The following is a 57,671-nucleotide window of genomic DNA, read 5'->3' as shown; positions in this document are numbered from 1 at the left end:
GTACAGGTTCTGTTCGAAACCGGCCTGGTAGATCGAGCCGTTATTCGCGGCAGCCGGCAACGGCGTACGCGGCAACACCGGGGCGTAGTAAGGGTCATTGGGCTTGGGCGTCGGACCGACGCACCCCGCCAGCGCGGCGACCCCACTCAGTGCCAGAACAGATACAAAGCGATTCATGACCCTACCTCACGGTGTTGCAGGCGACCTTATGGCCGCCTCATAGACTTGATTACAGATTCTGCGTTACGAACGAGAGCATCTGGTCGGCGGTGGAGATCACCTTGGAGTTCATCTCGTAGGCGCGCTGAGTGGTGATCATGTTGACCATCTCTTCTACCGTGCTGACGTTGGACGTTTCCAGGGTGTTCTGCAGCGTGGTGCCAAAACCGGCCAAGCCTGGCGTACCGACTTGCGGCGCACCGCTGGCGGCGGTTTCCAGGAACAGGTTGTTACCCACCGCTTGCAGGCCGGCCGGGTTGATGAAGTCGGCGGTTTGCAGGTTGCCGATCACCTGGGACGCCGGGTTGCCGGCAATGGTGATGGACACGGTGCCGTCGCGACCGACCGTGAAGGTCTGCGCGTCGTTCGGGATAACAATGGCCGGCTCGAGGGCGAAGCCGCTGGCGTTGACGATCTGGCCGTTGGAATCGAGGTGGAACGTGCCGTCACGGGTGTAGGACGTGGTGCCGTCCGGTTGCAGGATCTGGAAGAAACCGCGACCGTCGATGGCCATGTCCAGCGGCTGCTCGGTGGTTTGCAGGCTACCGGCGTTGAAGTTTTTCTGGGTGCCGACGATTCGCACACCGGTACCAATTTGCAGGCCCGACGGCAGTTCGCTGTCCTGGGTCGACTGGGCGCCCGGCTGGCGTTTGATCTGGTACAGCAAGTCCTGGAACTCGGCACGGTCACGTTTGAAACCCGTGGTCGACACGTTGGCCAGGTTGTTGGAAATGGTGGTCAGGTTGGTGTCCTGGGCGGACAGACCTGTTTTGGCAACCCATAGAGCCGGAAGCATTCGATTCTCCTCGTGCGCCTGTTTTACGGCGCGACGTTCTGATAATTAGCTGATCTGCAAGACCCGAGCCATGGCCTGGTCGTCGTCTTTGGCGGTGTTCATCATCTTGATGTGCAATTCGAACTGCTTGGCCAGGGCCAGTACAGAAGTCATCTCTTCCACGGCATTGACGTTGCTCGACTCAAGGAACCCGGACACCAGTTTGACGTTGGCATCGGCTTGCGCCGGCTGGCCGTCCTTGGTGTGGATCGAACCGTCCAGGCCCTTGGTCATGTTCTTGAAATCCGGGTTGACCAGCTTGATGCGGTCGACTTCCGCCATCACGCGAGGACCTTCGCCCATCGCACGGATGCTGACGGTGCCGTCTTCGCCGACTTCGATCTGCTGCTCGGGCGGCACGGAGATCGGCCCGCCATTGCCCAACACCGGCATACCGTTGCCGGCGCGCAATACGCCCAGGGCGTCAACGTTCAGGCTGCCGGTGCGCACGTAGCTTTCGCCACCGTCCGGGTTCTGCACGGCGATCCAGCCATTGCCCTGCACCGCGACGTCGAGGTCGCGACCGGTTTCCACCAGAGAGCCCGAAGAGAAGTCGGTGGCCGGACGTTCAGACATGGCAAAAGCACGCGCCGGAAAGCTGTCACCGAACACCGGCATCGAACGCGCCTGCTCCAGGTCTTTCTGGAAACCGTTGGTGGAGATGTTCGCCAGGTTGTTCGCATGAGCCTTCTGCGCCAGTGCATTCTGGCTGGCGCCGGTCATTGCCACATAAAGGTACTTGTCCACACTCTTTCCTCTGCATGCCGGACGTTTGCCGCCCACCGCTGTACTGCTGAGCCATAAGCAATTTGCAGACCAACTTTTTTCTGACGGCGCGGGGCCCGGCAAACAAAGGACTTGAGGGGTTCAGAAGGGAATGGGGGATTGTGTCGAAGACGAAAAACCGGCGGTGTTATGCCGCTTCGCGGCAACAGCCAGCCTTGGAGGTCAACCCATCACCTGTGGCGAGGGAGCTTGCTCCCGCTCGGGCGCGAAGCGACCGCAAAACCATCCTGCGGGATCCGCCTGTAGTAATGCGGACGTTCATTCTGGGGCTGCTCCGCAGCCCGGCGGGAGCAAGCTCCCTCGCCACAAAAGCGGTCTAGCCGGGTTCTTTGCCAACCTCATACTCACGCAACTTATTGGCAATGGTGGTATGCGAAACCCCCAACCGCTTGCCCAATTGCCGACTGCTCGGATGTTCGGAATACAAACGCTCCAGCACGGCTTTTTCAAAGCGCCCGACAATCGCATCCAGCCCGCCTTCAAGGGAGAAGTCGCCAAGCGGCTGACGCACGCCGTAGTCTGGCAGGCGAATGTGTTCAGCCTTGACCGTCCCGCCCTCGCACAACGAAACCGCCTGGAACAGCACGTTTTCCAGCTGTCGGACATTGCCCGGCCAATGATAATGACCGAGCCGTTCCATGGCCGCCGGCGCCAGTTTCGGCAGCGGGCAACCGATTTGCCGACTGGCCTGATCAAGGAAGTGCTCCACCAGCGGCGTCAAGCCATCCAGGCATTCGCGCAGCGGCGGGATGTGCAGCGAAAGCACGTTCAAGCGGTGATACAAATCCTGGCGAAACTCGCCTCGGGCGCACAATTCCGACAGATCAACCTGCGTCGCGCAGATCACTCTCACATCCAGATAAACCTCTTCATCACTGCCTACGCGACGGAAGCAACCGTCCTGCAGGAAGCGCAGCAATTTCACCTGCAAGCGCGGGCTCATTTCCCCGACGCCATCGAGGAACAGCGTCCCCCCCGCCGTCAGCTCCAGCAGCCCGAGCTTGCCCTCGGCCCGCGCCCCCTCGAATGCGCCGGGGCCGTAGCCGAACAGTTCAGTCTCGGCCATCGACTCCGGCAGACCTGCGCAGTTGAGCGCCATCAACGGCGACTGCCCGCGCGGACTGGCCAGGTGACAGGCCCGCGCCAACAACTCCTTGCCGGTGCCGGTTTCGCCTTCTATCAATAGCGGCGCATCCAGCGGCGCCATGCGCCGGGCTTCACGCACCACGGCGGCCATCACTTTCGAACTCTGGAAGATGCTGTCGAACCCGCGCAGCTCCTGCTTGCGCACGTTGTAGATGCGCTCCCCTACCCGATCGGCACGATGCAGCGTCAGCACCGCGCCGGCCATGGCCTCGCTGTCGTCATGCTCCGATTGCAGCGGCGCGATGTCGGCCAGAAACACATCGCCCTTGACCTTGACCCGCAGCCCGTTGATCCGCGACTTGTTGGCGCGCACCAGCTCCGGCAAATCGAAATCCTCGGCGTAACGCGACAAGGGAATCCCCGGCACCTCATCGACACGCACACCGAGCAACTGCGCCGCTGCCCGGTTGGCCGCGACGATCGAACCGCCCATGTCGATCGATAGCACCGGAAATTCCAGGGCGCCGAGCAAGGCATTGAGTTCCATGTGCCGACGCTCGCTGGGCATCAGCCCTACTCGCTTGACGCCAAAGACACCGGCAATCGATTCGAATTTCGGACGCAGTGCCTGGAACTGAATGTTGATCAGGTTCGGGCAATGCAGGTAGATCGCGTTGCCATGCTCCCCACCCACTTCACCACGGGCGACGTTGATCCCGTACTCGACCAGCAAGTTGAGAATGTCGCGCAGAATGCCGATGCGGTTCTGGCAGTGGACTTTGATACGCATATAAAAGACCTGATAAACGATGATTGACCTGTGGGAGCCAGCCTGCTGGCGATGGCGTCGCATCAGGTGATGTTGATGTCGAATGACACACCGCTATCGCCAGCAGGCTGGCTCCCACAGGGTTAGCGCCCGATTTTTCTGATGGGGCACTCAGATTACCGTCAAGATTATGTGACAGCCAAAGCGCTTTTCAAACCCGAGAATCTCAGCAACTACGCGGCGGGTACCGATTCGTAACGAAAACTTTACGTTTTTCGCGGTTCTTTCCTACAGGGAGCGCCGATCACCTACTGCAATGCCGCAATCATTGAGGTATTTCTGGGTCCATAGCAGGACATAACAAGAACGAAATCCCCTAGCAGGAGAGCAGCATGAAGCAGACGCAATACGTGGCTCGCGAGCCCGATGCGCAAGGTTTTATCGACTACCCCGCCGAAGAACATGCGGTGTGGAACACGCTGATCACTCGCCAACTGAAAGTGATCGAAGGGCGTGCGTGCCAGGAATACCTGGACGGTATCGAAAAACTCGGTCTGCCCCACGACCGCATTCCGCAACTCGGTGAAATCAACAAGGTCCTCGGTGAAACCACCGGCTGGCAAGTGGCCCGGGTTCCCGCACTGATTCCCTTCCAGACCTTTTTCGAATTGCTGGCGAACAAACAGTTTCCGGTGGCGACGTTTATTCGTACCCGCGAAGAGCTGGATTACCTGCAAGAGCCGGACATTTTCCACGAGATCTTTGGCCACTGTCCGCTGCTGACCAACCCCTGGTTCGCCGAATTCACCCACACCTACGGCAAACTAGGCCTACAGGCTTCCAAGGAAGAACGCGTTTACCTGGCGCGCTTGTACTGGATGACCATCGAGTTCGGCCTGGTGGACACACCCGAAGGCCAGCGCATTTACGGCGGCGGCATTCTCTCCTCGCCGAAAGAAACCGTTTACTGCCTGTCGGACGAACCTGAGCATCAGACGTTCGATCCGCTGGAGTGCATGCGTACGCCGTATCGCATCGACATTCTGCAACCGCTGTACTTTGTCCTGCCGAACCTCAAGCGTTTGTTCGATCTTGCCCACGAAGACATCATGGGCATGGTCAAGCAAGGCATGCAGCTGGGCTTGCACGCACCGAAATTTCCGCCCAAACCAAAAGCCGCGTGATCCGTAGCTTTTAGAATCAAGTGAGCCTGTCAGGAACCGACGCTTTGGTTTAGCGTGGTGACACTGACGGCCGATTTCCAATAATTCGATTTCAGGAACACATCATGTCCACATTGAACCAAGCTCATTGCGAAGCCTGCCGCGCCGATGCCCCTCAGGTCAGCGACGAAGAACTGCCGGTCCTGATCAAGCAGATCCCTGACTGGAACATCGAAGTTCGCGACAGCATCATGCAACTGGAAAAAGTTTTCCTGTTCAAGAATTTCAAACACGCACTGGCGTTCACCAACGCGGTCGGGGAAATCTCCGAGGCCGAAGGTCACCACCCAGGCCTGCTGACCGAATGGGGCAAAGTCACCGTGACCTGGTGGAGCCACTCCATCAAGGGCCTGCACCGCAACGATTTCATCATGGCCGCGCGCACTGACGAAGTGGCCAAGGACGCCGAGGGCCGCAAATAATGCATTTCGACGCCATAGGTCGAGTACCCGGCGACCCGATTCTCGGCCTCATGGAGGCCTATGCGCAGGACCCGAACCCGCGCAAATTCGACCTTGGCGTGGGCGTCTACAAGGATGCCTTCGGCCTGACGCCGATTCCCCAGGCCGTGAAGCTCGCCGAGCAGCGCCTGGTGGATCGCCAGACCACCAAGACCTACATTGGCGGCCACGGCGAGCCGGCGTTCGGCAAGGTCATCAATGAGTTGGTGCTTGGCGCCAATTCTGCGCTGATCGCCGAACAACGGGCCGGCGTCACCCAGACGCCAGGCGGCACCGGTGCGTTGCGCTTGAGCGCGGACTTCATCGCCCAATGCCTGCCGGGGCGCGGCGTATGGCTGAGCAACCCGACCTGGCCGATTCACGAAACCATTTTCGCCACGGCCGGGGTCAAGGTTAATCACTACCCTTATGTCGGCAGCGATAACCGCCTCGATGCTGAAGCGATGCTGGCGGCGCTCAATGACGCGCCGAAGGGCGATGTGGTTTTGCTACACGCCTGCTGCCACAACCCGACCGGGTTCGACCTGTCCCATGACGACTGGCGTCGCGTGCTGGACGTAGTGCGCGATCGTGACCTGGTGCCGCTGATCGACTTCGCCTATCAGGGCTTCGGCGATGGATTGGAACAGGATGCGTGGTCGACCCGATTGTTCGCAGCTGAACTGCCGGAAGTGCTGATCACCAGTTCCTGTTCAAAGAACTTCGGCCTCTACCGGGACCGCACGGGAGCGCTGATTGTCTGCGCGAAAACCGCTGAGAAACTGGTGGATATTCGCAGTCAACTGGCCAACATCGCCCGCAACCTGTGGTCGACTCCGCCAGATCATGGCGCTGCCGTGGTGGCGACGATTCTTGGCGATCCGGAGCTGAAAAGCCTTTGGGCCGACGAAGTGGAAGCCATGCGCTTGCGTATCGCGCAACTGCGCAGCGGTCTGGTGGAAGCGCTGGAACCGCATGGCTTGCGCGAGCGTTTTGCGCATATTGGTGTGCAACGCGGGATGTTTTCCTACACCGGCTTAACGCCGGATCAGGTTAAACAACTGCGTGATCATCACAGCGTTTACATGGTCGGTACTGGCCGGGCGAACGTGGCGGGTATTGATGCGACGCGCCTGGATCTGCTGGCCGAGGCGATCGCCGAAGTCTGCAAGTAATTTGAAGCAATGGCCGGCTCCCTTGTGGCGAGGGAGCTTGCTCCCGCTGGGCTGCGAAGCGGCCCCATGCAGGCAATGAGTTCTTTCTGGTAAACGCGTTTGCATTCTTTGCGACCGCTGCGCGCTCGAGCGGGAGCAAGCTCCCTCGCCACAGTGGTTTCGCAAATCTCATCCACACCTGTCTAGACAATCCCATCCGTCGCAACAAATGGATATAAAAGTCTATTTGTCATTTCTGCTGCTGTATCCTTCCCAGGCTTTTTAAAAGCGCGGATCTACCAGATCTATCAACAGACTTTGCGAGGAGCGCGAAACATGCACGAGATCCCTAATCTCCCCTTCCCAAGCCTGCACGAAACTGAGCAGACAACCCCGCAGCAAGCCGGTGCCCAACAGCCCGAGCCGAAAGAAGCCACTGAACGCCGCCAGGCCGACAGCGAAGACTGAAACACCTGCAATGCCAGACCGTGTGGAAAGCGCTAACATGCGCTTTCCACACCGCCTGAACCCTTGAGTTGCACACCATGACCGATGATTTTAGCGAGACCCAGGCCAGTGTCCTGATCGGCACCGCCGAGAAGATGATCGAGATCTGGAATCGCCTGTCCCCCGAGAAACAAGCCGCGCTGCTCGCCCGATTTGGCACCGAAGAAAATGCCTTGGCCGCCCTGGTCACCACGCAACTGGTCGCTCCCGCCAAACCCTGAAACACCCCCGCCCGGCAAATAGTTTTACTTTTCCCCGCCCCGCGGCCTCTCGCGCCGCTATCATAAGCAGCCTATCTATCCTGCTTTCCCGTGGACCTTTACCCATGTCTGAAAACCAGCGCCCCCTGGCGGTCACGCTGCAAGTCGTTTCCATCGTTCTCTTTACCTTTATCGGCTACCTCAACATTGGCATTCCCCTGGCCGTGTTGCCGGGCTACGTCCACAGCGAACTCGGCTTCGGCGCGGTGATCGCGGGACTGGTGATCAGCGTGCAATACCTGGCCACTCTGCTCAGCCGTCCTTACGCCGGGAAAATCATCGATAACAAGGGCAGCAAACTGGCGGTGATGTATGGCCTTGCCGGTTGCGGTTTGAGCGGTGTGTTCATGCTGGTTTCGGCCTGGACCCAAAGCCTGCCGATGTTGAGTCTGATCAGCCTGCTGATCGGTCGTCTCGTGCTTGGCAGTGCGGAAAGCCTGGTGGGTTCCGGTTCGATTGGCTGGGGAATCGGCCGGGTTGGCGCGGCCAACACGGCTAAAGTCATCTCCTGGAACGGCATCGCCAGTTATGGTGCGCTGGCCGTCGGCGCACCACTGGGTGTGTTGCTGGTGAGCCGGTTGGGTTTGTGGAGCATGGGCGTCAGCATCGTCTTGCTGGCTGTGCTGGGCCTGGCGCTGGCCTGGCCGAAGACCGCGGCGCCGATTGTGGTCGGTGAACGTCTGCCGTTCATGCATGTGCTGGGTCGGGTGCTGCCGCATGGTTGCGGTCTGGCGTTGGGTTCCATCGGTTTCGGCACCATCGCAACCTTCATCACGCTGTATTACGCCACGCAACACTGGGATAACGCGGTGCTGTGCCTGAGCCTGTTCGGCGCCAGCTTCATCGGCGCGCGACTGCTGTTCGGCAACCTGATCAACCGTCTCGGCGGTTTCCGCGTGGCGATTGCCTGCCTGTCGGTGGAAACCCTGGGGCTGTTGCTGTTGTGGTTGGCGCCAGATGCTCACTGGGCATTGGCAGGTGCGGCACTGAGTGGCTTCGGTTTTTCGCTGGTGTTCCCGGCGTTGGGCGTGGAAGCGGTCAACCTGGTGCCGGCGTCGAGCCGTGGTGCAGCGGTTGGGGCTTACTCGCTGTTCATCGATTTGTCGCTGGGGATTACCGGACCACTGGCCGGTGCGATTGCGGCGGGCTTTGGTTTTGCTTCGATCTTCCTGTTTGCCGCCCTCGCCGCTCTGAGCGGTTTGGCATTGAGTGTTTACTTGTACCGGCAGGCGCCCAAACACCTTAATGAAAAGTATCGTGAAGAAAGAGACGCTCGCTAGAAATCCACCTTGCCACGCCCGGCCTTGATGCTGCCGCGCTTGGTCTTGGATTCGAGCCGACGCTTTTTCGAGCCGAGGGTCGGTTTGGTCGGACGACGTTTCTTTTCGACCTTGGTGGCGCAGAGGATCAACTCGGTCAGCCGCTCCAGCGCATCGGCGCGATTGGCTTCCTGCGTCCGGTATTGCTGGGCCTTGATGATCAACACCCCGTCGCTGGTGATGCGACTGTCCCGCAACGCCAGCAGCCGTTCCTTGTAGAACTCGGGCAAGGACGAGGCCGGAATGTCGAAGCGCAGGTGCACGGCACTGGAGACCTTGTTGACGTTCTGCCCACCGGCGCCCTGGGCGCGAATGGCCGTCAACTCGATCTCGGCATCCGGCAGATGCACGTTGTTGGAAATCACCAGCATGGAAAAGCGTCCGGGTTCAGGTCGTTCAGGATACCGCGAATGAACTGAACGAATGCGCCCCCTGTAGGAGCGAGGCTTGCCCGCGAAGAACGATAACGCGGATTATCAGATGAACCGCGGCGCCTTCTTCGCGGGCAAGCCTCGCTCCTACAGGTTTTGCAGCGCGCACAACAAACCCGGCACATGGCCGGGTTTGTTGTTTCTGCAGGCTGCGCTTACTTCGCGCTCGCCGCCTGCAACACCTGCTGCGCACTGCGCTTGTTCTTGATGCCGTAGCAAACCCACATGAACGCAACCCACACCGGAATCGCATACACCGAGATCTGGATGCCCGGAATCAACAGCATCACGCCGAGGATGAACACCACGAACGCCAGGCAGATGTAGTTCCCGTACGGGTACCACAGCGCCTGGAACAGCGGCGTCTGCTTGGTCTTGTTCATGTGCTGGCGGAACTTGAAGTGCGAATAGCTGATCATCGCCCAGTTGATCACCAGGGTGGCCACCACCAGTGACATCAACAGTTCCAGCGCATTTTGCGGGATCAGGTAGTTCAGCAGCACGGCGATCAACGTCACAGCAGCCGACGCCAGGATCGAACGCACCGGCACACCGCGCTTGTCGATCTTCGCCAGGGCTTTCGGCGCATCGCCCTGCTCGGCCATGCCCAGCAGCATGCGGCTGTTGCAATAGGTGCCGCTGTTGTACACCGACAGCGCCGCGGTCAGGACCACGAAGTTGAGGATGTGCGCCGCGGTGTTGCTGCCGAGCATCGAGAACACTTGCACGAACGGGCTGCCGCTGTAGGAATCACCCGACGCGTTCAAGGTCGCCAGCAAGCTGTCCCATGGCGTCAGCGACAACAGAATGACCAACGCACCGATGTAGAAAATCAGGATCCGGTAGATCACCTGATTGATCGCTTTCGGGATCACGGTCTTCGGCTTGTCCGCCTCAGCCGCAGTGAAACCAAGCATTTCCAGGCCGCCGAAACTGAACATGATGATCGCCATGGCCATCACCAGACCACTGACCCCGTTCGGGAAGAAACCGCCGTGGGACCACAGGTTGGTCACCGACGCTTCCGGGCCGCCGTGCCCGCTGACCAGCAAGTAGCTGCCCAGGGCAATCATGCCGACGATCGCCACGACCTTGATGATCGCGAACCAGAACTCGGCCTCACCGAAGACTTTGACGTTGGCCAGGTTGATCAGGTTGATCAGCACGAAGAATCCGGCTGCCGAGACCCAGGTCGGGATTTCCGGCGCCCAGTAATGGATGTATTTGCCGACCGCAGTCAGCTCCGACATGCCCACCAGAATGTACAGAATCCAGCAGTTCCAGCCCGACAGAAAACCGGCGAAACCACCCCAGTATTTGTGCGCAAAGTGGCTGAAGGAACCGGCTACGGGCTCTTCGACGATCATTTCACCGAGCTGGCGCATGATCATGAAGGCGATGAAGCCGCAGATGGCGTAGCCGAGGATCATCGACGGGCCAGCGGATTTCAGTACGCCTGCCGATCCGAGGAACAGGCCGGTACCAATCGCGCCACCGAGGGCGATCAGTTGAATATGACGATTCTTCAGGCCGCGTTTCAGTTCGCCTGAATGCGAGTTTTGTCCACTCATGAAAAGGGTCTCACGCAAGGTTTGATGATGTTCAGTAGACGTTGCTGCTCGGTTGCAACTTTAAGCAGCGCCGATCAAACCCCAGCGCAGGCACCAGGAGTTCAGCGTATTTACAACGGTCATGCGTCACCTGTTTGTTTTTATCTGTGACGAAATCGAACCCGACACGCTCGTGACGTGGCGGAGTGAACAAGGCGGGTAGCCTTGAGGTTTGCGCAGCTGCGCAGGAGGTCACAGGTAAAACGCGGCGCATTGTACACCGCTCACCCCCTGCTGCCAGACCCGCTGGATCAGCGTGTCGGTTGCCGGGATTGCCTGTGTCCGCCTCGAGGGTCTCGGGCGGCTGCAAAGCGTGAGTCAGACCTTTGCGGGTCATGGGCATGGACGATGGAAAAACCGTCCCACGGGAAGAGATGGAGATAAGTCACGGCGTACATTGCGCCTCCTTCTTGTTATGCACCTGCACGACAGGTATGGCGCGCATCTCACCCTTCCAGCGCCGCTGAAACAAGCGCGCCAGAGACTTGTGCGGAGATCAATCGGCTGGGTGGCGGCAGGTTTTCCTTACAACTCTCCCGCAGAGGCGAATCCAAGGGACTCAACGCGCAATTTCGTCAACATTCCTTTACACGCCGTAACGAAACTTTTCCTGAGCTTGCTCCCTTTGGGTCGCGAAGCGGCCCCAAAACCATCCACCCGGTAGCGTCAGGCACACCACGTCGTGGGGTTTTGCGCCTGCTGCACCCGGGCGCGGATCGGCCGGCGGGAGCAAGCTCCCTCGCCACAGGTCCACCTACCTAATGAAACCCATTTCGCCAGGCAAAAAAAACGCCATCCCGAGGGATGGCGTTTTTCATGTACCGCTTACCGATTACTCAGGCTTGCGACGACCAAAGCCCGGACGCTGGCCGGAACTGGCTGGCGCACCGCGGCGCTTGCCCGATGGCGCGTCCTTGTCGACCAGAACGATGCCCGGGCGCTTCTTCGGCGCTGGCTTGGCCGGGCGCTTGGTGTCGGACGGACGATCGGCCACTGGCGTACCGCGCCCCGACTCACCACGACCCGCAGGGGCACCACGATCACTGCGACCACCGCTTGGCGCACCGCGGCCTTCGCCACGTTCAGTGCGACCGTTGGCCGGACGCGGCGTGCGTGGACCGCGCTCGCCATCAGCGCGTGGCGCTGCTGGTTTGCGCGCTGGACGCTCGCCTTCGATATGCGGTTCACGGGTATCGCGCGGTGTAGCAGCGGACTGGTTACCGATGGCAGGACGCAACGAACGCACGCGCTCGGTCTTGCCCATTGGACGCGACGATTTACGCTGCATCCGGTCAAGCTTGTCTTTGCTCTTGGCGTTCATCTGCGGCATGGCCACCGGGGTCAGGCCGACTTCAGCGCTCAGAATGTCGACTTCGTACTGGCTCATTTCGCGCCAGCGGCCCATCGGCAGGTCGGAGTTGAGGAACACCGGACCGAAACGCACGCGCTTCAGACGGCTGACCACCAGGCCCTGGGATTCCCACAGACGACGAACCTCACGGTTACGACCTTCCATCACCACGCAGTGGTACCAGTGGTTGAAACCTTCGCCACCTGGCGCCTGCTTGATGTCGGTGAACTTGGCCGGGCCGTCTTCGAGGACAACGCCGGCTTTCAGGCGTTCGATCATCTCGTCATCGACTTCGCCACGTACACGTACCGCGTATTCACGGTCCATTTCGTAGGAAGGGTGCATCAGGCGGTTGGCCAGCTCACCGTCGGTGGTGAACATAAGCAGACCGGTGGTGTTGATGTCCAGACGACCGATGTTGATCCAGCGACCTTCTTTCGGGCGCGGCATTTTGTCGAACACGGTCGGACGGCCTTCCGGATCAAGGCGTGTGCAGATTTCACCGTCGGGCTTGTTGTACATGATCACGCGGCGTACCGACTCGGCGGCTTCTTCGCGCTTGATCACCTTGCCATCGATGGTGATGGCGTCATGCATGTCGACACGCTGACCGAGCGTGGCGTCTTTGCCATTGACCTTGATGCGGCCGTGGCTGATCCAGGCTTCTACGTCACGGCGCGAGCCGACGCCGATACGGGCGAGGACTTTCTGCAGTTTTTCGCCTGCTGGGCCGATTTCCTGGTCGTCTTTCTGGTCGTTGATACTCATCTGGGCACCTCCCGGTGTGTTCTGTTCAGGCTGCTCTGAAGTGAGGGTCCTGAAGAGTTGAAAGCTTGTACTCGGGCGAAGGGATCGCCGAAGGGTCGCGAATCATACGCTCATGGGAGCATTCGCGCATCAGAGACTAGCTGATGAATGGCTATTTACCGGGATTTCCGCCGACCGGTGGCGCCGAGTTTGATCAGGCGCAGCGAAGCTTCAGCGAGAACAGTGCGCTTGTCAGCCTTGTCGAGCTTCTTCCAGGCCTTGATCTCGCGCTTGCTGCGGCCGCAGCCGAGGCAGATGTCGTCGGTGAACTTCTTTGGTTGAGCTCATCAAATACTCCAGCCAACGCAACATCCTGTAGGAGCAGAGCTTGCTCGCGAAGAGGGGGTAACAGTCAACATCATGGGTGCCTGGACCACCGCTTTCGCGAGCAAGCTCTGCTCCTACTGGGTTAATCGGTGCCCGCAGGGTTGGGGGTCAGTCTTCAAATTCGCGGCGTTCGGCCTCGATCGCTTCGGCCAGGGCACGAGCCTCGGCCTCTTCGTCGCTCAACTCGGGCTCGGGCTTGTGCTGTTCCAGGGCAGCGACAGCGGCCAGGAGTTTCTCGCGCGCCTCTGCCACACCAAGCACGTCATCCTCAAGCTCTTCTTCGACTGTGGCTTCTGGCTCAACCGGAAGTTCAGCTTCGATCTCAGGCTCCGGCAACTCCAAACCCTCTTCGGGCTCGGTCACCGCGCTATCACGCAGAATGTCATCGAAGTCGGTCTTGAGCCCCTCCTCCATCGTGTCCAATTCCAGCAACAGCGTATGGAAACTGGTTTCTTCCTTCGGCTCCTCCGGCTCGGCGCTGGCATCCGCCAGTTCTTGCAACCCGGCCGGCACCGGCGCGTCGTCGAAATCGAGCACCGGATCGGGCTCCAGCTCGCGCAGCTCGGCGAGCGGCGGCAAATCGTCGAGGTTTTTCAGGTTGAAGTGATCGAGAAAGGCCTTGGTGGTGGCGAACATCGCGGGCTTACCGGGTACGTCGCGGTAACCGACGATGCGAATCCACTCCCGCTCCAGCAACGTCTTGACGATGTGACTGTTGACCGCCACGCCGCGCACGTCTTCGATCTCGCCTCGGGTGATCGGTTGGCGATAGGCGATCAGCGCCATGGTTTCGAGCATGGCACGGGAATAACGCTGCGGGCGTTCTTCCCACAAACGTCCTACCCACGGCGAGAACTTTTCGCGTATCTGCAGGCGATAACCGGAGGCGACTTCCTTCAGCTCGAAGGCACGACCGTCGCAGGACTTGGCGAGAATCGACAGGGCTTTTTTGAAGACTGGCGGCTCGGGGCGCTCGCTCTCTTCGAAGAGTTCGAACAGGCGCTCAAGCGATTGCGGTTTTCCCGAGGCCAACAGAAAGGCTTCAAGCAGTGGCGCCAGCTCGCGGGGTTCAGTCAGGTTCATGATTCAACTCGTTATTCGGCTCGGGCTCGCACGTGGATCGCCGCGAACGGCTCATTCTGCACCAGCTCGACCAAAGATTCCTTGACCAGTTCGAGGATCGCCATAAAGGTCACCACGACACCCAGGCGCCCTTCTTCGGCTGTGAACAGCTCGACAAACGGCACGAAACCGCCGCCCTTGAGCCGTTCCAGTACATCGCTCATGCGCTCGCGTGTGGACAGTGCCTCGCGGCTGACCTGGTGACTTTCGAACATGTCGCCACGGCGCAAAACCTCGGCCATGGACATCAGCAACTCTTCCAGGCTCACGTCCGGCAGCAGCTTGCGCGCCCGGGCTTCCGGGGCGTCCAGCTTGGGCACCACCACGTCACGGCCGACGCGGCTCAGGCCATCGATGCCTTCGGCGGCCGCCTTGAAGCGTTCGTATTCCTGCAAGCGGCGGATCAGTTCGGCGCGCGGGTCGTCTTCTTCGTCTTCGATGGTTTCGGCACGGGGCAACAGCATCCGCGACTTGATCTCGGCCAGCATCGCGGCCATTACCAGATACTCGGCGGCCAGTTCCAGGCGCACCGACTGCATCAACTCCACATAACCCATGTACTGGCGGGTGATTTCCGCCACCGGGATGTCGAGGATGTTGATGTTCTGTTTACGGATCAGGTACAGCAGCAGGTCGAGCGGGCCTTCGAAGGCTTCGAGAAACACCTCGAGCGCATCCGGCGGAATGTACAGGTCCAGCGGCATCTCCAGAACCGCCTGGCCATAGACCATGGCGAAGGGCAGCTCTTGCTGGGCACCGGCCTGACTGTCGACAACGGGTTCTACTGCAGACATCTACGCCTCGGCCATGAACGGCGTCGGGTCACCGCAACCGATGCGGATCACTTCCGGCTCGCCGTCGGCGAGGTTGATCACGGTGGACGCCTTGATGCCACCGAAACCGCCATCGATGATCAGGTCGACCTGATGCTCGAGCAACTGGCGCATTTCGTACGGATCGGTCAGCGGATCGGTGTCGCCGGGCATGATCAGCGTCACGCTCATCAGCGGCTCGCCGAGTTCTTCGAGCAACGCCAGGGCAATCGGGTGGCTGGGCACGCGCAGGCCGATGGTGCGTTTTTTCGGGTGCAACAACAGCCGCGGGACTTCGCGGGTGGCGTTGAGAATGAAGGTGTAGGGCCCCGGCAAGTGTGCCTTGAGCAGGCGGAAGGTGCCGGTGTCGATCTTGGCAAACAGCCCCAGTTGCGACAGGTCGCTGCAAATCAGTGCGAAGTTGTGCTTCTCATCCAGTTGACGCAACCGGCGCACGCGTTCCACGGCATTCTTGTCACCGATCTGGCAACCAATGGCGTAGGACGAGTCTGTGGGATAAATCACCACCCCGCCGTTACGGATGATCTCGACAGCCTGTTTGATCAGGCGCGCTTGCGGGTTTTCCGGATGAATCTGGAAAAATTGACTCACATTCTCTACCTGTTCAGACGGCGGCAATAATTGGGTCATGTTTGAATCGACACCACAGTGGTGGCAGATCCTCCGGGAGCGGGCGGTATTCACCGATCTCGGACCAGCCTCCAGGGCCATGAAAATCACTGCCGGCACTGACCAGCAGACCGAACTCGCGAGCAAGAATCGCCAGGCTGCCCACCTGCTCGGCGGGCTGATGGCCATTAACCACTTCGATCGCATGGCCGCCTGCTTGAATATAGTCGGCAATCAGGCGGCGACGCTTGCTGCGAGTGAAATCGTAGTGCCAGGGATGCGCCAGGCTCACCCAGGCTTTGGCCGCACGCAGGGTTTCGACGGTTTCTTCCAGGGTCGGCCAGTGTTGCTTGACGTCCCCCAGCTTGCCGGCGCCCAGCCATTTGCGGAACGCTTCGGCGCGATCCTTGACGAAGCCTTCGCGCACCATCCAGTCGGCGAAGTGCGGGCGGGCCGGCGCGTTACCGCTGTCGCCCAGTTCCTGCTGAATGGCCCGCGCACCTTCCAGCGCGCCCGGCATGCCCTTCAACGCCAACTTGCGGCTTATTTCTTCGGACCGTAACCAGCGGCCATCGTGCAATCTGGCGATGGCTTCGACCAACGGCGTTGCATTCACATCAAATCCGTAGCCCAACACGTGGATGGTCGCGCCACCCCAGGTGCAGGACAATTCGACACCATTGACCAGTTGCATCCCCAGCGCAGTCGCGGCGCTGCGGGCCTCGTCGAGGCCTTCGAGGGTGTCGTGATCGGTCAAGGCCAGGACTCGCACGCCTTTCTCGAACGCACGCGCCACCAGGACAGCAGGCGCGAGAGCGCCATCGGAGGCAGTGCTATGGCAGTGCAAATCAACATTCACGGGGATGTGTAACCTCAAATCAGCTGGCGCTATCGCGCGCCCATATGTTTGTTATTATGCCGCCACATCCTGCTTCTGGCTGCCACTGTGAAACAATTCATCGATTTCATCCCGCTTCTGCTGTTTTTCATTGTTTTCAAGATCGACCCACGGGTCGTTGACATTGGCGGTCATCAACTGACTGTCGGGGGCATCTACAGCGCCACCGCGATGCTGATCATCAGCTCCCTGGTCGTCTACGGCACGCTCTTCATCAAGCAGCGCAAGCTGGAAAAGAGCCAGTGGCTGACCCTCATCGCCTGCCTGGTCTTCGGCAGCCTGACCCTGGCGTTCCACAGCGAGACCTTCCTGAAATGGAAAGCCCCGGTGGTCAACTGGCTGTTTGCGCTGGCGTTCATCGGCAGCCACTTCATCGGTGACCAGCTGCTGATCAAGCGCATCATGGGCCACGCGCTGACCCTGCCGGACCAGGTCTGGACTCGCCTGAACATCGCCTGGATCGCGTTCTTCCTGTTTTGCGGTGCCGCCAACCTGTTCGTCGCGTTCACGTTCCAGCAATACTGGGTCGACTTCAAAGTCTTCGGCAGCCTGGGCATGACGTTGCTGTTCCTGGTCGCCCAGGGCATTTACCTGTCCCGCCACCTGCACGACGCCGATACCACCACGCCAAAAACCGAGGACTGACATGCTTTACGCAATCATTGCCACAGACGTCGCCAACTCCCTGGAAGCCCGCCTGTCTGCACGGCCGGCACACCTTGAGCGCCTGCAAGTGCTCAAGGGCGAAGGTCGTATCGTATTGGCCGGGCCACACCCGGCGGTCGACAGCAATGATCCGGGCGCTGCGGGTTTCACCGGCAGCCTGATCGTCGCTGAATTCGATTCGCTGAGCGCCGCCCAGGCCTGGGCCGACGCCGATCCGTACATCGCCGCAGGCGTCTACGCCAACGTTTCGGTCAAGCCGTTCAAGCAAGTCCTGCCTTAAACGCTCCCACGCGATGAACCTTCTCGGTTCATCGCGCTCTCAATCGCTCATTATTCTCGTTTGCCTGCCGACAACCTGCCCAATAATCGATTGGATTCAGGAGCTCCGATGCGCAAAGGTCCGTTGTGTCTGATGTTGTTCACGTTGTCGATCGTGGCGCCCGCCCACGGTGAAGAAAGCGCAACTCCGCTGTCCTTGAGCGCCGGCAGCCAGATCACCGAGTTGCAGCAGCGCTTGAAGGCAAGCGAACAGCAACGGGAAGAATTGAGCAAACAACTGCAAAGTGCCGATGGCGAACGCGAAAGCGCCCAACTGAGCCGGTTGCGTCAGGAGAACCAGCGTCTGAAGCTGCAACTCAAGGAAGCCCAGGCCAGCAGTCCCCTGCCGCGTTTTCTCACAGACCAGCAGCAATGGTTCGTGATCGGCGCGGGAGTAGCGCTATTGGCCCTGCTCTGCGGTATCTTCGCCAGTGGTGCAAGTCGAAAACGTCGACAATGGCTAAATTGAGTGAGTCATGAGCGAGCTGTTATTAATTGATGATGATCAGGAGCTGTGTGAGCTGCTGGTCAGTTGGCTGAGCCAGGAAGGCTTCCAGGTCCGTGCCTGCCACGACGGCCAGAGCGCTCGTCGCGCGCTGGCCGAAACCTCACCAGCCGCCGTGGTGCTGGACGTGATGCTGCCGGACGGCAGCGGTCTCGAACTGCTCAAGCAATTGCGCAGCGATCACCCGGACTTGCCGGTGCTGATGCTCTCGGCCCGTGGCGAGCCGCTCGACCGCATCCTCGGCCTGGAACTGGGCGCCGACGATTACCTGGCCAAACCGTGCGACCCACGGGAGCTGACCGCCCGCCTGCGCGCCGTCTTGCGCCGCAGTCATCCGGCGGCGGTGTCCAGCCAGCTTGAACTGGGCGACCTGTGTTTCAGCCCGGTGCGCGGCGTGGTCAGCATCGATGAACAGGAATTCACCCTCACCGTCTCTGAAAGTCGCCTGCTCGAAGCGCTGCTCAAACAACCCGGCGAACCTTTGGATAAACAGGAGCTGGCGCAAATCGCCCTCGGTCGCAAACTGACCCTGTACGACCGCAGCCTGGACATGCACGTCAGCAACCTGCGCAAAAAGATCGGCCCCCATCCCGACGGTCGCCCGCGCATCGTCGCCCTGCGCAGCCGTGGTTACTACTACAGCCTGTAGGAAACCGAGATAGAACTGGCCAAGTGCAATCTGTGTTGAGGGAGCTTGCTCCCGCCAGGCTGCGAAGCGGCCCCAAAAGAAGGCCTGCTGCGCAGTCCAGCGGGAGCAAGCTCCCTCGCCACAGGTCACTGCCAGCAAGGTTTGTAAGGACGCCACGAAATCGTCTTTACCCAAGCTTTACGCTCCGCTGACCGCCGCTGACCTTGATCTCCGTAATCTGAACTCATCCGGAACGTACCGGGAACGAGACAAGGAGATTCACCATGCGCAAGACTCTTATCGCTCTGATGTTCGCTGCCGCCCTGCCAACCGTTGCCATGGCCATGCCTGAAGGTGCCGGCCCGATGGGTGGGCCAATGGACGGCTCGCGCCACGGCGGTCAGATGCACGGCATGCACGGCAAGGGCCCGTACAGCCAACTGGACCTTAGCCGCGAACAGCGCGAGCAGATCCGCAAGATCATGGGCGAGCAGATGCACGAGCGTAAGCAAGTGGTCGACAAGTACCTGGAAAAACTCTCGCCAGCCGACCAGAAAGCCATGAAAGATGAGATGGCCGCCAACCACAAGAAAGCCGAGGCCGATGTACGCGCCCTGCTGAAACCGGATCAACAGAAGCAATTCGACGAGATCCAGAAAAAACAGGCCGAGCGCCGTGCCGAATGGGCCGAGTTCAAGGCCTGGAAAGCGCAACAACCGCAAAAAGCGCAATAATGCGCTGACCCGGACCCAACGGTTAAACCTCGTTGGGTCTGGAAACTGTAGGAGCGAGCTTGCTCGCGAAAAACGTCAACGATAACGCGCACATCAGACAGCACGCGTCGTCCATGCGTTTTTCGCGAGCAAGCTCGCTCCTACATTAGGATATGTGTTTGTTTGAGGATTTTCTGTGCGTTCATTGTTCTGGCGTATCCTGGCCAGCTTCTGGCTGGCTATCGCTCTGGTTGCAGGGCTGTCCATTCTGCTCGGGCACATGCTCAACCAGGATGCATGGATTCTCAGCCGCCACCCAGGCCTCAACACCCTGGCCGAACAGTGGACACAAACCTACGAAGCACAAGGCGAAGAAGCCGCCCAGGACATTCTGGAACAGCGCAAACGCCAATATCACATCGACGTTCAGGTGCTCAACGAGAGCGGTGACCCGGTCGTCCGCGGCACTTTCCCTCGCCGCGCAGCGGCCTTCGAAGCGCGACAGAACAACGATGACCGGCGCCTGCCGTGGCGTCGTCTGACCGATGAATACACCAGCGCCAAAACCGGCGATACCTACCTGCTGATCTACCGTATTCCGCACCCCGAACTGGACGCGTGGCACCGCGAAAGCCTGCTTTGGCCATTGAGTGCGTTGGGTATCGCGCTGGTGGTGCTGACCTTGTTCAGCCTGTTTGTGACCCTGTCCATCACCCGCCCGCTAAACCGCTTGCGCGGCGCGGTGCATGACTTGGGGCAAACCACCTATCAGCAGAACAGTCTGGTGAAACTGGCCAACCGTCGCGACGAGTTCGGCGTGCTGGCCAACGATTTCAACCGCATGGGCGCACGCCTGCAAAGCCTGATCGGCAGTCAGCGGCAACTGCTGCGCGATGTGTCCCACGAATTGCGTTCGCCCCTCGCCCGACTGCGCATTGCGCTGGCACTGGCGGAACGGGCCAACCCCGAGGAGCGGGAAAAACTCTCGCCGCGCCTGACCCGCGAGTGCGACAGGCTCGAAGCGCTGATCAGCGAGATCCTGGTGCTGGCGCGGGTCGATGCCGACAACGCCAGTGCTGAGGACGTCGATCTGAATGCGCTGCTCAACACGCTGCAAAAGGATGCGCAATTGGGTTCGCCTGAGCAGACCGTTCGCCTCGACGCCGAACCGCAATTGAACCTCAAAGGCTGGCCGACGATGATCGAGCGCGCCGTGGACAACCTGCTGCGTAACGCTCAGCGCTTTAACCCGGTGGGGCGATCGATTGAGATGCAAGCGGTGCGGCAGGGTGAGCGGATTGTGGTGAGTGTGCGCGACCATGGGCCCGGCGTGGATGCCGAGCATTTGAGCCAGTTGGGGGAGCCGTTTTATCGGGCTCCGGGGCAGACGGCGGCGGGGCATGGTTTGGGATTGGCCATTGCGCGGCGTGCGGCGGAGCGGCATGGCGGGAGTCTGGTGCTGGCCAATCATCCGGATGGCGGATTCATCGCCAGCCTTGAATTGCCGTTGGTGCCGGGGGCCGTCGTCCAACCGTAATCCCCTGTGGGAGCGAGCCTGCTCGTGAAGACGATTTAACATTCAACAGAGATGTTGAATGTGCCGACGCTTTCGCGGGCAAGCCTTGCTCTTAAGGGTTATGTGTCGTGCCACGGTATCGTGAACACTTCATAACCTGTAGGAGCAAGGCTTGCCCGCGAAGCTTTTGATCTTCAGGCTTCCAAAGGCAGCCAGGCGCTGACGAACTCGGTGAGGTCAACTTTTTCCGCAACACGCGGATCTTTCTGCGGCGTACCCAGGTAAAGAAACGCAATCACCTCTTCCCCTTCCGCCAAACCCAACCCTTTGGCCACATGCGCCGAATAGGCCAGATCACCGGTGCGCCACACCGCGCCAATTCCTTGCGCATACGCCGCCAGCAAAATCCCGTGCGCCGCGCAGCCCGCCGCCAGCAGTTGCTCGGACTTCGGATATTTGACGTGATCCTGCAACCGCGCGATCACCACGACCACCAGCGGTGCACGCAGCGGACCATTGCGCGCCTTGTCCAGCGCGGCTTCGGACACGTCGCCGTCCTGCAGTTTCGCAGCTTCGGCCAGCAACTCGCCCATCTGCTCACGTGCTGCGCCTTCGACGGTCAGGAAGCGCCAAGGCTGCAAATGGCCGTGGTCCGGCGCACGCATCGCGGCGGAAAACAGCACTTCGCGCTGCTCGGCGGTGGGGGCCGGGTCGACCAGTCGTGGAACGGAAACACGGTTGAGCAAAGCGTCGAGAGCCTGCATCGGCCACCTCCTGAAAAAAATGTCTGGCTATTCTAGCTGCAAGTGCCACGGGGATGCCGGTTTACATGCCCTGCCCCACGGGTAGAATGGCGCCCTTCCTACTTTCAGCCCGAGCGGACTTCATGGCGTTGCCGACCTTACGTCTCATTGGTTTCATCATCGGCCTCTTCCTGATCACGCTGGCGATTGCCATGGTCGTGCCCATGGCCACTCTGGTGATTTTCGATCACACCGGCGACCTGCCATCGTTCCTCTGGGCCAGCATGATCACCTTTGTCGCCGGCCTCGCGCTGGTCATTCCCGGTCGTCCCGAGCACGTACACCTGCGTCCGCGAGACATGTACCTGCTGACCGTCAGCAGCTGGCTGGTGGTGTGCATCTTCGCCGCGCTGCCGTTCCTGTTGACCCAGCACATCAGCTACACCGACTCGTTCTTCGAAAGCATGTCCGGCATCACCGCCACCGGTTCGACGGTGCTCACTGGCCTGGACGCCATGTCCCCCGGCATCCTGATGTGGCGCTCGTTGCTGCACTGGATCGGCGGCATCGGCTTCATCGGCATGGCGGTCGCGATTCTGCCATTGCTGCGTATTGGTGGCATGCGGCTGTTTCAGACCGAGTCGTCGGACCGTTCCGAAAAAGTCATGCCCCGTTCGCACATGGTGGCGCGGTTGATCGTAGCGGCCTACGTCGGCATCACCATTTTCGGCAGCCTGGCGTTCTGGTGGGCCGGGATGAGCCCGTTCGACGCGATCAATCATGCGATGTCGGCGATTTCCACCGGCGGTTTCTCCACGTCCGACCAGTCCCTGGCCAAGTGGACGCAACCGGCGGTGCACTGGGTGGCGATCGTCATCATGATTCTCGGCAGTCTGCCCTTCACGCTGTACGTCGCAACCTTGCGCGGTAACCGTGGTGCCCTGATCAAGGATCAGCAGGTTCAAGGTTTGCTCGGCATGTTGCTGGTGACGTGGCTGGTGCTCACCACCTGGTACTGGTGGACCACCCAGCTGCATTGGCTGGACGCGTTGCGGCATGTGGCGCTGAACGTGACGTCGGTGGTGACGACCACCGGTTTCGCACTCGGGGACTACAGCCTCTGGGGCAATTTCTCGCTGATGCTGTTCTTTTATCTGGGGTTTGTCGGCGGTTGCTCGGGATCGACTGCGGGCGGGATCAAGATCTTCCGCTTCCAGGTTGCCTACATCCTGCTCAAGGCCAACCTTAACCAGCTGATTCACCCACGCGCGGTGATCAAGCAGAAGTACAACGGCCACCGACTCGACGAAGAGATCGTGCGTTCGATCCTGACGTTCTCGTTCTTCTTTGCCATCACCATCTGCGTGATCGCCTTGCTGCTGTCGCTGCTCGGCGTCGACTGGATGACCGCCCTGACCGGCGCGGCCAGTACCGTGTCCGGCGTCGGGCCGGGACTCGGCGAGACCATCGGCCCGGCGGGCAACTTCGCCACCCTGCCGGATGCCGCCAAATGGATTCTCTCGTTCGGCATGCTACTGGGCCGACTGGAGATCATTACGGTGTTTGTTCTGTGTATTCCGGCGTTCTGGCGTCACTGACCCGATTCGGCGCTTCCATCAGCCGCACCCGGTATTCGCCGGGGGTGGCGTCGAACCAGCGGCGGAAGGCGCGGAAGAAATTGCTCGGATCAGCGAACCCCAACAGGTAGGCAATTTCCAGCAGGGTCATGGTGGGCTGCGCGAGGTATTGCTCGGCCAGTTCGCGCCGGGTGTCATCGAGCAATGTCTGAAAACTCGTGCCCTCTTCCTGCAAGCGCCGCTGCAACGTCCGTTGCGAAAGGTGCAGCGTTTGCGCCACGGTATCGCGCTTGGGCTCGCCCTGGGGCAGCAAGCGGCACAACACCTGACGTGCCTTGTGCGTCACGCGGCTCTCGGAAAACCGAGCCAGGTATTCGCCGGCAAAGCGGTCATGCAGCAGCGCCATGGCCTCGTTGGCGGTCGGCAACGGTGCTTCCATGTCGGCGCGCTCGAAGATCAGCGCGTCATAGGGCGCGTTGAACACCAGCGGCGCATGGAAGGCTTGTTTATACGGTTCAAGATCGGCGGGCTGTTCGCCCTGCACCAGCACCTTGCGCGGTTGCAGGGTGCGTCCGGTCAGCCAGCCGCATAGCGCGAGCGCGCAGGCCAGCGAGGCTTCGGCACTTTGTCGGGTCGGTGGCAGATGGTCGCCGTGGACCGTCAGAATCAGCGCATACCCCTCATCCAGCAGGCGGAAGCTCAGGTCGGCACTTTCGGCAATGATCCGCTGGTAACGCACCAGCCGTTGAAAGCCTTCGGCCAGGGTCTGGCTGGACATCAAGGCATAACCGGCCACATGGAAGGACGCCGGTCGCACTACCTTGCCCATGTTCAGGCCGATCGCCGGGTTGCCCGACAACTCGACGGCACGCTGCCAAAGACGCGTCATGGAGTCTTGCGGGAAGCGTGCATCCGGATCGTCCAGTGACGCGTAGTCGAGCCCCAACTGTTTGAACAGAACCCGGCAATCCAGGCCGTCCATCTCCAGTGCTTTGACAATCCCCATCGCCCAGCTTGCAGAAGTCGTTCGTTCGCTCATGGCGTTTACTTACATGGTGAGCCGCATGCTACGGCCAATTTCCGAAGGATACTAAAGTGGCGCCCATTGTCACTGGCTGATGCCAATGATCACTCTAGACTCAAATAAGCTACCCGCAGAACAACTTGCAGTCAGAACAATAACCACAGAGATCGCAGTCGTGGAAAACATCAAGCGTTTCAACAGCTTCGCCGAGTTTTACCCGTACTACCTGAGTGAACACAGCAACAGTACCTGCCGGCGATTGCACTTCATCGGCACGACGCTGGTTATTTTCATTCTGGCCCTGACCATCGGCAAAGGGGCTTGGCTATGGCTGCTGGCCCTTCCGCTGGCCGGCTACAGCTTCGCCTGGGTCGGGCATTTCTTCTTTGAAAAGAACCGTCCCGCGACTTTTCAACATCCGCTTTACAGCCTGCTCGGCGATTTCGTGATGTACCGCGACATGATTCTGGGACGCGTGCCGTTCTAGGCCCGATTGGCCAGCAATGCGTCCTGCGCAGTCAGTGCGCTGATGGTCACAGGTCCTACACTGAAAAAATCCCTTTCGACAAGAACAAGAGGATAGCCGATGAATGCCAATGCCCGTTTCACCCACATGCAGGACGGCACACAGGAAGACTGGGCGATCATCGCCGCGGACTTCAGTGCCTATGCGAGACAATTGCCGACACGGATTGTGGCGCACCTGAAACTGCTGGAGGGTGATTTTGGCGGCTTCCCGGTGGATCGTCTGACCCATTCCCTGCAAACCGCCAGCCGTGCCTGGCGCGATGGCCGCGACGAAGAGTACGTGGTGTGCGCCCTGCTTCACGACATCGGCGACACCTTGGGCTCCTACAACCATCCGGACATTGCAGCGGCAATCCTCAAGCCCTTCGTCAGCGCCGAGAATTTGTGGATGGTGGAGAAACACGGGATTTTCCAGGGGTACTATTTTTTCCATCACTTGGGCATGGATCGGCATTTGCGCGAGCAGTTCAGCGGTCATCCGCAGTATCAGGCGACCATCGAATTCTGCGCGAAGTACGATGCGGCGGCGTTTGATCCGGCTTACGAGACACTGCCGCTGAGTTTCTTTGAGCCGATGATGGAGCGGTTGTTTGCGCAGCCGAAGAACTCGATTTACAGGGCTGCGATGGAAGAGCATTCGCCAGCCTGATAGATCGCAGGGTGAAGACAGTTGCTCCCACATTCGACCGTGTTCTCAAGGACGACTCGGTCGAATGTGGGAGCGGGCTTGCTCGCGAAGAGGGCCGGCTCGAACACCCAAAATGTTATGCGGGTTCTGCGATTTTAATGGCTTTCAACTCCGCCTCCCGCGCTTGAGCATCCGCCAACCGGTACAACTCGATCGAACCATCCCAATGCTCGATCAGCGCCGTGCACGACTCCACCCAATCCCCGCAATTCAGGTAGTCCACTTCGCCGACCTTGCGAATCTCGGCATGGTGAATGTGCCCGCACACTACCCCGTGCAATTCGCGTTTGACGCATTCGTGGGCGATGGCTTCTTCGAAGTCGCTGATGAAGCTGACGGCGGTTTTCACCTTGTGCTTGAGGTACGCCGACAGCGACCAGTAACCGTAGCCATAACGGGCACGCCAGTGGTTGAGCCAACGGTTGAGGGTCAGGGTGAATTCGTAGGCCGAGTCGCCGAGAAAGGCCAGCCAGCGGTGATAGCGGGTGATCACATCAAACTGGTCACCATGAATCACCAGCAAATGGCGGCCATCGGCAGTCACGTGCACCGCTTCATCCACCAATTGAATATTGCCCAGAATCAGCTTCGAGTAACGACGCAGGAATTCGTCGTGGTTGCCGGTGACATAGATCACCTCGGTGCCGCGTTTGCTCATGGTCAAGAGGCGACGGATCACGTTGGTGTGCGCCTGCGGCCAGTACATGCCGCTGCGCAGTTTCCAACCGTCAATGATGTCGCCAACCAGGTAGACTTTGTCCGCGTGGTAGCCCTTGAGAAACTGCGACAAGTGCTCGGCCTGGCAATCCCGGGTGCCCAGATGCACATCGGAAATCCACAAGGTCCGCACACGTTGCTTACGACTGGGTTTGGCGAGCTCGGCGCTGGTCATGGGCAACCCTCTGCGATTGTTTTTGCAAGCTTGCGCCGGTCGGGTTAATTGCCCATGACAGTGACAAGTCAGTCCTGTGACAACGCGTTTGGACGACCTCGGTGTAGACTGACGGCCTTACCCGGGAGACCTGCGATGAGACCGATCCTCACGCTGCGCCAATACACTCACGACCTGATCGTCCACAGTCACGACCACGCGCAACTGGTGTTCGGGCTCTCGGGCGCGCTGGATTTCGAGGTCGACGGGCGAGGCAGTCAGGTGGTCCAGCAGAGTTTCGTGGTGGTCCCGTCCGGTTTCCATCATGCCTGTGGCAGCGCCAACGGCAGCCGCTGCCTGGTGCTGGACGTGCCCAGTGATCAATGGGTGGCTCAGTCCCTTGGCGAGCACGCCGATGCCAGTCGCCGTTTACTCGACAACGCCGGGCGTCTGCCGCTGGATGCCGGGCAAAGCCAATTGGTGAACTGGCTGGCGGGCAGTCAGGTCAGCGACCCGCTGATCGCGCAACAAGGCGCGGTGCTGTTGTTGGCCAGTCTCAACCATGCCAGGCCGGAAGTGATGGGGTGTCGGCGCCTGCCCTACGCCGCGTTGAATGCGCACATCGATCAGCACGCGGCCTACCCGCTGCAAGTCGCCGATCTGGCGCGCATCGCCGGCCTGTCCAGCGCTCGGCTGCATGCGCGGTTTGCCGCGGAATGCGGGCAGACGCCGATGGACTACATTCGCAGTCGTCGTTTGCATATGGCCGTGAGTCTGTTGCGGGATTCGGCTTTGCCCATTGGCGAGATTGCCAGCCGGGTTGGCTACAGCTCGCAAAGTGCATTTTCAGCGGCAGTGTTACGGGAGTTTGGCGCCTCTCCCGGAAAACTGCGGCGCGAGGCTGGCGACAAATGATGCGAGTTTGACGACAGACAGGCATGCCGACAGCCCTCTAGAGTGCACCTCTGTTGCTTATGTTCATCAAGGATTGCAATGACTCCCCGTACCGCCCTCGGCGCTCTGCATATCGGCGCACTGATGTTTGGCCTGACCGGTGTGTTCGGCAAACTCGCCGCCGCCTCCCCTGCCGTCATCGTCTTCGGTCGCGCGGCCTTTGCCGTGCTCGCCCTGGCCGTGTTCGCAAGGTTCGCCAGCCAGACGCGCTGGCAGAAACTTCAAGCCGTGGACTGGCGGCGACTGCTGCTCAGCGGCTTGCTGCTGGCCGGGCACTGGGTGAGTTTCTTTATCGCGGTGAAGGTCGCGGGCGTGGCGATCGCGACCCTGGGTTTCGCCAGTTTCCCGGCCTTTACCGTGATCCTGGAAGGGCTGATTTTCCGCGAGCGGATTCGCGCCAATGAAATCCTGCTGGTGGTGCTGGTGAGTGTCGGGCTGGTGCTGGTAACGCCTGATTTCGATCTGGCCAGCGGCGCCACCACCGGTCTGTTGTGGGCGGTGGGCTCCGGGTTGCTGTTTGCATTACTGTCCCTGACCAACCGCGCCAGTTCCGCAAGAATTCCGCCTGTACAGGCTGCGCTGTGCCAGAACGTGGTGGTCGCGTTGTGTTTGCTGCCGGTGGCGGCGCCGCAGTTGAGCGAAGTCCGCGCCATTGACTGGCTGTGGATCGGCCTGCTCGGGGTGTTCTGCACCGGCGTCGCTCACAGTCTGTTCGTCGCCAGCCTCGCGGTGATCAAGGCGCGCACCGCCGCCGTGGTGTTTGCGCTGGAGCCTGTATACGGCATCACCATGGCGTGGCTGCTGTTCAATGAAAACCCGACGCTGCGCATGTTGTTCGGCGGCGCCTTGATCATCGTCGCGATTGTGGTGTCCAGCAGGCTATCGGGCGCTTCAAGCAAGAAAACGGTCGCTGCCGAAGCCGCGTCTCACTGAGTGCGGTCGTTGTGCCCGAGGTCGCGGTCCGGATCGATCTGATCGCGGACCCGCTGCTTCAGCACCTTGGCTTCAGGGAAACCGCCGTCCTCCTTGCGCTCCCAGATCTGCACATCGTCACAGAAAATGTGAAACACACCACCGGTGCCAGGCACCAGCGACACCTTGCCCAAATCGTCGCCAAAGGTACTGAGCAGTTCTTGCGCCAACCACGCGGCACGCAATAGCCATTGGCATTGCGTGCAGTAGGTGATGACGATTTCGGGTTTGTGCGCGGTCATGACGAGGGAACTCCTGAACCAGAGGGCGCCGCCATGATAGAGGCTCAGCGAATACCGGCCAACAGCGTCCGCGCGGTTTGTTTAAGTGGCTCATCGCCGTCCTTGAGCAACTCGTTCAGCAGCTCGATGGCGCTGTCCAGATCACCGTCATCGATGCAGTTCTGGGCCTGTTCCAGTTTGCCTGCGTTGTCCGGCTCGGCGGGTTCCAGGCTCAGCGCTTCAAGCTCGAATGACGGGTCGGCATCCTTGAATTCGTCGAGAAAGTCGTCATCCAGTGACTGTGAGTCAGGCTCGGCGACCCACTCAAGCTCGGGTTCTTCTTCAGGCATCTCGAACACATCGGGCATCACGTGCAGGTTCGAGGTGAACGCGGGTTCCACAACCTCGGGTGGTTTGTCCGTAGGTTTAGTGCTATCGAAGGGACTGACCAGATCCCAACTCGAATCCATCGACAGATCATCCAGGTTCAACTGGAACTCGTCGCCGGGCACTGCTTCGGATTGAACGGGTGTTGCGATTACTGCCGCCGCAGCCACTGGCAACGCACTGTCCAGTTTCGGGTAGCGGGCACGAATGTCCTGAAGTTGCTGAGTATCAAATCCGGCATCTCGCAGGCTGTTTTCCTGAGCGTCATAGGCTGGCCCGTCACCTTGCTTGCCGAGGACTTCCAGCAACTGCACGGCCAGATCCGTGCGGTGTGGCTCCTTCGCCAGGGCATCACGCAACAAGCCCGCAGCTTCGGAAAAGCGGCCATAGGCCAGGTAAATGCCCACGCCTTCCAGCACATCCCCTGACGGCGTCTCGTCATGATGATCAGGCGCAGGTTTCGGCGGGGTGGGCTTCGCTAACGGCGCCACGGTTTGATCGAGCACCGGCTCGTGTCGCGACGGCAAAACGGGAGGATCTGCGGCCAGCACCTGAACCTGCTGTCGTTGGCGGCGAACAAACAGTCCCACCAACAGCAAGGCCACCAACGCCGACAACCCGGCGATCTGCGGCCAATTGGACGCCTCGGGCTCTTGTACCGTGACCGATGCTGGCGCCACAACTTCCGGCGTCACCGGGGGCGCCTGGACCTCCGCCAATTGCGTTTGCAGTTCGGTGATCTGTTTTTTCTGACCGGCGATCTGTTCGTCCTGGCCCTGAAGTTTTGCATTCAGCTCATCGACGGTTTTTTGCAGCTGCTGGTTTTGCAGCACGCTGGCGGCCAATTGCTCGGCGACGGGATCAATGACGGGGGCGGCGGGCTGTTCAACTTTAGGGGCCGTTTTTTGGGCCGCGGCGGGCGGTGCAGTGGCTGGTTTGACACTCGGGTATGGAGAGTTCGGGGAGCTGGCTACTGGTTCGTCGGCCACCGGCACGATCCCCGGCGTACCCGGCGGATCGATCAGCACCGTGTACTCGCGCAGCACGCGCCCGTTGGGCTGATTGAGTTGCACGAGGAAATTCAGAAAAGGTTCGTTGACGACTTTATTGGAGCTCACCCGGATCAGGCTGCGGTTGCCCCGCAGGATGGGCGTGAACTTCAGGTCATTGAGAAAGAACACCCGCTCGACGCCGGCACGACTGAATTCGTCCGCGGTCGCCAGGCTGACGGACAAGTCGCCCTCCTCCAGACCGGCAGCATCCACCAGGGCGATGTCGGCACGCAGCGGTTGATTCAGCGCCGAATGCACGGTGATTTCACCCAGCCCCAGCGCGGGCGCCAATGCCGAGTAAGTCACAGCCCCACCGGCCAGAACCAGCCTGGCGGACCACCGCAGTACAACGTGCCAACTCTCGAGCATGAGCATCCCTTAGATAACCAGAACCAACCGGTGCGTGTTCGCACATCCGGTACGAACACGATATTGCCTAGTAGTTCTTTATAGTCTGCCCAACGGGGTATCTCAAAAAGCTTACACCCGGTTCTGCCTCAAGATTTTTCCAGGTTGGCCAGAATGTGCCCGTGAACACGCATGCAGACCTTCAGATCCGCCTCGTCGACGCCTTCAAACAGCTCATGGCGCAGCTGAGTGGCAATGGTTTCAATTTGTTCGATCAGGGGACGGGCCGGGGCGCAGAGGACGATTTTTTTCGCCCGACGGTCTTCCACCACGGCCTGACGCTGGACGAGGCCCTGTGTTTCCAGACTGTCGAGCAGTCGCGCCAGGGTCGGCCCTTCGACGCCGACGCTTTGCGCCAGTTCGCGCTGGGTCGGCGCCTCCTCGAAACGCGCCAGGTGCAGTAGCACCAGCCAGCGCGCCTGGGACAAACCCAGGCCGGCCAGACGGCGGTCCAGTTCGGCACGCCAGCCGCGCGACATCTGGGCCAGTTGCATGCCAAATCGGTGTTGATCGGTTAACGGCATAAAACACTCATGATTAGACTGAAATAGAGAAAAACTAATTATTAGTCAGCTAAGCATGACCCTTGGCTGGAGGCAAGGCTTGCTCTGTACTGAATCGTTACATCAATACAACCCTGTCCGAAATTTGAAACTCAGATCTCGAATTCGGATTGCAGCGCGGCTCGAACACAGTACAAAACACCTTCCGGCACGCGACCGGCGAACAGCGCGGCAATCTCCGCCACCGGCGGCAACTCGCCCTCGCCGTCGAGGAACGCATCCTGGACTTCGCCCATCAAGTCTTCGGGCAGGTCCAGTGCCTGTTCCAGCGACAACTGCTGCTTGCCGATCGCCTCGGCGAGCATGGTGTAGACGTTCTTTTCTGAGCACTGCAATTGACCGGCGATTTGCAGCGGCGTCATGCCGGCCCGAGCGAGGGTGATCAGCTCATGGCGCACATCGGCCACCACTTTCGGCGCCTCGACCTGGCCACCGAGCACTTCGAGGAAAGCCTCGCCGTACCGTTCCAGTTTGCGCGCACCGACGCCGCTGACCGTGGCCATTTCCGCCAGCGAGGTCGGCTGGCTGCGGAGCATTTCCAGCAACGTCGAGTCGGGGAAGATGACGTAAGGCGGCACACCGTGCTCTTCGGCGAGCTTGCGACGCAAGGCGCGCAAGGCTTCCCACTGCTCGCGTTCTTCGCCACGGACCAGTTGGCTCGCCTGGCTCTTGCTGCTTTTCGCGGTGGTTTGCGGCTTGAGGTCGCGGCGCAGTTCCAGGGTCACTTCGCCCTTGAGCAGCGGCCGACAAGTGTCACTGAGGCGCAGACCGCCGTAACCTTCGAGATCGATGTCGGCCAGACCACGTGCAACCAGTTGCCGGAACAAGGAGCGCCATTCGCTCTCGCCCATCGCCTTGCCGACACCGTAGACCGACAGATGCTGATGGCCGAAGCTGCGGACCTTTTCGTTGTCCTTGCCCAGCAACACGTCCACCAGATGGCCGACGCCATAGCGCTGACCGGTGCGGTAAATCGCCGAGAGCGCCTGACGGGCCGGCTCGGTGGCGTCCCAGGTCTGCACGCCATCGACGCAGTTATCGCAATGGCCGCACGGCTCCGGCATGTCTTCATCGAAGTACGCCAGCAACGTTTGACGTCGGCAGCGGGTTTCTTCGCAGAGCGAGAGCATGGCGTCGAGCTTGTGCTGCTCCAGACGCTTGTGGCGCTCGTCGCCTTCGGAGTTCTGCAGCATCTGCTTGAGCATCACCACGTCTTGCAGGCCGTAGGCCATCCAGGCATCTGCCGGCAGACCGTCACGGCCGCCGCGACCGGTTTCCTGGTAGTACGCCTCAAGGGATTTCGGCAGATCGAGGTGCGCAACAAACCGAACGTTGGGCTTGTCGATGCCCATGCCGAACGCCACGGTGGCGACCATGATCAGGCCTTCCTCGTTAAGGAAGCGCTTCTGATGGTGGGCCCGCGTTTCGTTTGCCAGACCGGCGTGATATGGGAGTGCCGGGAAGCCCTGCTCGCTGAGGAACACCGCCACTTCGTCGACTTTTTTGCGCGACAGGCAATAGACGATGCCGGCATCGCTGCGTCGCTCGGCGAGGAACGCCAGCAACTGCTTGCGCGGCTGCTCCTTGGGCACGATGCGGTAGAAAATGTTCGGTCGGTCGAAACTGGAGAGGAAGCGCTCGGCATCCTGCAAGTGCAAACGGTCGACGATTTCTTCGCGGGTGCGTTTGTCGGCGGTCGCGGTAAGGGCGATGCGCGGGACGTTGGGGAACAGCTCTGCCAACTGGCCCAGTTGCAGGTATTCGCGGCGGAAGTCGTGACCCCATTGCGACACGCAGTGCGCTTCGTCGATGGCGAATAAGGCGATTTCAAGACTTTGCAGGAAGGCCAGCATGCGCGGCTGGACCAGGCGCTCGGGCGCGAGATAAAGCATCTTCACTTCACCGCGTTTGATCCGCGCGGCGAGGTCGCGTTGTTGCTCGGCGCTCAGCGTGGAGTTCAACGCAGCGGCCGCGACGCCCAGTTCTTCGAGGGTAGCCACCTGGTCGTCCATCAACGCGATCAGCGGCGACACCACGACTGCCAGGCCTTCGCGCAGCAGCGCCGGCACCTGGAAGCACAGGGATTTGCCGCCACCGGTAGGCATCAGCACCAGGGCGTCGCCGCCGCTGGCCACGCGCTCAATGATTGCACCCTGACGGCCACGAAAACTGTCGTAGCCGAAGATGTCCTTGAGGACGCGTTGAGCCTGTTCGAGCATAAAAACTCCAAAAATCACCAAAACATCCCTGCAAGGCTGGTTCAGGATCCGCAACGCTGCACTGACAAATCGTAAGTGCGCATTGCATGACGCTTCACATTTCAGCCACGACGCCAGCAGGGCATCACAAAACGCGGGAGTATACCCGAGGCCTGTCCGGCAAAGGGTGCCGCTGATAAGACACACAAAATCCAACATGGCGCAGAACCTGTGGGAGCGGGCTTGCTCGCGAAGGCGGCCTGACTTTCAACATTTACATTGACTGATACACCGCTTTCGCAGGCAAGCCCGCTCCCACAGGTTGTTCGCGGTGCTCCGCGAGGTCGCATGGCTGCAAATATCCCGCGCGGCTGGCCTGAGTGCTCAAGAAGGCCTAGAATTCCCGCATCTGTTTAATTCCCAAGGTAGCCCTTTAATGTCCTTCGCTGAGCAACTAACCCGCCTGCAAGTCTTCCTCGACGCCGATGAACTGCATGACGAGGCGCTGGACTACGTGGCCGCCCACGGCTACCTCACCGCGCTGTCGATCTGTTCCGAAAGCGTTCCCGACCGTGAATGGATCGATGCCCTCTTCGCCGAAGAGCCGCATTATGCCGACGACACCGAGCGTGAAGCGATCGAATCCACCCTGCTCGCTCTCAAGGCTCACATCGCCCGCCAACTGGCGTCCGATGAAGAATTCGAGCTGCCGTGCGACCTGGACCTGGGCGAAGAGCCGGATGATTCCGACCTGCGCGGCTGGTGCATCGGTTTCATGGAAGGCGTGTTCCTGCGCGAAGCGGCCTGGTTCGAAACCGCCGAAGACGAAGTCAGCGAAATGCTGCTGCCGATCATGGTCGGTTCGGGTCTGTTCGACGAACAGCCTGAGTTCGAAGACATCGCCAAAGACGCCAACCTGATGGACGACATGATCGTGCAGATCCCGGAAGCCCTGACCGCGCTGTACCTGCTGTGCCAGGCGCCAGACGAAAAACCGGCGATTCTCAAGCCACGTCACCACTAAGGTTTCGCCTATGGACAATCCCATAGGCAACCGCTCCCTGATGTTGCGCTACCTCCTGCTGGCCATCGGCTGGCTGAGCGTAGCGCTGGGGGTAATCGGGATTTTCCTGCCGGTATTGCCCACCACGCCTTTCCTGCTGCTGGCGGCGGCCTGCTTCGCCCGCAGTTCGCCGCGCTTTTACCACTGGCTGGTGGAGCATCCACGGCTCGGGCCATGGATTCGCGACTACCTCGACGGCAACGGCATTCCGCTCAAGGGCAAGGTCTACGCCATCGTCCTGATGTGGGTGAGTATTCTATTTTCGTGCTACCTGGTGCCTCTGCCGTGGGCACGCGGTTTTATGTTGACCAGTGCGGTGCTGGTGACGATCTACATCGTTCGTCAGAAGACTTTGCGTAAATCCTGAAACTCTCTTCACTTTTAAGGCGAATAAGCCCGCCTTTTAATCCCGCGATCGCCCCCTCCGCTCATCGGAAAACTACTCAAACCTGTTATTTTTGACAGTAGCCAATTCATCAGTTCGAGGCCATAAATCACTCCGTCCCTTCCCAAACCGGAGTCATGATCATGACCGATTTCCCCTCGAACAATTTATCGCAGACGACCAACGATCTGGTTGACGAAAATCTTTTAACAGTCAGCAAAATCCTCGATCGTAACGGCGTTTCCATTGGCAGAACCACCTACGAAACGGCCATTAAAGTTTCCGGCATCAACGCTGAACCAAAAAACAAAGTATGGATAATGAACGGTAATGAAGAACTGGGCGAAGCAACCACCGGCGATTCCGGCGAATGGGAAAGCCCGCTGCTCGATTTGAAGCACTTCGATTGCTACAAGGTGCGCGCCGTCGGCCAATGGAGTCCCAACCCTTCGTCACTGCCCAGAAACTTTACGGCGGCTACCCGGACGCCGATCATCAACGAAGTACTCAGCGATGGGAAGCCGATTGCTGACAATGACACCATCAGTACTACAGAAGTCACCTTCTTCGTAAACGCGATCCCGAGCCAGAATGCCCGGTTATTTAATGGTGAAGATTTACTTAAAACGGAACCAACTAATAACTGCGGAAAATGTACTTTTGTTCTGACCGATCTGGAACCAGCAACCTACCGCATCAAGGTCAAGGCTACCAATGACAATGAGTCAACCGTTTTCAACTTTACCGTAAAAGAGGACGTTACCACGCCGGTAACCCTCGACAAGGTGACCGACCTTGACGGAAACGAAATCGGAAAAAACACCACAACGTCCAAAACCTCCCTGTATGTCGAAGGGGAAGGTAAAAAGGATGAGAAGGTAGAAATTTTCAACGGCACCGACTCGTTGGGTGAAGCCACAGTGGATGCCGCAGGTCGGTACAAGCATCCGATTGGCCCGCTGGCCGACGGCCCCTACGACCTCACCGCCGTCGCACAATGGACAGATGGCGGGACCTCCGATCCTTATCCGTTTACCGTGGAAGCTATCAAACTGGCAACCCTCGACAAGGTCACCGACCTTGACGGAAACAAGATCGAAAAAAACACCACAACGTCCAAAACCTCCCTGTATGTCGAAGGGGAAGGTAAAAAGGATGAGAAGGTAGAAATTTTCAACGGCACCGACTCGTTGGGTGAAGCCACAGTGGATGCCGCAGGTCGGTACAAGCATCCGATTGGCCCGCTGGCCGACGGCCCCTACGACCTCACCGCCGTCGCACAATGGACAGATGGCGGGACCTCCGATCCTTATCCGTTTGCCGTGAAAGCGGCCTCCAACGCACCGACAAACACCCGTATTTATGATGCCGACGGGAATGTAATTGCTGATGGCGGAGACATAAACAAGAGCTGGTTTATTGCCAGGGGCGACCATACGCCGAATAGTGTGGTCAAGATAAAGGTCAACGGTGTTATCCAAACAAAATCAGAGACCACCAACGATGAAGGTAAATGGGCGTTTTTCCTAAGCGATCTGAAAGTCGGGGAAACCTATGAAATTATTGCCCTGACGGAAGATGAAACGGCTGAGTCCGATCCATGGAGGGTCGTCGCACAGCCCCCTTCCAAAAGCTAAAAAACTTGCAGCAGACAGAACGAAAAAAAACCGCTTATAGCGGTTTTTTTTCGTCCCTCACATTTAAAACTGATAGTTCACACCAAAGGTGACGGCCACGGGCTGCTCGACATTTTTACCCTTGGCATAATCGATACCGACATCTAAACGCAGCGTCTCAGACAACGAGGCCGTCAACCCAACACCGGCTTCAAAACCGCTACCCGAAAGGTTGGTATTGATCGTGTTTCCGTTGACCCGAACGTTGTTGTCGTTCGATGCAAATTCATGGACTACCGCTACCCGCCCGTATGGACGCACCTGAGTATTACCCAGATCGATGCTTCGACCTGCCATGACGCCCAGCTTTGTCCGCAACGAATGTGTGCGGTCACCTTCGGCTTCCATGTCATTGTCCAGGTGATAGTTCTTGCCCTGGATGACTGCGGCGGATACCTGAGCAGAAGGTTTGGCGAACCAGCCATCCCCAAGGTCGATATTGCGGCCGCCTTCTACGATCGCACTCACTGCCGAGTTGCTGTAATCGCCTTCGGCACGCTTGCCATCGCTCATCCTGACTTTGGATTCATTGCGGAAATGGTTGAACTTCAGAGCGCCATCAACGTAGTAGCCAGTGTCGCGATTCAGCCAGCCAAAATAGGGACCGAAGTAGTAACTGTTGACCTCGGCCGAGGTGCCGCCATTGAGATCCAGATCGGACTTGCTGTAACCCGCCAGCATACCGACCGTCCAGGGACTGTCACCCAGCCGGGTGTCCGCGCCCATAGTGAAACCCTGCTGCTGTTGACGATAACCCACACCCGATGAACCGTCGTCAACGTTCCACTTATTGCCATACGACCGTACCCACAGGCCATGGCGCTTATCGTCCGCCTGCAACTCGCTCATGCGGTTTTCCAGCGACTTCAATTCGCCATACGACACGGTAAGGGCGGTTTGAAACAGGGCCGCCACCGATTGCGCACCGGACGTGAGCCGGGTGGTAGGGTTCAGGTAATACTCGGTGCCGCCGGTGGCATTGGTTCTTTCTTCCAGATCGTATTCAAATGTCCCCACGTCAACCCGGCCTCCCAGCAACGAGAAGGCGGCGTGGTTATTGGCGATCTGCACCAGCGTCAATGGTTGAGGAGACGTTGCGTCCTTACCCGAAGCATTGACGGCCAATTCGTAGCTGCCGGTAGCCGTATCGGCTTTCAGCAAGTCGCTTGCACCGGTCTGGAAATTGCCCTGCATGGCAATGATGCCGTTGCCATTGAGCGTACCCACTTCGAGTTGACGATTCGCACGCACCGCGCCAGGCGTACCGAAATTGACAATGCCGTCGTTCATCGACAAGTTGTCGATCCTGTCATTGTCGACCATGGTCAGGCTCGACTGGTTGAGCGTCAGGTTGCTGTTATTCAAGCGCCCGGTGAACGATGAGCCATTGTTCAAGGTGACATTGGCGGTGGAGCCGCTTTCACGCAGGATGTCCCCCACCATCGAGCCGCCGTGGAACGAGAGGTCGACGGTGCTGTTCTGCAGGACTTGCACGTTGCCTTCCAGCGCACTGCCGACGACATTCATTGCCGCCGAGGAGGCGCCTTGTACCTTCAACAGAGTCCCGTCAGCCGCCCGCAGAACACTGTTGTTCTGCACTTGGATGGTCGCGCCTAGAACGCCGCCTTCCACCAGAATCGCCGGCCCGCTGCGACCTTCTACGGTGGAATTGTCCAGCAGCAATGTATTGGTACCGAGGCCGTTGGCGTCATTGGTCATCCGTACGCCCGCGCTGTCGCCGCTGATCAGCGTGCCTGCCAGTGCGCGTACATCACCGCCGCGACTGTCCAGGCCGATGCTGCCGGCATTGGTGCCCCGCAGTTCACTGTTGGTTAGCGTCAAGGTACTCAGACCGGTGACCAGTGCGCCGGTCTCTCCGCCCAGGAACCGGCTATCGGTAGCCTCGACCGTCGAGCCCTGCGTCGACGACGGTGGTCGAGCCACCCATAAAGCACGGGTGTCCGCCGTCACGGTGGCCCGTCGAATGGTGGCCTGACTATCAGAAACCTGAATCCCATAGAAGCCGGGATTGCCATTGACGGTCGCGCCGTCGATGTTCAAGGTCGACCCGGTCTGGATGGTCAAGCTTTGGGTCGTTACTGCCCCTGCATTGAGTATGCCGCCATCTTTCACCACATAGTCGCTGATTGGGTCCGTCGGATCGATCGTCACGTTCTCGCCGGCGCCAACTTCGATCGCCGCCATCGCGGAAGTGCTTACCAAAAAAAAAGCCGGCAACAATGCCAGCACTTTGAATGTCGTTACGGTCACAGGTTTATTTGAGGCTAGGTTGTCCAAACTCATGGTTCTGTCCTTTCGTCTTCTTGTCTCCTGCAAAGAAGCGGAGAACGTTGAGGGCTGCGGACGATACAGAGACTTCCTACAAAAAAATGTAGGATTAATCTCTGAAAGCGTGAGAAAAAACCGATGCAGGAAACTCAATAAAAACAACTCCGTATATCCGGCGCCTCGACACCGGATATACAGTTGGACTCAGCCAGGATACTTTTGCCTACTGGCACTCGACCTATGCATCAATCGGTTTTGTCAGATCGCATGTATCCGTGCCGTTATACGCACTGACCCGAACAACATCGCCATCTCTCGCGACAAATTCCTTATTGATAGTGACCTCATAGCTCACCCGACCATAACCATTGAGCGTCGCCAGCATATATGCATAGGGCATATACCTCTCATAACCGGCAGCCGCTTCAGCTGGAGTAGGGGCATATGGAGCATCCGCCCACTCAGATCCGGAAATAGGAGTCCCAGGAGTATTTGTAGCATACCCTTCGTACTTCACCGTAACTTGATTGTTCGCCAGCCGTGTATCCGCAGGAACATTAACAACCAACACTATCGAGCCATCGGGCAGTTTTCTCAACGCGCTACAGTTCAAACCTATCAACGGATTGGAATGCATGTATTTGAATCCGGCCGCGGCCAAGACGATTGGCGTTAAATTGATATTCGCATAATCCAATCTAGAATCCGCTTCATTAAAATTCAGGTCATGCGTCACACGGACCTGAAGTTGTGTGGCACCACTACCCGGGACACTCGCAAGAAAGTCCCAATCAAACGTAAACTCAACGGGTTTGCCTCGATCATCAGAGTCACTCGGTTCAAAGATTCCGCCCGGCGGTGGAACTTCATGACCACCAACGTACAATTGAGCAGAGTCTCCTACTTTGAAAAGAGTATGATAGGGTAAATACCCTTTAACGGCCCCACCATGTTGTTTATCTGCTGCCGTCAGTATATTGATGTCATCGGAGACCGGCCCCTTAATCCACGGGAGAAGCATACTCTCGTCTGGGGGACTGGGTTTAGCGGGGTCAAACGGTGCACATGGTTTTCGGGTGTCCAGCAAATAATTGGTGACGATAGGTGTAATCGGATAAAAAAAGATGCCACGTTTAATTCTGTAGCCCAGTTTCAGATCACTTCTGAGATGCCCCTTTTCAATAAGCGCATGGTTATCAAGATTATGCAAAAATTCACTTGCGGGTATAGCCTTCTCAGGCTGATCTACTCCATCGATGTTATATACAATTGTATCCAGTGAACTATTAAAGTTTGGAATCGGCAGTTTAAGGCCGGCACCCAACCCATCGATCAATTCCTGAACACCAATCATATCAAGCGTCGGATCTGGTATTTGGGGAACGTTCAGGGGTTCTGCCACAACAGGTTTAAGATCTTTGAACACATACAATACTGTTTCTGCGGATGGCAAGGACGGAACGCCTGGATAACTCGTTGCCTCACAAAAAACAATATACCTCCCATCGAAATTAAGGACGTGAGCAGTCGTCAAATCGAACTCTAGCGTTTGATTTAAGTTAGCCTCTGTAATTGTTATAGACCCAACTTCTTGCTTAGTATTTTTATCACGACCGATATAGCATGTAATTTTAGCCCCAAGCTTCTGATTCGACCAAGGCGCATACTTCAACTTAACAGTCTTACCTGCGGCAAAGTCATCCGGATCCAATCCATAATCTATTGCGGTTTGCGGTGGTTCTACTGACTTGTCGAGCAAGGGCGCGGCGGTATCGACCACGTATTCGAATACCCCTACGTCCGCAGGGTTACCCTGAAACTCGAAGGCCAAACTGATTTTACGCAAACCGGGAGCATCTTTGGTCGCCAACCGGAGGGTCATGGGAATGGGAGGAAGGGGGTCAAGAGGTGTTAGCCCTTCAAATTTTGATGCGGTATCCGGGGAACCATCTACCGTCAGAAACGCCTCAATGAAACTCGATGGCAGGGCATCTTGCCCGTCAAATTGCGGGAGCATAAATTCCAGCGGCTTACTAAAAAAACTATAAGGAAGGTACTTCGGGCCGCCTGCTTCCAAAGGATCCAAAAAGGGGTTGGCGTCGCCAGGAGAAGGAGCCTCCATATCAATAACGCGTATGCTGTTTCGATACGCCAGGTAGTCCATTCTTCTTTTTCTGGCGTTAACAGGAAAGCCTTGTTTGATAGACATTTCGCTACTCCTTTGATGTTGAGCTTTATCGCCCAGATATGCGGTCTTCCAATGCCGAACGAAGAGCGCCGACACTGATCACCTGTGTTAAATCAATGAGTGTTCGCACCATTGCCCCACTCATCTCGATGTCTCGATTTAAAGGCAGACACGAAAGGCTGGCTACTGTCAGAAATCACAGGTTTTGCTACCGCTGGTCGGACACTTCCCTAAATTCCGCACAACAAAAAACCCGCCACCCCTTACACAGGGATGGCGGGTTTTGTCGTTTAAGGTTTCAGGTCACACGGTATCCACCTTCAACGAATGGTCATTCAACATGCCGTTGATGATGGTCGCTGTATCCGCCCCGCCGGCAATCACCCCGCCCGCCCCCGGCGCCACGCCGTAATGGCTGGCCAGGTCCACACCTGCCAGATCGATAGTCTGGTTCGGCGCAGCACCCGCCATGCCGCTGACGTCGATGCTGGTGACCAGTGAATCGCCGCTGCCGGTGACTTTGAAGTGCAGGTAGTCATCCAGCGACGCCGCGGTGCCGTTCTCGCCTTGCAGCAGTTGCGACAGGTCGAGTTTGTCAGTGCCCGGTGTGAAGTCGGTGACCACGTCGTGGCCGCTGTTGCCTTTGAGCCACTGGAAGGTGTCGACGCCGGCACCACCGGTTAGGGTGTTGTTGCCGAGGCCGCCGATGAGCAAGTCGTCGCCGCCGCCCCCATTGAGCACATCGTTGCCGAGGCCGCCGGTGATGATGTTGTTGTGGTTGTCACCGGTGAGCTTGTCGTCGAAGTCGGAGCCGGTGAGGTTCTCGATGGCGGTCAGGGTATCGGTACCGGCGCCCTGGGTGTTTTGCGCGCTGAGCAGGCTCAGGTCGACTTTGACCCCGGCGGTGGCATGGGCGTAGCTCGCGGTGTCGAGGCCGGTGCCGCCGTCGAGCAGGTCGTTGCCCGGTCCGCTGTACAGCAAGTCATTGCCGGCGCCGCCGTGGAGTTCGTTGTTGCCGGCACCGGCGGAGAGCACGTCGTTGCCGTCGCCCGCGTTGATCACGTTGTCGCCGGTGCCCGCCACCAACACGTCATCGCCCGCCGTGCCGGTGAGGGTGTGGCCGTCCTGATAGGTGATGGTCACGCCGGCGTTGTCGCTGCCGCCGTGGTGATCGTTGACGGTGTAGGTGCCGTGGTAGTCCGGGGTGGTGTTGTGGGCGCCGGAGTAGTCGACGGTCAGGGTCAGCTGGTAGTTTTCCGCGCCCTTGCCGCTGTGGCCCGGCCCGTCATTGTCGATGTTGGTGATGTGGATCTGGTAGGTGCCGTCCGACGCGGCGGTGATGGTCTGGCCGTCGCCGATGGCAATGAACGCGCCGCCGTTGACCGAGTACTCCAGGGCGACGTGACCGGCCGCCAGATTGTGATCGAGGTTAAGGGTTTCACCCTGTTTGAGGGTGACGGTGATGCGGTCCTCGTCATTGGTGGAGTTGTGTCTGACTTCTCCCAACGCTCCGCTGACCACCAGCACCGCGGTCATGGCGGCGGTGTTGGCGACGAAGGCGCTGCGGGCGATGGTCACGGATTGCGCGTTGCCACCGATGCAGCTGTAGTTCTGGTTGCTGCCGGTGAAGTCCGCGCCTTTGGCGATCCAGCCGGTGTTGAAGGTGGTTGGCGAAGCGGTCAGCGGGTTGGCATCGGTGTCGTTGGCCAGCAGCACGTCGCCCGGCACAGTGACACTGCCCGACAGCACATTGGTGATGACGGTTACGCCGTTGTCACTGGACGGATTAATACAACCGTTGTTGACGTCGATGGTGATGGTCGTGGTGCTTTCGTCACCGTCGTTATCACGCAAGGTGTAGGTGAACACGTCGGTTGCGCCGGGGCCGTTCACGGCGTTCGGGTTGCTGTGGTATTCGGCGTTGCCCTGGGCGTCCAGGGTCAGGTAACCGTAGGTGCCGTTGATCTGGGTGTTGAGCCCGCCGTTTACCGGGGTCGAAGTGTCCGAGCCGGCGCGCACGCCGACCACGCCGCCGCCGAGCAAGGGGCCATCGGCGCCAGCGACGTCGTTCCACAGCACGTTGCCGCTGACGACACCGCCCTCCGTCACCGAGGTGGCGTCAGGGTTGGCGTTGGGCGTGTCATCGACGATGTTGACGTCGAGTTGCCCGGTCGCGGTGCTGCCGTTCGTACCGGTGGCGACGACGTCGAAGTTCTCGGAGATGCTGTTGGCACCGCCGGCATTCGGGTGATCGCTGTCGTAATTCAGGGTGTAGCTGTAAGTCACCACGCCAGTGGCCGGGTCGTAACCGGTGATGGTGAGCGTGCTGCCGTGCCAGGTGTCGGCGGATTGCGGGAAGCCTGCTGCTACGCCAGCGGTGACCACGGCGATGCCGCCGACGGTCAGGGTTTGCAAGCCATCCGGCGCGTTGACGGTGAAGGTGCCGGTTTGGGTCAGGGCCGGGTGATCGGGATCGGTGCCGTAGGTGAGGTTTTTTTCGTAGACGGTGAGTTCGCCGCCGCACGCGTCGAGGCCATCGAGGGTGACCGGGGTGATGCAACCGTTGTTGACGTCGATGGTGATGGTCGTGGTGCTTTCGTCGCCGTCGTTATCACGCAAGGTGTAGGTGAACACGTCGGTTGCGCCGGGGCCGTTCACGGCGTTCGGGTTGCTGTGGTATTCGGCGTTGCCCTGGGCGTCCAGGGTCAGGTAACCGTAGGTGCCGTTGATCTGGGTGTTGAGCCCGCCGTTTACCGGAGTCGAAGTGTCCGAGCCGGCGCGCACGCCGACCACGCCGCCGCCGAGCAAGGGGCCATCGGCGCCGGCGACGTCGTTCCACAGCACGTTGCCGCTGACGACGCCGCCCTCCGTCACCGAGGTCGCGTCGGGGTTGGCGTTCGGCGTGTCATCGACGATGTTGACGTTGATTTGGCCGGTCGCGGTGCTGCCGTCCGTATCGGTGGCGACGACGTCGAAGTTCTCGGAGATGCTGTTGGCACCGCCGGCATTCGGGTGATCGCTGTCGTAATTCAGGGTGTAGCTGTAAGTCACCACGCCAGTGGCCGGGTCGTAACCGGTGATGGTGAGCGTGCTGCCGTGCCAGGTGTCGGCCGATTGCGGGAAGCCTGCAGCCACGCCTGCGGTGACGACGGCGATGCCGCCCACGGTCAGGGTTTGCAAGCCATCCGGTGCGCTGACGGTAAAGGTGCCGGTCTGGGTCAGGGCCGGGGCATCGGGGTCGGTACCGTAGGTGAGGTTTTTTTCGTAGACGGTCAGTTCGCCGCCCTCTACGTCGAGGCCGTTGAGGGTGACCGGATTGTTGATACAACTGTTGTTGACGTCGATGGTGATGGTGGTAGTGCTTTCGTCACCGTCGTTATCGCGCAAGGTGTAGGTGAACACGTCGGTTGCGCCGGGGCCGTTCACGGCGTTCGGGTTGCTGTGGTATTCGGCGTTGCCCTGGGCGTCCAGGGTCAGGTAACCGTAGGTGCCGTTGATCTGGGTGTTGAGCCCGCCGTTTACCGGGGTCGAAGTGTCCGAGCCGGCGCGCACGCCGACCACGCCGCCGCCGAGCAAGGGGCCATCGGCGCCGGCGACGTCGTTCCACAGCACGTTGCCGCTGACGACGCCGCCCTCCGTCACCGAGGTCGCGTCGGGGTTGGCGTTCGGCGTGTCATCGACGATGTTGACGTTGATTTGGCCGGTCGCGGTGCTGCCGTCCGTATCGGTGGCGACGACGTCGAAGTTCTCGGAGATGCTGTTGGCACCGCCGGCATTCGGGTGATCGCTGTCGTAATTCAGGGTGTAGCTGTAAGTCACCACGCCAGTGGCCGGGTCGTAACCGGTGATGGTGAGCGTGCTGCCGTGCCAGGTGTCGGCCGATTGCGGGAAGCCTGCAGCCACACCTGCGGTGACGACGGCGATGCCGCCGACGGTCAGGGTTTGCAAGCCATCCGGTGCGCTGACGGTGAAGGTGCCGGTCTGGGTCAGGGCCGGGTGATCGGGATCGGTGCCGTAAGTGAGGTTTTTCTCATAGACGGTCAGTTCGCCGCCCTCTACGTCGAGGCCGTTGAGGGTGACGGGATGGTCCGGAGTTTCCGGGTCATTCGGAACATCCGGGGTATCAGCACCGATCGGCGCCGCAGCCGCGTTGCCGCCGTTATCCGGATCACCGGCCAGACGCTCCAGGGGAAATTCAGGAATACCGTTGAAGCCGGCGGTAGGGAAACCGATGGTTGGATCGACACGCCCGGCCACTTCTTCCAGCAGCACAAAACTGTGACCGCCACCTGATTCACCACCGGGTGCGCCCGATGTACCCGGACCTGCCGCCGTGGCTTCCGCTGTCTGGGTCGGGTCATCACCCGCCGCGATGGCTTTTTGCACTCGCTCGACGTCGGACAGTTGCGCCTGAGTCGGCGTCGCCGCTTCAGCCGTTTCCACGTGGGGCACCTGATGCCCGAGCAACTGCGAATTCATTTGCAGGCTGCTGCCACGCCCGAGGGTCAGTTCCTGGCCATTTTGCAGATGCACCGCCACCGCGCCTTCGGCACCGGTGACCAGTTGATCGCCAGCGAACAGCCGGTCCCCCTCGACCAAGGCACGTCGAGTGCCGTTGCTCGCTTCAGCGAACACCTGACCAATGACCTTACTGACGATACCGATGAGCGTTGCCATGTGCATTTCCTCCGCGGCCAACCGAAGTCGGCATCCTGTTGATTGCGAAGAACGTGCTCATGGCGTGAGCGGGTTATCGGCGGATCGTCTACCGGGCAGCGGCTTGCCTGATCAAGTCGCTGCCCTGGCGACTTTTTCGCCAAGCAAGTCGCTCGTGGGCCAAGTGTCTCGATTCGGCATAAAACCCAATGCAATCAATTACATCGGGACTCCGTTGCGAAACAACCCTGCCTACGGGCAATGCGTAACGGTTCTGAACCAGCAAGTGACAAAAAACCGTCACCCAGCAAACCGTTGCGCGTCCCTCCCCTCCAGCACTTCTTCGCCCCACATCGATAAGTGGATTGAACTTTTCCCAACCCTCAAGAAGCTCCCTAAGGCTCGTAAATCAAGGGCTTTCGGAGTGAACAATGTGCTGGATTTTTCAGAGCGCATAAGTTTTTTTCGACATAACAATTATGAGAAAAACTTCTAAGGTTCGTATGAGAATGTTCTTAGCTCTGATGTTACAAGTGTGAAACAGATTCACCTATAAATGCCGTCAAATATTTGGCGACTAATAAGCACCATCAGGATTACAGGGAGAGGTATCCATGCGCCGATTGACCCCCGTTTGCAGTGCGATTCTATTGGCCATGGCCTGCACTTCCCAGGCTCAAGCCATGTCGCTGACCGAGGCGATCCAGAGCACCATCGCCACCCACCCGGAACTCGCCTCACGTGTAGACAGCCGCCTGTCGGCGGATGAAGACGTCAAAGTCGCCAAGGGCGGTTTTTATCCCTCTGTCGATCTGAATGCCGCGTATGGGCGCGGGTACAGCGACAACACCAACACCCGCGCCTTCGGCAATCACCACACCGAAGTTCTGAATTACACCCAATCGGAACTGCGTTTGCGGCAGATGCTCTTCGATGGTTTCAACACCTCCAACGAAGTCGAGCGCACCAAAGGCGTGGTCAATTCCCGGGCCTATTACGCCCAGGGCACCGCGCAGGACCTGGCATTGCGCACCATCGAGGTCTATCTCGAAGTGCTCAAGCGCCGCGAACTGGTGACCCTGGCCAAGAACAATCTGCAGGCACACCTGCGGGTCAACGACCAGATCGGCCTGCGTACCCAGCGCGGCATCGGCAGTAACGCCGACTCCGATCAATCCGTGGCGCGTCGGGCACTCGCGGAGAACAACCTCGATACCGCCGAAGTCGATCTGGCCGATGCCGAAGCGAATTTCTACGCGGTCACCGGACGCATGCCCGATGAACTGGAAACGCTGCCGTCGATTCGCGGCGAATTGCCGGCCACGATCCAGGATGCCCAACAGAGCATGGTCGACAACAACCCGTACCTGAAATCAGCCCAGGCGGATGTGCAATCGGCAGAGAGCCAGTACGAAGTCGCCAAGTCGCCGTTCTACCCACGCTTTGACGCTGAAGCCGCGGTGGGGGCGAATAACAACATCGCCGGTGAAGAAGGCCACGACAACGAATGGCGCGTCGGCGTCGTGATGAACTACAACCTGTTCCGCGGCGGCAGCGACAAGGCACGACTGGCCTCCGATGCGCACAAGATCAACCAGGCCATGGACATCCGCAACAACGCCCTGCGCCAGCTCAACGAGAACATCCACCTGGCCTGGAACGCCATGGTCAACGCGAAGAAACAAACCCCGACCGCCCGCGAATACGCCGAAACCACCACCCGTGTGCGGGCGGCGTACCAGGACCAGTTCGGCCTCGGCCAACGGACCCTGCTCGACGTGCTCGACAGTGAAAACGAGCTTTACAACGCCAACCGTCGCTACACCGAAGTGCGCTACACCGAGGAATATTCGATGTACCGTGTGCTGGCGAACATGGGCCAGTTGTTGAGCAAACAACGGGTGGTGCTGCCCGCCGATGCGATCGCCCGGACCGAAGTGAAGAACGAAGCCCGTCTGCCTGAATTGAAGTAGTGCAATGGAGCGTTCAATGTGACCAGCATGGAACCCGGCAACACCGGTGTCGATCCGCGGCTGAGCTTCGATGACCCGCTTCTGGACGGTCTGCTGATCCTCTGCAAACTCCACGGCGCGACGGTCAGTCGCGCCAGCCTGAGTGCCGGGCTGCCAATGGCACACCAACGCCTTAGCCTGGACCTGCTGCCGCGCGCAGCGGCCCGGGCGAGTTTGCAGGCGCGGCTTTTGCGCCGCGACCTGGACGACATTTCCGCGCTCAACCTGCCCGTGATGCTGATCCTCAACAACGGCCGCACCGCCGTCCTGCGTCGCTTCGGCGATGACGGCCGCTTGCTGATTCTGCCGAGCGAAGCCGACGGCGGCGAGCAATGGGTCAGCCGTGAAGAGCTGGCCGAAAACTACAGCGGCCAGGCCTTGTTCGCCCGGCCACGGCATGAGCTCGAAGACTTGCGCTCACCGCTGGTGCCGCGTGTGGAAGCGTGGTTTCGCGACACCTTAAAGCTGTCGAAATGGCTGTACAGCGATGCAATCCTGGCGAGTTTCCTGATCAACCTGCTGGGGCTGATGGTGCCGCTGTTCGTGATGCAGACTTACGACCGGGTGGTGCCAAACCAGGCCACGTCCACCTTGTGGGTGCTGTCGATCGGTTTGCTGATCGGCACCGGTTTCGAGCTGGCGCTGCGGGTGGTTCGTGCGCACTTGCTGGACACCGCCGGCAGGAAAACCGATGTGATCCTGTCCGCAACGCTGTTCGAACGCATCACCGGCATGTCGATGAAAGCACGCCCGGCAACCATCGGCGGTTTCGCCCAGAGCATTCATGACTTCCAGGGCCTGCGCGAATTCCTCACTGCCGTCACGCTGACCAGCCTGATCGACCTGCCGTTCGCCGTGCTGATGCTGGTGGTGATCGGCCTGCTCGGTGGCTGGCTGGTGGTGATTCCGTTGCTGGCGTTCCCGATCGCGATCCTGTTCGCAATGGTGATTCAGGTGCGCCTGCGCGATACCGTGCAAAAAAGCCTGGCCCTCGGCGCCGAACGCCAGGCCCTGCTGATCGAAACCCTCGGCGGCCTGGAAACCCTCAAGGCCTGCAGCGCCGAAAGCGAGCGCCAGCACAAATGGGAAAGCACCCACGGCGCCCTCACCCGCCTCGACAGCCACGCGCGCAATCTCTCGGCACTGGCCACCAACGGCACGCTGTTCATCCAGCAGTTCTCCGGCATGGCGACCATCGTCGCCGGGGTCTACAGCATCATTGCGGGCAATCTCAGCGTCGGCGCGCTGGTGGCGACCTACATGCTCGGCAGTCGCGTGCTCGCGCCGCTGGGACAGATCGCCGGGCTGATCACCCGCTACCAGCAAGCGCAACTGACCATGAAAAGCACCGATGCGCTGATGGCGCTTCCGCAAGAGCGCGACGCGAAACAACGGCCGCTGGAACGCACGCAACTGCAAGGCGCACTCGACGTCAGCGGCGTGACCTTTCACTACAACGGCCAGAACGCACCGGCGTTGGCCAACATCAGTTTCAGCCTGAAACCCGGCGAACGGGTCGGCATCATCGGGCGCAGCGGATCGGGCAAAAGCACCCTGGGACGACTGCTCATGGGGTTCTACGAACCAGAAGAAGGCCAGTTGTTGCTCGATGGCCTGGACCTGCGGCAACTGGACGTCGCCGACCTGCGCCAACAGATCGGTTACGTCGCCCATGACCTGCCGCTGCTGGCCGGCAGCCTGCGTGACAACCTGACCCTCGGCGCGCGTTACATCAGCGATTCACGGATGCTGGAAGTGGCCGAACTGACCGGCGTGACCGAACTGGCGCGGCAACATCCACAAGGCTTTGACCGGCCTGTCGGAGAACGCGGGCAATTGCTGTCCGGTGGTCAGCGTCAGGCGGTGTTGCTGGCGCGGGCCTTGTTGCTCGACCCGCCGATCATGTTGCTCGACGAGCCCACCAGCGCCATGGACAACAGCAGCGAAGATGTCCTGCGGCAAAAACTCCACGGTTGGGTCCAGGGTAAAACCCTGCTGCTGGTGACCCACCGCACCTCGATGCTCAGCCTGGTGGATCGGCTGGTGGTGCTGGACAACGGGCGGATCGTCGCTGACGGTCCGAAAGAAGCGGTCATCGATGCACTGCGCAAGGGCCGTGTCGGCTCTGCGGCTGTCTAGGGGCGCCCACTCGATGCCAAGACACAACCTGTGGCGAGGGAGCTTGCTCCCGCTCGGCGGCGAAGCCGTCGCAAAGTCCAGCTGACACAACGAGGTGAATGGGGCTGCTTCGCAACCCAGCGGGAGCAAGCTCCCTCGCCACAGATGTGTGTTTGGCTTTATTTCTCTTACCTGACGGGTATCGCCCATGTCTGCTCAAACACCGGATTCAGCGGCCAGAAGCTACTTCGGCAGCTTCAGCAAAAGCGCCGAAGCCGAGTTCATGCCGGAAACGGCTGGCGCTTCATTGCAGGATTCTCCGCGCTGGTCGCGGATCACGGTTTGGCTCGCCGCCGCGCTGATCATCAGCGCCGTGGTCTGGGCCAAGTTCGCCGTGTTGCAGGAAGTCACCATGGGCGAAGGCAAGGCCATTCCGTCGAGTAAGGTGCAGGTGATTCAGAACCTGGAAGGCGGCATCGTCACCGAGATCTTCGTGCGCGAAGGGCAAATGGTGAACAAGGGCGACACGCTGCTGCGCCTCGATGACACGCGGTTTCTGTCGAACAAGGGTGAAAGCGAGGTCGATCGGTATGCCTTGACCGCGCAGGTCGAACGCCTGTCCGCCGAGGCCGAGGGGCGGCCGTTCAAGCTGTCGCCGGAGGTGATCGCCAAGGCCCCGCAAGTCGCCGAGGACGAGCGCTCGCTGTACGAACAACGGCAACGTCGCCTGGCCAGCGAACAGCGCACACTGACCGAACAGCTGCGGCAGAAAACCCAGGAACTGGCGGAGTTTCGCTCGAAACAGGGTCAATACAGTTCAAGCCTGGCGCTGCTGCAACAAGAGATGAACATGTCCGCGCCGCTGGTGGGTACCGGGGCGGTTTCGCCGGTGGAAATCCTGCGGCTCAAACGCAGCGCGGTGGAGATTCGCGGCTCGCTGAACGCCACGACGCTGGCGATTCCCCGCGCCGAATCGGCGATCAACGAGATCAAAAGCAAGATCGACGAATCGGAACAATCCTTCCGCTCGGACGCGGCGAAAGAGCTCAATGAGAAACGCACCGACCTGTCGAAAATCACCGCGTCGAGCATCGCCATCGACGACCGCGTCAGCCGCACCACGGTGGTGTCGCCGGTGCACGGGATTATCAAAGTGCTGAAGGTCAACACCATCGGTGGCGTGGTTCAGCCGGGCAGCGACATGGTGGAAATCGTGCCCATCGAGGACAACCTGCTGATCGAGGCCAAGGTGCGCCCGCAGGACGTGGCGTTCCTGCATCCGGGGCAGAAAGCGATGGTCAAGTTCAGTGCGTATGACTACACGATTTATGGCGGGTTGAGTGCGAAGCTGGAGTTGATCGGGGCGGACACGATTACGGATGACAAGGGCAACAGTTTTTATTTGATTCAGGTGCGGACCGATAAAAATCACTTGGGTGGGGATGTGAAACCGCTGCTGATTATTCCGGGGATGGTGGCGACGGTGGACATCATCACGGGTGAGAAAAGTGTGCTGGATTATCTGCTGAAACCGGTGCTTAAAGCCCGGACTGAGGCGATGCGGGAGCGCTAAGTCTGTTGCAGTCCCTGTGGCGAGGGAGCTTGCTCCCGCTGGAGTGCGAAGCGCTCCCTAATCCCGGCAACTCGTCTGCCTGATTCACCGGAGTGATCAGTTTTGGGGCTGCTGCGCAGCCCAGCGGGAGCAAGCTCCCTCGCCACAGAGGAACTCATCGCAGGTGATTCTTTTGGTAGATCTCCTCCCCCATCGCCGCAATCTGTCCCTCGATCAACGCCTCGAACGGCCTCAACAACGGTTCGAAACTGACAGGCCCTTCCAGCGTCTGCAACGCCTGCACAATCGCCTCCACCGTCGACAACGCACCCGGCCCCGGCGCCTTGCGCAAGCGATACCGCGACACGCCACCATCCACCAACGTCACTCGGGGCAACGCCGCCAGCAGCGGATTGAGGTGCAGCATTTTGCGCGCCTTGCGCCAGGTGCCGTCGGGGACCACCAGCAGCAGCGGTTGATCATTCGCGGTGTAAGCCTGCAACGGCTGCGCCTGCTCTGCCGGAAACAAAAGTCGCGCCTGATAGCCCGGTTGATTCAACAGCGCCGGCAAATCCTCAAACACCTCACCCACAATCAACTCGGCATTCTTCAACCCCAACGCCGCCAACCGCGCGGTGTTCAGCGCATGGTTCACTTCACTCGGATGTTGCAGCAGCAATACCCGAGTGCGGCTGTCGAGGCTCGGGATCAGTGGGCACAGGCAGTGGGTTTGCGGACGCAGGCAGCGCGGGCATTGGATTCTGGACATGTTCTCAAGCCTGATTCAGTTGTGCTTTGAGCAAATCGCGAAAGGTCTGGATCAACGGTTCGCGGCTGCGGCCCCGGCGCACGATCATCGAGAACGGCGCCTGGTAACCGAAGGTCGCCGGCAGCAACACGCGTAAGTCACCCTTGTCCGCCCAGGCCTGGGCGTAGTGCTCCGGCAGGTAACCGATGTAGGCGCCGGACAGCACCAGGATCAGCTGCGCCTCCATACTTTCCACGGTCGCGGCGCTGTGTTTGAAACCGTGGCGCGCCAGTTCGGCCTGGCTCCAGTAACCGCGCCCCACCATGCGTTGCTGAGTGATGACTTGCTCGGGGATGCGCCGCTCGGTGAACAGCGGATGGCGGCTGCTGCAATACAACCAGTGCTGTTCGCGGTACAGCGGCATGTAGACCAGCCCGCTCATGCGCGTGGAAAATGCGCCGATGGCCAGGTCGAGGCGGTTGTCCTGCACGCCGAGTTGCAGTTCGTACGGGCTCATCACCGAGAGGTGCAAATGCACGGCCGGGTGTTCCTGACTGTAGGCGCCGATGGCTTCGGCGAAGGGCAAGGCCTTGTCGCTGACGGTGGAATCGATGACCCCCAGGTTCAGCGTACCGCGCAGTTCACCCTTCAGCGCCGCCGCGTATTGCTCGAAACCTTCGAGTTCGCCGAGCAGCCGCAGGGTTTCCTGATGGAACAATTCGCCTTTGCTGGTCAGGCTGAAACCGCCACGACCGCGATGGCACAGCACCAGGCCAAGGGCTGCTTCGAGCTGGCTCATGTAGGTGCTGATCGCCGAGGTCGAGAGGTTGAGCTCTTGCTGCGCGTTGGCGAACCCCTGATGACGGACCACGCTGACGAAGATGCGTAACAGTTTCAGGTCGGGTAAAGCGTTGGCCATGGGGGGCTCCGATTGCAAGGTCATGCATGTTGCGCTTTTGTGGCGAGGGAGCTTGCTCCCGCTGGGCTGCGAAGCGGCCCCAAAACCATTCATCTCGTAGTGTCAGACAGACCCGCATCAGTAGATTTTACGACTGCTGCGCAGCCGAGCGGGAGCAAGCTCCCTTGCCACAGGGGATCTGTATACGCCGGTAAGTCTATCTGTGCGCCCGGCATTAGTTTAGAAAAATCTGAACTAAGTATTTGCCCGTAGCGATTCTTCCCCGCCACTACATTTCGCAGAATCGGCCCCTAACGGTGCCCGATCCTCCCCGGACCTGCGCAACCGACATAAATAAAACAACGACGATGAGGCCCTACCCGTGGACAAGATTCTTCACCAACCACTGGGCGGCAACGAAATGCCGCGCTTCGGCGGCATCGCCACCATGCTCCGACTCCCCCATGTGCCTACCGCTGCCGGTCTGGACGCTGCCTTCGTAGGCGTGCCACTGGACATCGGTACTTCGCTGCGTCCCGGCACCCGTTTCGGACCGCGTGATATCCGCGCCGAATCCGTGATGATCCGCCCGTACAACATGGCCACCGGTGCAGCGCCGTTCGACTCGCTGTCGGTTGCCGACATCGGCGACGTGGCAATCAACACCTTCAACCTGCTGGATGCCGTACGGATCATCGAAGAGTCCTACCACAAAATCCTCGAACACGATGTGATCCCCCTGACTCTGGGCGGCGACCACACCATCACCCTGCCGATCCTGCGTGCCATCCACAAGAAACACGGCAAGGTCGGCCTGGTGCACATCGACGCCCACGCCGATGTAAACGATCACATGTTTGGCGAGAAGATCGCCCATGGCACCACCTTCCGTCGCGCCGTCGAAGAAGGCCTTCTGGACCCGGACCGTGTCGTGCAAATTGGTCTGCGCGCCCAGGGCTACACCGCTGACGACTTCAACTGGAGCCGTAACCAGGGCTTCCGTGTGGTTCAGGCCGAAGAGTGCTGGCACAAATCCCTGGCCCCGCTGATGGCCGAAGTGCGCGAGAAAGTCGGCGGCGGTCCGGTGTACCTGAGCTTCGACATCGACGGCATCGACCCGGCCTGGGCGCCTGGCACCGGCACCCCGGAAATCGGTGGTCTGACGACCATTCAGGCGATCGAGATCGTTCGCGGCTGCCAAGGCCTCGACCTGGTCGGTTGCGATCTGGTAGAAGTCTCGCCCGCTTATGACACCACCGGCAACACCTCGCTGCTGGCCGCCAACCTGCTGTACGAAATGCTCTGCGTACTGCCTGGCGTGGTCCACCGCTGAGGATTGGTCATGAACGAACGTGATCAGGTTTTGAAGGCCGCCGCCGACCTGGTGGCCGCCTTTGCCCGTAACGATCGCGAAGCCTACTTCGGCGCCTTCAGCGCCGATGCCAGCTTCGTGTTCTACACCCTCGAGCAGCCTCTGCTGTCGCGCGATGCCTATCAGGCGTTGTGGGACACCTGGCGCTCGGAGGATGGCTTCGAGGTGCTGTCGTGCACCTCGAGCAACGCTTTCGTCAGCCTGCAGGGTGACGTGGCGATTTTCATCCATGACGTGGCCACTGAGCTGCGCATGCAAGGGGAGCAACACTTCAGCCAGGAGCGCGAGACGATTGTTTTCAAGAAACAAGCGTCTGGCCAAGAACAACAAGGCCTATGGCTGGCCTGCCACGAACATTTGTCCGCGATGCCGGAAGGGCTGCCAACCCCTTAGCCAAACAGGTGACGCTCACACACGATGAGCGCGCCTTTATGATCGGAGCAGATCATGAATAACAACAACAACGACCAAAGCCTTACGCACATTGAAACCTACGGGGTCGAACAGATCCCGGACAACGAACGCACCGCAGGCCCGACGGACTTGTTCAGGATGATCTTCGGCGGTTCCAACACCTTTGCCACCGCCGTGCTCGGCAGTTTCCCGGTTCTGTTTGGCCTGTCTTTCCAGGCCGGCGTCTGTGCGATTGTGCTGGGCGTGTTGCTGGGTTCGCTGATCCTCGCGCCCATGGGCCTGTTCGGTCCGATCAACGGCACCAACAACGCCGTTTCTTCCGGTGCACACTTCGGCGTACACGGGCGGATCGTCGGTTCGTTTCTGTCGCTGTTGACCGCCATCGCCTTCTTCTCGCTCTCGGTGTGGAGTTCGGGTGATGCGTTGATCGGTGGTGCGAAACGCCTGATCGGCCTGCCGGAAACCGACCTGACCCTGGGCCTGGCCTACGGTCTGTTCGCGATTCTGGTGCTGACGGTATGCATCTACGGTTTCCGCTTCCTGCTGTGGGTCAACAAGATCGCGGTGTGGAGTGCCAGCCTGTTGTTCCTGTTGGGCATCTTCGCGTTCGCCGGTCCTTTCGATGTGAACTACGCCGGCACCGTGAGCATGGGCCAACCGGGTTTCTGGGCAGCCTTTATCGGCGCCGCGCTGGTGGCGATGAGCAACCCGATTTCCTTCGGCGCGTTCCTCGGTGACTGGTCGCGTTACATCCCGCGTGACACCTCCAAGCGCCGGATCATGGCCGCGGTGGTGATCTCGCAGATCGCAACGTTCATCCCGTTCCTGTTCGGCCTCGCCACCGCGACCATCGTCGCGATCAAGGCGCCGGACTACATCGCGGCGAACAACTACGTCGGTGGCCTGCTGGCCGTTTCGCCGAGCTGGTTCTTCCTGCCGGTGTGCCTGATCGCGGTGATCGGCGGCATGTCCACCGGCACCACCTCGCTGTATGGCACCGGGCTGGACATGTCCAGCGTGTTCCCGCGTGTGCTGTCGCGGGTCAAGGCCACCCTGTTGATCGGTGTGATGTCGATTGCCTTCATCTTCATCGGACGCTTTGCGGCGAACCTGGTGCAGAGCGTGTCGACCTTCGCCGTGCTGATCATCACCTGCACCACTCCGTGGATGGTGATCATGATCATCGGTCTGCTGGTTCGCCGCGGCTTCTATTGCCCGGATGACCTGCAAGTGTTCACCCGCGGCGAGAAAGGCGGTCGTTACTGGTTCACGCATGGCTGGAACTGGCGTGGGCTGGGTGCCTGGATCCCGAGTGCATTGGTCGGTTTGTGCTTTGTGAACCTGCCGGGGCAATTCGTGGGTGTACTCGGGAATCTGGCGGATGGCATCGACATCAGCCTGCCGGTGACCCTTGGCCTGGCCTCGCTGGTGTACCTGGCGCTGCTGAGCCTGTTCCCGGAATCGGCTGCGGTGTTCGGGCCGAATGATCCACGCAGCAAGGGCACGGATTCGCTCGGTAAACCGGCGTTGCGACAAGCCGCCTGAAAAACAAAACAGGGTGATGAGGTGAACACCTGTGGCGAGGGAGCTTGCTCCCGCTCGACTGCGCAGCAGTCGCAAAACAGGCGATTGAGTTTCCCCTGAGGAAACTCGGTTGCAGGATTGGGGCTGCTTCGCAGCCCAGCGGGAGCAAGCTCCCTCGCCACAAAAACACCCCATCACAGCAATGCAATTCAGCCTCACCATAAAAAAGACAATCGGAGACACGCCATCATGGCATTGGATTTATTCGTCGTACTCATCTACGCCGCCGCGATGCTGATACTCGGCTACTACGGCATGCGCAAGGCCAAGACCAACGAAGACTTTTTGGTCGCCGGTCGTAACCTCGGCCCGAGCCTGTACATGGGCACCATGGCCGCCACCGTTCTGGGTGGCGCATCTACCGTCGGCACCGTCCGCCTGGGCTACGTCCATGGCATTTCCGGTTTCTGGCTCTGCGCGGCCCTCGGTTGCGGAATCGTGGCGCTGAACCTGTTCCTCGCCAAACCGCTGCTGAAACTGAAAATCTACACCGTTACCCAGGTGCTGGAAAAACGCTACAACCCGATGGCCCGCACCGCGAGCGCGGTGATCATGCTGGCGTATGCGCTGATGATCGGCGTGGTTTCGATCCTGGCCATTGGCACCGTGCTGCAAGTGCTGTTCGACCTGCCGTTCTGGCTGTCGGTATTGGTCGGCGGTGGCGTGGTGGTGATTTATTCGGCGATCGGCGGCATGTGGTCCCTGACCCTGACCGACATCGTCCAGTTCGTCATCAAGACCGTGGGCCTGATGTTCATCCTGTTGCCAATCTGCCTGTACCGCGTCGGTGGTTGGGATGAGTTGGTGCTGAAACTGCCGGCAACCGCCTTCAGCTTCACCACGATTGGCTGGGACACCATCATCACCTACTTCATGATCTACTTCTTCGGGATCCTGATCGGCCAAGACATCTGGCAGCGTGTGTTCACCGTCAAGAGCGCCAAAGTGGCTCAGGTCGCCGGTACATTCGCAGGCTTCTACTGCATCCTCTACGGACTGGCCTGCGCCCTGATCGGCATGGCTGCTCATGTGCTGATCCCGGACCTGGACAACGTCAACAACGCCTTCGCCGCCATCGTCAAACTGTCCCTGCCGGACGGTATCCGTGGCCTGGTGATCGCCGCTGCCCTGGCAGCCATGATGTCCACCGCCAGCGCCGGCCTGCTCGCTGCTGCCACCACCCTGACCGAAGACCTGCTGCCGAAACTGCGCGGCGGTAAACAGTCGAGCCTGGGCATCAACCGCTTGTTCACCCTGCTCACCGGTTTCGTGGTGCTGGGTATCGCTCTGGTAGTAAACGACGTGATCAGTGCTTTGACCCTGGCCTACAACCTGTTGGTGGGCGGCATGCTGATCCCGCTGATCGGCGCCATCTTCTGGAAACGCGCCACCACCGCCGGCGCCATCGCCAGCATGGGCATGGGTTTCGCCACCGCGCTGTTGTTCATGATCAAGGACGGTATGGACGCCAACACCCCGATCTACTACAGCCTCGGCGTAGGTCTGGTGAGTTTCGTGGTGGTCAGCTTGTTGTCCCCTCGCCCTGCAGTGGTGGCCAGCGCTGCCTAAGCTAAACATAACGACTTGATGCTTTCTTC

The 57,671-nt window shown here is 59.7% G+C and carries 50 protein-coding genes and 1 pseudogene (1 of these 51 running past the window's edge); 27 read left to right on the top strand and 24 right to left on the bottom strand.

The window, feature by feature from the left end:
* The 4 genes from flgH to KJF94_RS04495 form a co-directional block, all read right to left on the bottom strand.
* On the bottom strand, positions 1–177 hold the start of the coding sequence (gene flgH / locus KJF94_RS04510; protein WP_214381476.1) for a flagellar basal body L-ring protein FlgH. Its footprint begins 519 nt before the window's first position; only the first 177 of its 696 coding nucleotides appear in the window; it begins with the start codon at positions 175–177; its stop codon lies beyond the left edge, outside the window.
* Positions 178–229: 52 nt separating this feature from the next.
* Complete coding sequence (flgG, locus tag KJF94_RS04505) at positions 230–1,015, bottom strand: flagellar basal-body rod protein FlgG (protein WP_214381474.1); 786 nt, start codon at positions 1,013–1,015, stop codon at positions 230–232.
* A 45-nt stretch (positions 1,016–1,060) separates the two neighbouring features.
* Positions 1,061–1,801 carry a flagellar basal body rod protein FlgF gene (locus tag KJF94_RS04500; protein WP_214381472.1) on the bottom strand — a complete coding sequence of 247 codons (741 nt, stop codon included), beginning with the start codon at positions 1,799–1,801 and terminating at the stop codon, positions 1,061–1,063.
* Positions 1,802–2,156: 355 nt separating this feature from the next.
* Positions 2,157–3,716: a sigma-54-dependent transcriptional regulator gene (locus tag KJF94_RS04495; protein WP_214381471.1), complete on the bottom strand. Its 1,560-nt coding sequence runs from the start codon at positions 3,714–3,716 to the stop codon at positions 2,157–2,159.
* 371 nt (positions 3,717–4,087) lie between these two features.
* Here KJF94_RS04495 and phhA point away from each other — a divergent pair, with 371 nt between their 5' ends.
* The 6 genes from phhA (at position 4,088) to KJF94_RS04470 (ending at position 8,559) form a co-directional block, all read left to right on the top strand.
* On the top strand, positions 4,088–4,879 hold the full coding sequence (gene phhA / locus KJF94_RS04490; RefSeq protein ID WP_214381470.1) for a phenylalanine 4-monooxygenase: 792 nt from the start codon (positions 4,088–4,090) through the stop codon (positions 4,877–4,879).
* A 104-nt stretch (positions 4,880–4,983) separates the two neighbouring features.
* Complete coding sequence (locus tag KJF94_RS04485) at positions 4,984–5,340, top strand: 4a-hydroxytetrahydrobiopterin dehydratase (protein WP_017337151.1); 357 nt, start codon at positions 4,984–4,986, stop codon at positions 5,338–5,340.
* Positions 5,340–6,533, top strand: a complete 1,194-nt coding sequence (locus KJF94_RS04480) for an amino acid aminotransferase (protein WP_375379862.1) — start codon at positions 5,340–5,342, stop codon at positions 6,531–6,533. The genes KJF94_RS04485 and KJF94_RS04480 overlap by 1 nt, the downstream gene beginning before the upstream one ends.
* 315 nt (positions 6,534–6,848) lie before the next feature.
* Positions 6,849–6,980 carry a hypothetical protein gene (locus KJF94_RS30350; protein WP_017337149.1) on the top strand — a complete coding sequence of 44 codons (132 nt, stop codon included), beginning with the start codon at positions 6,849–6,851 and terminating at the stop codon, positions 6,978–6,980.
* A gap of 77 nt (positions 6,981–7,057) precedes the next feature.
* A complete protein-coding gene (locus KJF94_RS04475; protein ID WP_214381469.1) occupies positions 7,058–7,240 on the top strand; it encodes a hypothetical protein in 183 nt (60 codons plus the stop codon).
* A gap of 104 nt (positions 7,241–7,344) precedes the next feature.
* Positions 7,345–8,559, top strand: a complete 1,215-nt coding sequence (locus KJF94_RS04470) for an MFS transporter (RefSeq protein WP_214381468.1) — start codon at positions 7,345–7,347, stop codon at positions 8,557–8,559.
* Here the strand turns inward: KJF94_RS04470 and arfB are convergent.
* From arfB to KJF94_RS04430, 8 genes and pseudogenes are all read right to left on the bottom strand, one after another.
* Entirely contained in the window at positions 8,556–8,969 is a 414-nt protein-coding gene (gene arfB, locus KJF94_RS04465) for an alternative ribosome rescue aminoacyl-tRNA hydrolase ArfB (RefSeq protein ID WP_214381467.1), read from the bottom strand. The two genes, KJF94_RS04470 and arfB, sit on opposite strands and share 4 nt — an antisense overlap.
* Before the next feature lie 215 nt (positions 8,970–9,184).
* Complete coding sequence (locus KJF94_RS04460; protein WP_214381466.1) at positions 9,185–10,600, bottom strand: amino acid permease; 1,416 nt, start codon at positions 10,598–10,600, stop codon at positions 9,185–9,187.
* 871 nt (positions 10,601–11,471) lie between these two features.
* The gene (gene rluB / locus KJF94_RS04455; RefSeq protein WP_214381465.1) at positions 11,472–12,758 is read right to left on the bottom strand and encodes a 23S rRNA pseudouridine(2605) synthase RluB; all 1,287 of its coding nucleotides are present in this window, start codon (positions 12,756–12,758) and stop codon (positions 11,472–11,474) included.
* Positions 12,759–12,913: 155 nt separating this feature from the next.
* A pseudogene (locus KJF94_RS04450) lies at positions 12,914–13,069 on the bottom strand (DUF1289 domain-containing protein); the annotation flags it as partial.
* 163 nt (positions 13,070–13,232) lie between these two features.
* Positions 13,233–14,207 carry an SMC-Scp complex subunit ScpB gene (scpB, locus tag KJF94_RS04445; protein WP_214381462.1) on the bottom strand — a complete coding sequence of 325 codons (975 nt, stop codon included), beginning with the start codon at positions 14,205–14,207 and terminating at the stop codon, positions 13,233–13,235.
* An 11-nt stretch (positions 14,208–14,218) separates the two neighbouring features.
* Complete coding sequence (locus tag KJF94_RS04440; RefSeq protein ID WP_084320527.1) at positions 14,219–15,040, bottom strand: segregation and condensation protein A; 822 nt, start codon at positions 15,038–15,040, stop codon at positions 14,219–14,221.
* Positions 15,041–15,670, bottom strand: coding sequence for an L-threonylcarbamoyladenylate synthase (locus tag KJF94_RS04435; RefSeq protein WP_214381460.1), 630 nt, complete (start codon positions 15,668–15,670; stop codon positions 15,041–15,043).
* A 13-nt stretch (positions 15,671–15,683) separates the two neighbouring features.
* Positions 15,684–16,547: a PHP domain-containing protein gene (locus KJF94_RS04430; RefSeq protein ID WP_214381458.1), complete on the bottom strand. Its 864-nt coding sequence runs from the start codon at positions 16,545–16,547 to the stop codon at positions 15,684–15,686.
* 87 nt (positions 16,548–16,634) lie between these two features.
* Between KJF94_RS04430 and KJF94_RS04425 the strand changes: the two genes are divergently transcribed.
* From KJF94_RS04425 to KJF94_RS04400, 6 genes are all read left to right on the top strand, one after another.
* Positions 16,635–17,231 (top strand): septation protein A, encoded by a 597-nt coding sequence (locus KJF94_RS04425; protein ID WP_214381456.1) that lies wholly within the window; start codon positions 16,635–16,637, stop codon positions 17,229–17,231.
* 1 nt (position 17,232) lies between these two features.
* On the top strand, positions 17,233–17,532 hold the full coding sequence (locus tag KJF94_RS04420) for a YciI family protein (protein WP_214381454.1): 300 nt from the start codon (positions 17,233–17,235) through the stop codon (positions 17,530–17,532).
* A 108-nt stretch (positions 17,533–17,640) separates the two neighbouring features.
* Entirely contained in the window at positions 17,641–18,039 is a 399-nt protein-coding gene (locus KJF94_RS04415) for an SH3 domain-containing protein (RefSeq protein WP_214381453.1), read from the top strand.
* Positions 18,040–18,046: 7 nt separating this feature from the next.
* Entirely contained in the window at positions 18,047–18,724 is a 678-nt protein-coding gene (locus KJF94_RS04410; RefSeq protein ID WP_150637657.1) for a response regulator transcription factor, read from the top strand.
* 263 nt (positions 18,725–18,987) lie between these two features.
* Entirely contained in the window at positions 18,988–19,437 is a 450-nt protein-coding gene (locus tag KJF94_RS04405; RefSeq protein ID WP_017337134.1) for an LTXXQ domain-containing protein, read from the top strand.
* Positions 19,438–19,612: 175 nt separating this feature from the next.
* Positions 19,613–20,953 carry a sensor histidine kinase gene (locus KJF94_RS04400; protein WP_214381452.1) on the top strand — a complete coding sequence of 447 codons (1,341 nt, stop codon included), beginning with the start codon at positions 19,613–19,615 and terminating at the stop codon, positions 20,951–20,953.
* Between the two features lie 173 nt (positions 20,954–21,126).
* Here the strand turns inward: KJF94_RS04400 and KJF94_RS04395 are convergent, their stop codons facing one another.
* The gene (locus KJF94_RS04395) at positions 21,127–21,696 is read right to left on the bottom strand and encodes an NAD(P)H nitroreductase (RefSeq protein WP_214381451.1); all 570 of its coding nucleotides are present in this window, start codon (positions 21,694–21,696) and stop codon (positions 21,127–21,129) included.
* A gap of 122 nt (positions 21,697–21,818) precedes the next feature.
* On the opposite strand from KJF94_RS04395, the gene KJF94_RS04390 reads away from it, so the two are divergent.
* The gene (locus KJF94_RS04390) at positions 21,819–23,273 is read left to right on the top strand and encodes a TrkH family potassium uptake protein (protein WP_214381450.1); all 1,455 of its coding nucleotides are present in this window, start codon (positions 21,819–21,821) and stop codon (positions 23,271–23,273) included.
* Here the strand turns inward: KJF94_RS04390 and KJF94_RS04385 are convergent.
* A complete protein-coding gene (locus KJF94_RS04385) occupies positions 23,230–24,291 on the bottom strand; it encodes an AraC family transcriptional regulator (protein ID WP_214381449.1) in 1,062 nt (353 codons plus the stop codon). The two genes, KJF94_RS04390 and KJF94_RS04385, sit on opposite strands and share 44 nt — an antisense overlap.
* A 160-nt stretch (positions 24,292–24,451) precedes the next feature.
* On the opposite strand from KJF94_RS04385, the gene KJF94_RS04380 reads away from it, so the two are divergent.
* Positions 24,452–24,763 carry an Mpo1-like protein gene (locus tag KJF94_RS04380; protein ID WP_214381448.1) on the top strand — a complete coding sequence of 104 codons (312 nt, stop codon included), beginning with the start codon at positions 24,452–24,454 and terminating at the stop codon, positions 24,761–24,763.
* Between the two features lie 99 nt (positions 24,764–24,862).
* Complete coding sequence (locus KJF94_RS04375) at positions 24,863–25,453, top strand: HD domain-containing protein (protein ID WP_214381446.1); 591 nt, start codon at positions 24,863–24,865, stop codon at positions 25,451–25,453.
* Between the two features lie 115 nt (positions 25,454–25,568).
* Here the strand turns inward: KJF94_RS04375 and KJF94_RS04370 are convergent, their stop codons facing one another.
* A complete protein-coding gene (locus tag KJF94_RS04370) occupies positions 25,569–26,384 on the bottom strand; it encodes a UDP-2,3-diacylglucosamine diphosphatase (RefSeq protein WP_214381444.1) in 816 nt (271 codons plus the stop codon).
* Positions 26,385–26,519: 135 nt separating this feature from the next.
* Between KJF94_RS04370 and KJF94_RS04365 the strand changes: the two genes are divergently transcribed.
* Both KJF94_RS04365 and KJF94_RS04360 read left to right on the top strand, forming a co-directional pair.
* On the top strand, positions 26,520–27,278 hold the full coding sequence (locus KJF94_RS04365; protein WP_214381442.1) for a helix-turn-helix transcriptional regulator: 759 nt from the start codon (positions 26,520–26,522) through the stop codon (positions 27,276–27,278).
* Between the two features lie 78 nt (positions 27,279–27,356).
* A complete protein-coding gene (locus tag KJF94_RS04360) occupies positions 27,357–28,250 on the top strand; it encodes a DMT family transporter (protein ID WP_214381440.1) in 894 nt (297 codons plus the stop codon).
* On the opposite strand, the gene KJF94_RS04355 is transcribed toward KJF94_RS04360, so the two are convergent.
* The 4 genes from KJF94_RS04355 to recQ form a co-directional block, all read right to left on the bottom strand.
* Positions 28,244–28,531: an Rdx family protein gene (locus KJF94_RS04355; protein ID WP_214381438.1), complete on the bottom strand. Its 288-nt coding sequence runs from the start codon at positions 28,529–28,531 to the stop codon at positions 28,244–28,246. The genes KJF94_RS04360 and KJF94_RS04355 overlap by 7 nt on opposite strands.
* A 44-nt stretch (positions 28,532–28,575) precedes the next feature.
* Positions 28,576–30,318, bottom strand: coding sequence for a motility hub landmark protein FimV (locus KJF94_RS04350; RefSeq protein WP_214381436.1), 1,743 nt, complete (start codon positions 30,316–30,318; stop codon positions 28,576–28,578).
* Between the two features lie 128 nt (positions 30,319–30,446).
* The gene (locus KJF94_RS04345; protein ID WP_084320510.1) at positions 30,447–30,881 is read right to left on the bottom strand and encodes a MarR family transcriptional regulator; all 435 of its coding nucleotides are present in this window, start codon (positions 30,879–30,881) and stop codon (positions 30,447–30,449) included.
* Positions 30,882–31,012: 131 nt separating this feature from the next.
* Positions 31,013–33,139, bottom strand: coding sequence for a DNA helicase RecQ (gene recQ, locus KJF94_RS04340; protein ID WP_214381435.1), 2,127 nt, complete (start codon positions 33,137–33,139; stop codon positions 31,013–31,015).
* A gap of 415 nt (positions 33,140–33,554) precedes the next feature.
* Between recQ and KJF94_RS04335 the strand changes: the two genes are divergently transcribed.
* From KJF94_RS04335 to KJF94_RS04325, 3 genes are all read left to right on the top strand, one after another.
* On the top strand, positions 33,555–34,142 hold the full coding sequence (locus KJF94_RS04335; protein ID WP_030130067.1) for a UPF0149 family protein: 588 nt from the start codon (positions 33,555–33,557) through the stop codon (positions 34,140–34,142).
* Between the two features lie 10 nt (positions 34,143–34,152).
* Positions 34,153–34,548 carry a YbaN family protein gene (locus tag KJF94_RS04330; RefSeq protein ID WP_214381433.1) on the top strand — a complete coding sequence of 132 codons (396 nt, stop codon included), beginning with the start codon at positions 34,153–34,155 and terminating at the stop codon, positions 34,546–34,548.
* A gap of 161 nt (positions 34,549–34,709) precedes the next feature.
* Positions 34,710–36,203 (top strand): hypothetical protein, encoded by a 1,494-nt coding sequence (locus KJF94_RS04325; RefSeq protein ID WP_214381431.1) that lies wholly within the window; start codon positions 34,710–34,712, stop codon positions 36,201–36,203.
* A gap of 63 nt (positions 36,204–36,266) precedes the next feature.
* Here the strand turns inward: KJF94_RS04325 and KJF94_RS04320 are convergent, their stop codons facing one another.
* The 3 genes from KJF94_RS04320 to KJF94_RS04310 all read right to left on the bottom strand — a co-directional run bounded on the left by KJF94_RS04320 (position 36,267) and on the right by KJF94_RS04310 (position 45,396).
* On the bottom strand, positions 36,267–38,546 hold the full coding sequence (locus KJF94_RS04320; protein ID WP_214381429.1) for an autotransporter outer membrane beta-barrel domain-containing protein: 2,280 nt from the start codon (positions 38,544–38,546) through the stop codon (positions 36,267–36,269).
* Between the two features lie 223 nt (positions 38,547–38,769).
* Positions 38,770–40,740, bottom strand: a complete 1,971-nt coding sequence (locus KJF94_RS04315) for a hypothetical protein (protein WP_214381427.1) — start codon at positions 40,738–40,740, stop codon at positions 38,770–38,772.
* A gap of 282 nt (positions 40,741–41,022) precedes the next feature.
* Complete coding sequence (locus KJF94_RS04310; RefSeq protein WP_214381425.1) at positions 41,023–45,396, bottom strand: retention module-containing protein; 4,374 nt, start codon at positions 45,394–45,396, stop codon at positions 41,023–41,025.
* Positions 45,397–45,989: 593 nt separating this feature from the next.
* Between KJF94_RS04310 and KJF94_RS04305 the strand changes: the two genes are divergently transcribed.
* From KJF94_RS04305 to KJF94_RS04295, 3 genes are all read left to right on the top strand, one after another.
* Entirely contained in the window at positions 45,990–47,348 is a 1,359-nt protein-coding gene (locus tag KJF94_RS04305) for a TolC family outer membrane protein (protein WP_214381423.1), read from the top strand.
* 18 nt (positions 47,349–47,366) lie between these two features.
* Positions 47,367–49,526, top strand: a complete 2,160-nt coding sequence (locus KJF94_RS04300) for a type I secretion system permease/ATPase (RefSeq protein ID WP_214381421.1) — start codon at positions 47,367–47,369, stop codon at positions 49,524–49,526.
* A 187-nt stretch (positions 49,527–49,713) separates the two neighbouring features.
* The gene (locus KJF94_RS04295) at positions 49,714–51,078 is read left to right on the top strand and encodes an HlyD family type I secretion periplasmic adaptor subunit (protein ID WP_214381419.1); all 1,365 of its coding nucleotides are present in this window, start codon (positions 49,714–49,716) and stop codon (positions 51,076–51,078) included.
* A gap of 154 nt (positions 51,079–51,232) precedes the next feature.
* Here the strand turns inward: KJF94_RS04295 and KJF94_RS04290 are convergent, their stop codons facing one another.
* Positions 51,233–51,826 carry a tRNA-uridine aminocarboxypropyltransferase gene (locus KJF94_RS04290; RefSeq protein ID WP_214381417.1) on the bottom strand — a complete coding sequence of 198 codons (594 nt, stop codon included), beginning with the start codon at positions 51,824–51,826 and terminating at the stop codon, positions 51,233–51,235.
* A 4-nt stretch (positions 51,827–51,830) separates the two neighbouring features.
* Positions 51,831–52,724 (bottom strand): LysR family transcriptional regulator, encoded by an 894-nt coding sequence (locus KJF94_RS04285; protein WP_007945995.1) that lies wholly within the window; start codon positions 52,722–52,724, stop codon positions 51,831–51,833.
* A gap of 361 nt (positions 52,725–53,085) precedes the next feature.
* Here KJF94_RS04285 and speB point away from each other — a divergent pair, with 361 nt between their 5' ends.
* The 4 genes from speB (at position 53,086) to KJF94_RS04265 (ending at position 57,642) form a co-directional block, all read left to right on the top strand.
* A complete protein-coding gene (speB, locus tag KJF94_RS04280) occupies positions 53,086–54,036 on the top strand; it encodes an agmatinase (protein WP_017337107.1) in 951 nt (316 codons plus the stop codon).
* Between the two features lie 9 nt (positions 54,037–54,045).
* Entirely contained in the window at positions 54,046–54,468 is a 423-nt protein-coding gene (locus KJF94_RS04275) for a YybH family protein (protein WP_214381415.1), read from the top strand.
* Positions 54,469–54,522: 54 nt separating this feature from the next.
* Positions 54,523–56,034 (top strand): purine-cytosine permease family protein, encoded by a 1,512-nt coding sequence (locus KJF94_RS04270; RefSeq protein ID WP_214381414.1) that lies wholly within the window; start codon positions 54,523–54,525, stop codon positions 56,032–56,034.
* A gap of 228 nt (positions 56,035–56,262) precedes the next feature.
* A complete protein-coding gene (locus KJF94_RS04265) occupies positions 56,263–57,642 on the top strand; it encodes a sodium:solute symporter family protein (RefSeq protein WP_214381413.1) in 1,380 nt (459 codons plus the stop codon).
* Positions 57,643–57,671 lie beyond the last annotated feature (29 nt).

The organism is Pseudomonas hormoni (assembly GCF_018502625.1).
In the GTDB taxonomy this organism is placed as follows: domain Bacteria; phylum Pseudomonadota; class Gammaproteobacteria; order Pseudomonadales; family Pseudomonadaceae; genus Aquipseudomonas; species Aquipseudomonas hormoni.
This window is presented reverse-complemented; position numbering and strand designations above follow the sequence as displayed.

Coding starts and splice junctions, on each gene's coding strand:
- KJF94_RS04375 (WP_214381446.1), top strand. CDS start 24,863: ATGAATGCCAATGCCCGTTTCACCCACATGCAGGACGGCACACAGGAA.
- recQ (WP_214381435.1), bottom strand. CDS start 33,139: ATGCTCGAACAGGCTCAACGCGTCCTCAAGGACATCTTCGGCTACGAC.
- KJF94_RS04270 (WP_214381414.1), top strand. CDS start 54,523: ATGAATAACAACAACAACGACCAAAGCCTTACGCACATTGAAACCTAC.
- KJF94_RS04355 (WP_214381438.1), bottom strand. CDS start 28,531: ATGACCGCGCACAAACCCGAAATCGTCATCACCTACTGCACGCAATGC.
- KJF94_RS04310 (WP_214381425.1), bottom strand. CDS start 45,396: ATGGCAACGCTCATCGGTATCGTCAGTAAGGTCATTGGTCAGGTGTTC.
- KJF94_RS04330 (WP_214381433.1), top strand. CDS start 34,153: ATGGACAATCCCATAGGCAACCGCTCCCTGATGTTGCGCTACCTCCTG.
- KJF94_RS04460 (WP_214381466.1), bottom strand. CDS start 10,600: ATGAGTGGACAAAACTCGCATTCAGGCGAACTGAAACGCGGCCTGAAG.
- rluB (WP_214381465.1), bottom strand. CDS start 12,758: ATGAGTATCAACGACCAGAAAGACGACCAGGAAATCGGCCCAGCAGGC.
- KJF94_RS30350 (WP_017337149.1), top strand. CDS start 6,849: ATGCACGAGATCCCTAATCTCCCCTTCCCAAGCCTGCACGAAACTGAG.
- KJF94_RS04420 (WP_214381454.1), top strand. CDS start 17,233: ATGCTTTACGCAATCATTGCCACAGACGTCGCCAACTCCCTGGAAGCC.
- KJF94_RS04480 (WP_375379862.1), top strand. CDS start 5,340: ATGCATTTCGACGCCATAGGTCGAGTACCCGGCGACCCGATTCTCGGC.
- KJF94_RS04295 (WP_214381419.1), top strand. CDS start 49,714: ATGTCTGCTCAAACACCGGATTCAGCGGCCAGAAGCTACTTCGGCAGC.
- KJF94_RS04335 (WP_030130067.1), top strand. CDS start 33,555: ATGTCCTTCGCTGAGCAACTAACCCGCCTGCAAGTCTTCCTCGACGCC.
- KJF94_RS04390 (WP_214381450.1), top strand. CDS start 21,819: ATGGCGTTGCCGACCTTACGTCTCATTGGTTTCATCATCGGCCTCTTC.
- KJF94_RS04470 (WP_214381468.1), top strand. CDS start 7,345: ATGTCTGAAAACCAGCGCCCCCTGGCGGTCACGCTGCAAGTCGTTTCC.
- KJF94_RS04325 (WP_214381431.1), top strand. CDS start 34,710: ATGACCGATTTCCCCTCGAACAATTTATCGCAGACGACCAACGATCTG.
- KJF94_RS04495 (WP_214381471.1), bottom strand. CDS start 3,716: ATGCGTATCAAAGTCCACTGCCAGAACCGCATCGGCATTCTGCGCGAC.
- KJF94_RS04345 (WP_084320510.1), bottom strand. CDS start 30,881: ATGCCGTTAACCGATCAACACCGATTTGGCATGCAACTGGCCCAGATG.
- KJF94_RS04315 (WP_214381427.1), bottom strand. CDS start 40,740: ATGTCTATCAAACAAGGCTTTCCTGTTAACGCCAGAAAAAGAAGAATG.
- KJF94_RS04265 (WP_214381413.1), top strand. CDS start 56,263: ATGGCATTGGATTTATTCGTCGTACTCATCTACGCCGCCGCGATGCTG.
- arfB (WP_214381467.1), bottom strand. CDS start 8,969: ATGCTGGTGATTTCCAACAACGTGCATCTGCCGGATGCCGAGATCGAG.
- KJF94_RS04305 (WP_214381423.1), top strand. CDS start 45,990: ATGCGCCGATTGACCCCCGTTTGCAGTGCGATTCTATTGGCCATGGCC.
- KJF94_RS04365 (WP_214381442.1), top strand. CDS start 26,520: ATGAGACCGATCCTCACGCTGCGCCAATACACTCACGACCTGATCGTC.
- KJF94_RS04275 (WP_214381415.1), top strand. CDS start 54,046: ATGAACGAACGTGATCAGGTTTTGAAGGCCGCCGCCGACCTGGTGGCC.
- flgG (WP_214381474.1), bottom strand. CDS start 1,015: ATGCTTCCGGCTCTATGGGTTGCCAAAACAGGTCTGTCCGCCCAGGAC.
- KJF94_RS04415 (WP_214381453.1), top strand. CDS start 17,641: ATGCGCAAAGGTCCGTTGTGTCTGATGTTGTTCACGTTGTCGATCGTG.
- KJF94_RS04290 (WP_214381417.1), bottom strand. CDS start 51,826: ATGTCCAGAATCCAATGCCCGCGCTGCCTGCGTCCGCAAACCCACTGC.
- KJF94_RS04405 (WP_017337134.1), top strand. CDS start 18,988: ATGCGCAAGACTCTTATCGCTCTGATGTTCGCTGCCGCCCTGCCAACC.
- KJF94_RS04360 (WP_214381440.1), top strand. CDS start 27,357: ATGACTCCCCGTACCGCCCTCGGCGCTCTGCATATCGGCGCACTGATG.
- KJF94_RS04320 (WP_214381429.1), bottom strand. CDS start 38,546: ATGAGTTTGGACAACCTAGCCTCAAATAAACCTGTGACCGTAACGACA.
- KJF94_RS04410 (WP_150637657.1), top strand. CDS start 18,047: ATGAGCGAGCTGTTATTAATTGATGATGATCAGGAGCTGTGTGAGCTG.
- KJF94_RS04370 (WP_214381444.1), bottom strand. CDS start 26,384: ATGACCAGCGCCGAGCTCGCCAAACCCAGTCGTAAGCAACGTGTGCGG.
- KJF94_RS04440 (WP_084320527.1), bottom strand. CDS start 15,040: ATGTCTGCAGTAGAACCCGTTGTCGACAGTCAGGCCGGTGCCCAGCAA.
- phhA (WP_214381470.1), top strand. CDS start 4,088: ATGAAGCAGACGCAATACGTGGCTCGCGAGCCCGATGCGCAAGGTTTT.
- KJF94_RS04485 (WP_017337151.1), top strand. CDS start 4,984: ATGTCCACATTGAACCAAGCTCATTGCGAAGCCTGCCGCGCCGATGCC.
- KJF94_RS04285 (WP_007945995.1), bottom strand. CDS start 52,724: ATGGCCAACGCTTTACCCGACCTGAAACTGTTACGCATCTTCGTCAGC.
- scpB (WP_214381462.1), bottom strand. CDS start 14,207: ATGAACCTGACTGAACCCCGCGAGCTGGCGCCACTGCTTGAAGCCTTT.
- KJF94_RS04395 (WP_214381451.1), bottom strand. CDS start 21,696: ATGCAGGCTCTCGACGCTTTGCTCAACCGTGTTTCCGTTCCACGACTG.
- KJF94_RS04475 (WP_214381469.1), top strand. CDS start 7,058: ATGACCGATGATTTTAGCGAGACCCAGGCCAGTGTCCTGATCGGCACC.
- KJF94_RS04350 (WP_214381436.1), bottom strand. CDS start 30,318: ATGCTCGAGAGTTGGCACGTTGTACTGCGGTGGTCCGCCAGGCTGGTT.
- KJF94_RS04385 (WP_214381449.1), bottom strand. CDS start 24,291: ATGAGCGAACGAACGACTTCTGCAAGCTGGGCGATGGGGATTGTCAAA.